Source organism: Pseudomonas sp. PICF141, assembly GCF_002286815.1.
In the GTDB taxonomy this organism is placed as follows: Bacteria; Pseudomonadota; Gammaproteobacteria; order Pseudomonadales; family Pseudomonadaceae; genus Aquipseudomonas.
This window is the reverse complement of sequence record NZ_MUNM01000019.1, coordinates 1-56,192: the sequence shown is the minus strand read 5'-3', so window position 1 is coordinate 56,192 and position 56,192 is coordinate 1. Positions and strand designations below refer to the sequence as shown.

Annotated in this window: 53 protein-coding genes, 2 tRNA genes and 2 pseudogenes; 25 read left to right on the top strand and 32 right to left on the bottom strand. The window is 59.0% G+C overall.

Going from position 1 to position 56,192, the window contains the following annotated elements; all coding sequences use genetic code 11:
* Positions 1–12 precede the first annotated feature (12 nt).
* Positions 13–1,185 (bottom strand): hypothetical protein, encoded by a 1,173-nt coding sequence (locus BZL43_RS02215; RefSeq protein WP_095630790.1) that lies wholly within the window; start codon positions 1,183–1,185, stop codon positions 13–15.
* 175 nt (positions 1,186–1,360) lie between these two features.
* On the opposite strand from BZL43_RS02215, the pseudogene BZL43_RS28760 reads away from it, so the two are divergent.
* Together BZL43_RS28760 and BZL43_RS28755 are read left to right on the top strand one after the other, a co-directional pair.
* Positions 1,361–2,185, top strand: a pseudogene (locus BZL43_RS28760) (PAS domain-containing protein); the annotation flags it as partial.
* Positions 2,186–2,293: 108 nt separating this feature from the next.
* The gene (locus BZL43_RS28755) at positions 2,294–2,725 is read left to right on the top strand and encodes a methyl-accepting chemotaxis protein (protein ID WP_371916198.1); all 432 of its coding nucleotides are present in this window, start codon (positions 2,294–2,296) and stop codon (positions 2,723–2,725) included.
* A gap of 35 nt (positions 2,726–2,760) precedes the next feature.
* On the opposite strand, the gene BZL43_RS02205 is transcribed toward BZL43_RS28755, so the two are convergent.
* The 6 genes and pseudogenes from BZL43_RS02205 to BZL43_RS28745 all read right to left on the bottom strand — a co-directional run.
* Positions 2,761–3,132: a type II toxin-antitoxin system HigA family antitoxin gene (locus BZL43_RS02205; RefSeq protein ID WP_095630788.1), complete on the bottom strand. Its 372-nt coding sequence runs from the start codon at positions 3,130–3,132 to the stop codon at positions 2,761–2,763.
* A gap of 3 nt (positions 3,133–3,135) precedes the next feature.
* On the bottom strand, positions 3,136–3,438 hold the full coding sequence (locus BZL43_RS02200) for a type II toxin-antitoxin system HigB family toxin (protein WP_095630787.1): 303 nt from the start codon (positions 3,436–3,438) through the stop codon (positions 3,136–3,138).
* A gap of 270 nt (positions 3,439–3,708) precedes the next feature.
* Positions 3,709–5,553 carry a gamma-glutamyltransferase gene (gene ggt, locus BZL43_RS02195; RefSeq protein ID WP_095630786.1) on the bottom strand — a complete coding sequence of 615 codons (1,845 nt, stop codon included), beginning with the start codon at positions 5,551–5,553 and terminating at the stop codon, positions 3,709–3,711.
* Positions 5,554–5,703: 150 nt separating this feature from the next.
* Positions 5,704–5,780: transfer RNA gene (locus BZL43_RS02190), tRNA-Met, on the bottom strand.
* Between the two features lie 115 nt (positions 5,781–5,895).
* Complete coding sequence (locus BZL43_RS28750) at positions 5,896–6,696, bottom strand: methyl-accepting chemotaxis protein (protein ID WP_371916197.1); 801 nt, start codon at positions 6,694–6,696, stop codon at positions 5,896–5,898.
* Between the two features lie 60 nt (positions 6,697–6,756).
* Positions 6,757–7,431: pseudogene (locus tag BZL43_RS28745) on the bottom strand (HAMP domain-containing protein); the annotation flags it as partial.
* Positions 7,432–8,275: 844 nt separating this feature from the next.
* On the opposite strand from BZL43_RS28745, the gene BZL43_RS02180 reads away from it, so the two are divergent.
* The gene (locus BZL43_RS02180; RefSeq protein WP_095630784.1) at positions 8,276–9,493 is read left to right on the top strand and encodes an MFS transporter; all 1,218 of its coding nucleotides are present in this window, start codon (positions 8,276–8,278) and stop codon (positions 9,491–9,493) included.
* 89 nt (positions 9,494–9,582) lie between these two features.
* Here the strand turns inward: BZL43_RS02180 and BZL43_RS02175 are convergent, their stop codons facing one another.
* The 3 genes from BZL43_RS02175 to BZL43_RS02165 all read right to left on the bottom strand — a co-directional run bounded on the left by BZL43_RS02175 (position 9,583) and on the right by BZL43_RS02165 (position 13,796).
* On the bottom strand, positions 9,583–10,920 hold the full coding sequence (locus BZL43_RS02175; protein ID WP_371916196.1) for an OprD family outer membrane porin: 1,338 nt from the start codon (positions 10,918–10,920) through the stop codon (positions 9,583–9,585).
* Between the two features lie 98 nt (positions 10,921–11,018).
* The gene (locus tag BZL43_RS02170; protein ID WP_095630782.1) at positions 11,019–12,422 is read right to left on the bottom strand and encodes an amidase; all 1,404 of its coding nucleotides are present in this window, start codon (positions 12,420–12,422) and stop codon (positions 11,019–11,021) included.
* Positions 12,423–12,482: 60 nt separating this feature from the next.
* Positions 12,483–13,796, bottom strand: coding sequence for an MFS transporter (locus BZL43_RS02165; RefSeq protein WP_095630781.1), 1,314 nt, complete (start codon positions 13,794–13,796; stop codon positions 12,483–12,485).
* 246 nt (positions 13,797–14,042) lie between these two features.
* Between BZL43_RS02165 and BZL43_RS02160 the strand changes: the two genes are divergently transcribed.
* The 9 genes from BZL43_RS02160 (at position 14,043) to panB (ending at position 23,911) form a co-directional block, all read left to right on the top strand.
* Positions 14,043–14,972, top strand: a complete 930-nt coding sequence (locus tag BZL43_RS02160) for an asparagine synthetase A (RefSeq protein WP_095630780.1) — start codon at positions 14,043–14,045, stop codon at positions 14,970–14,972.
* Between the two features lie 66 nt (positions 14,973–15,038).
* On the top strand, positions 15,039–16,109 hold the full coding sequence (locus tag BZL43_RS02155) for an LLM class flavin-dependent oxidoreductase (protein ID WP_095630779.1): 1,071 nt from the start codon (positions 15,039–15,041) through the stop codon (positions 16,107–16,109).
* A complete protein-coding gene (locus BZL43_RS02150; RefSeq protein WP_095630778.1) occupies positions 16,102–17,325 on the top strand; it encodes an MFS transporter in 1,224 nt (407 codons plus the stop codon). The genes BZL43_RS02155 and BZL43_RS02150 overlap by 8 nt, the downstream gene beginning before the upstream one ends.
* On the top strand, positions 17,322–17,777 hold the full coding sequence (locus BZL43_RS02145; RefSeq protein WP_095630777.1) for a cobalamin B12-binding domain-containing protein: 456 nt from the start codon (positions 17,322–17,324) through the stop codon (positions 17,775–17,777). Before BZL43_RS02150 ends, BZL43_RS02145 begins: the two co-directional genes overlap by 4 nt.
* A gap of 37 nt (positions 17,778–17,814) precedes the next feature.
* Complete coding sequence (locus BZL43_RS02140; protein ID WP_095630776.1) at positions 17,815–19,053, top strand: acetyl-CoA carboxylase biotin carboxylase subunit family protein; 1,239 nt, start codon at positions 17,815–17,817, stop codon at positions 19,051–19,053.
* Positions 19,050–20,546, top strand: coding sequence for a hypothetical protein (locus BZL43_RS02135; protein WP_095630775.1), 1,497 nt, complete (start codon positions 19,050–19,052; stop codon positions 20,544–20,546). Before BZL43_RS02140 ends, BZL43_RS02135 begins: the two co-directional genes overlap by 4 nt.
* 3 nt (positions 20,547–20,549) lie before the next feature.
* The gene (locus tag BZL43_RS02130) at positions 20,550–21,806 is read left to right on the top strand and encodes a methylaspartate mutase (protein ID WP_095630774.1); all 1,257 of its coding nucleotides are present in this window, start codon (positions 20,550–20,552) and stop codon (positions 21,804–21,806) included.
* The gene (locus BZL43_RS02125) at positions 21,787–23,040 is read left to right on the top strand and encodes an ATP-grasp domain-containing protein (RefSeq protein WP_095630773.1); all 1,254 of its coding nucleotides are present in this window, start codon (positions 21,787–21,789) and stop codon (positions 23,038–23,040) included. Before BZL43_RS02130 ends, BZL43_RS02125 begins: the two co-directional genes overlap by 20 nt.
* 49 nt (positions 23,041–23,089) lie before the next feature.
* Positions 23,090–23,911, top strand: coding sequence for a 3-methyl-2-oxobutanoate hydroxymethyltransferase (panB, locus tag BZL43_RS02120; protein WP_095630772.1), 822 nt, complete (start codon positions 23,090–23,092; stop codon positions 23,909–23,911).
* Here the strand turns inward: panB and BZL43_RS02115 are convergent, their stop codons facing one another.
* The 10 genes from BZL43_RS02115 to BZL43_RS02075 form a co-directional block, all read right to left on the bottom strand.
* On the bottom strand, positions 23,912–25,312 hold the full coding sequence (locus BZL43_RS02115; RefSeq protein ID WP_371916195.1) for a PLP-dependent aminotransferase family protein: 1,401 nt from the start codon (positions 25,310–25,312) through the stop codon (positions 23,912–23,914).
* Positions 25,309–25,473 carry a hypothetical protein gene (locus tag BZL43_RS28205; protein WP_168185052.1) on the bottom strand — a complete coding sequence of 55 codons (165 nt, stop codon included), beginning with the start codon at positions 25,471–25,473 and terminating at the stop codon, positions 25,309–25,311. Before BZL43_RS28205 ends, BZL43_RS02115 begins: the two co-directional genes overlap by 4 nt.
* A 182-nt stretch (positions 25,474–25,655) precedes the next feature.
* On the bottom strand, positions 25,656–26,756 hold the full coding sequence (gene ychF, locus BZL43_RS02110; protein ID WP_095630770.1) for a redox-regulated ATPase YchF: 1,101 nt from the start codon (positions 26,754–26,756) through the stop codon (positions 25,656–25,658).
* A 23-nt stretch (positions 26,757–26,779) separates the two neighbouring features.
* Positions 26,780–27,364 (bottom strand): aminoacyl-tRNA hydrolase, encoded by a 585-nt coding sequence (pth, locus tag BZL43_RS02105; RefSeq protein WP_095630769.1) that lies wholly within the window; start codon positions 27,362–27,364, stop codon positions 26,780–26,782.
* A 168-nt stretch (positions 27,365–27,532) separates the two neighbouring features.
* Entirely contained in the window at positions 27,533–28,132 is a 600-nt protein-coding gene (locus BZL43_RS02100) for a 50S ribosomal protein L25/general stress protein Ctc (protein WP_095630768.1), read from the bottom strand.
* 142 nt (positions 28,133–28,274) lie between these two features.
* Entirely contained in the window at positions 28,275–29,216 is a 942-nt protein-coding gene (locus tag BZL43_RS02095; RefSeq protein ID WP_003171603.1) for a ribose-phosphate pyrophosphokinase, read from the bottom strand.
* A 46-nt stretch (positions 29,217–29,262) separates the two neighbouring features.
* Positions 29,263–29,337, bottom strand: a tRNA-Gln gene (locus tag BZL43_RS02090).
* Positions 29,338–29,374: 37 nt separating this feature from the next.
* The gene (gene ispE / locus BZL43_RS02085) at positions 29,375–30,226 is read right to left on the bottom strand and encodes a 4-(cytidine 5'-diphospho)-2-C-methyl-D-erythritol kinase (RefSeq protein WP_095630767.1); all 852 of its coding nucleotides are present in this window, start codon (positions 30,224–30,226) and stop codon (positions 29,375–29,377) included.
* A gap of 2 nt (positions 30,227–30,228) precedes the next feature.
* Positions 30,229–30,846: a lipoprotein insertase outer membrane protein LolB gene (lolB, locus tag BZL43_RS02080; protein ID WP_095630766.1), complete on the bottom strand. Its 618-nt coding sequence runs from the start codon at positions 30,844–30,846 to the stop codon at positions 30,229–30,231.
* 4 nt (positions 30,847–30,850) lie between these two features.
* Positions 30,851–32,575 (bottom strand): tetratricopeptide repeat protein, encoded by a 1,725-nt coding sequence (locus BZL43_RS02075; protein ID WP_095630765.1) that lies wholly within the window; start codon positions 32,573–32,575, stop codon positions 30,851–30,853.
* Between the two features lie 234 nt (positions 32,576–32,809).
* Here BZL43_RS02075 and hemA point away from each other — a divergent pair, with 234 nt between their 5' ends.
* The 6 genes from hemA to BZL43_RS02045 all read left to right on the top strand — a co-directional run bounded on the left by hemA (position 32,810) and on the right by BZL43_RS02045 (position 38,182).
* Positions 32,810–34,099: a glutamyl-tRNA reductase gene (gene hemA, locus BZL43_RS02070; protein WP_095630764.1), complete on the top strand. Its 1,290-nt coding sequence runs from the start codon at positions 32,810–32,812 to the stop codon at positions 34,097–34,099.
* Positions 34,096–35,178 carry a peptide chain release factor 1 gene (gene prfA, locus BZL43_RS02065; protein ID WP_095630763.1) on the top strand — a complete coding sequence of 361 codons (1,083 nt, stop codon included), beginning with the start codon at positions 34,096–34,098 and terminating at the stop codon, positions 35,176–35,178. The genes hemA and prfA overlap by 4 nt, the downstream gene beginning before the upstream one ends.
* Positions 35,179–36,009 carry a peptide chain release factor N(5)-glutamine methyltransferase gene (prmC, locus tag BZL43_RS02060; RefSeq protein ID WP_095630762.1) on the top strand — a complete coding sequence of 277 codons (831 nt, stop codon included), beginning with the start codon at positions 35,179–35,181 and terminating at the stop codon, positions 36,007–36,009. It abuts the gene before it with no gap.
* Positions 36,003–36,758 (top strand): molybdopterin-synthase adenylyltransferase MoeB, encoded by a 756-nt coding sequence (locus BZL43_RS02055; protein ID WP_095630761.1) that lies wholly within the window; start codon positions 36,003–36,005, stop codon positions 36,756–36,758. The genes prmC and BZL43_RS02055 overlap by 7 nt, the downstream gene beginning before the upstream one ends.
* A complete protein-coding gene (gene murI, locus BZL43_RS02050; RefSeq protein ID WP_095630760.1) occupies positions 36,751–37,542 on the top strand; it encodes a glutamate racemase in 792 nt (263 codons plus the stop codon). The genes BZL43_RS02055 and murI overlap by 8 nt, the downstream gene beginning before the upstream one ends.
* Positions 37,543–37,663: 121 nt before the next feature.
* Positions 37,664–38,182 carry an acyloxyacyl hydrolase gene (locus BZL43_RS02045; RefSeq protein WP_095630759.1) on the top strand — a complete coding sequence of 173 codons (519 nt, stop codon included), beginning with the start codon at positions 37,664–37,666 and terminating at the stop codon, positions 38,180–38,182.
* Between the two features lie 185 nt (positions 38,183–38,367).
* Here the strand turns inward: BZL43_RS02045 and BZL43_RS02040 are convergent, their stop codons facing one another.
* The 6 genes from BZL43_RS02040 to BZL43_RS02015 all read right to left on the bottom strand — a co-directional run bounded on the left by BZL43_RS02040 (position 38,368) and on the right by BZL43_RS02015 (position 44,079).
* Entirely contained in the window at positions 38,368–38,673 is a 306-nt protein-coding gene (locus BZL43_RS02040; RefSeq protein ID WP_095630758.1) for a YkgJ family cysteine cluster protein, read from the bottom strand.
* Between the two features lie 60 nt (positions 38,674–38,733).
* Complete coding sequence (locus tag BZL43_RS02035) at positions 38,734–39,510, bottom strand: SDR family oxidoreductase (protein WP_095630757.1); 777 nt, start codon at positions 39,508–39,510, stop codon at positions 38,734–38,736.
* A gap of 56 nt (positions 39,511–39,566) precedes the next feature.
* Positions 39,567–41,015, bottom strand: coding sequence for a deoxyribodipyrimidine photo-lyase (gene phrB / locus BZL43_RS02030; protein ID WP_095630756.1), 1,449 nt, complete (start codon positions 41,013–41,015; stop codon positions 39,567–39,569).
* Positions 41,016–41,049: 34 nt separating this feature from the next.
* Complete coding sequence (locus tag BZL43_RS02025; protein WP_095630755.1) at positions 41,050–41,991, bottom strand: MerR family transcriptional regulator; 942 nt, start codon at positions 41,989–41,991, stop codon at positions 41,050–41,052.
* Positions 41,991–42,950, bottom strand: coding sequence for a DUF523 and DUF1722 domain-containing protein (locus tag BZL43_RS02020; RefSeq protein ID WP_095630754.1), 960 nt, complete (start codon positions 42,948–42,950; stop codon positions 41,991–41,993). Before BZL43_RS02020 ends, BZL43_RS02025 begins: the two co-directional genes overlap by 1 nt.
* Positions 42,951–43,092: 142 nt before the next feature.
* Positions 43,093–44,079: an NAD(P)/FAD-dependent oxidoreductase gene (locus BZL43_RS02015; protein WP_095630753.1), complete on the bottom strand. Its 987-nt coding sequence runs from the start codon at positions 44,077–44,079 to the stop codon at positions 43,093–43,095.
* A 196-nt stretch (positions 44,080–44,275) separates the two neighbouring features.
* On the opposite strand from BZL43_RS02015, the gene BZL43_RS02010 reads away from it, so the two are divergent.
* Complete coding sequence (locus BZL43_RS02010) at positions 44,276–45,184, top strand: TIGR01777 family oxidoreductase (RefSeq protein ID WP_095630752.1); 909 nt, start codon at positions 44,276–44,278, stop codon at positions 45,182–45,184.
* Between the two features lie 8 nt (positions 45,185–45,192).
* Positions 45,193–46,218: a ferrochelatase gene (gene hemH / locus BZL43_RS02005; RefSeq protein WP_095630751.1), complete on the top strand. Its 1,026-nt coding sequence runs from the start codon at positions 45,193–45,195 to the stop codon at positions 46,216–46,218.
* Positions 46,219–46,323: 105 nt separating this feature from the next.
* On the opposite strand, the gene BZL43_RS02000 is transcribed toward hemH, so the two are convergent.
* Together BZL43_RS02000 and upp are read right to left on the bottom strand one after the other, a co-directional pair.
* On the bottom strand, positions 46,324–47,598 hold the full coding sequence (locus tag BZL43_RS02000; RefSeq protein WP_095630750.1) for a uracil-xanthine permease family protein: 1,275 nt from the start codon (positions 47,596–47,598) through the stop codon (positions 46,324–46,326).
* Between the two features lie 2 nt (positions 47,599–47,600).
* Positions 47,601–48,239 carry a uracil phosphoribosyltransferase gene (upp, locus tag BZL43_RS01995; protein ID WP_095630749.1) on the bottom strand — a complete coding sequence of 213 codons (639 nt, stop codon included), beginning with the start codon at positions 48,237–48,239 and terminating at the stop codon, positions 47,601–47,603.
* 176 nt (positions 48,240–48,415) lie between these two features.
* Here upp and BZL43_RS01990 point away from each other — a divergent pair, with 176 nt between their 5' ends.
* Positions 48,416–48,973 (top strand): hypoxanthine-guanine phosphoribosyltransferase, encoded by a 558-nt coding sequence (locus tag BZL43_RS01990; protein ID WP_095630748.1) that lies wholly within the window; start codon positions 48,416–48,418, stop codon positions 48,971–48,973.
* 99 nt (positions 48,974–49,072) lie between these two features.
* Here the strand turns inward: BZL43_RS01990 and dauA are convergent, their stop codons facing one another.
* Positions 49,073–50,794: a C4-dicarboxylic acid transporter DauA gene (dauA, locus tag BZL43_RS01985; RefSeq protein WP_095630747.1), complete on the bottom strand. Its 1,722-nt coding sequence runs from the start codon at positions 50,792–50,794 to the stop codon at positions 49,073–49,075.
* 154 nt (positions 50,795–50,948) lie between these two features.
* On the opposite strand from dauA, the gene BZL43_RS01980 reads away from it, so the two are divergent.
* On the top strand, positions 50,949–51,434 hold the full coding sequence (locus tag BZL43_RS01980; protein ID WP_095630746.1) for a hypothetical protein: 486 nt from the start codon (positions 50,949–50,951) through the stop codon (positions 51,432–51,434).
* Between the two features lie 63 nt (positions 51,435–51,497).
* The gene (locus BZL43_RS01975; RefSeq protein ID WP_095630745.1) at positions 51,498–51,785 is read left to right on the top strand and encodes a PA4642 family protein; all 288 of its coding nucleotides are present in this window, start codon (positions 51,498–51,500) and stop codon (positions 51,783–51,785) included.
* Between the two features lie 170 nt (positions 51,786–51,955).
* Here the strand turns inward: BZL43_RS01975 and mqo are convergent, their stop codons facing one another.
* Both mqo and BZL43_RS01965 read right to left on the bottom strand, forming a co-directional pair.
* Positions 51,956–53,464, bottom strand: a complete 1,509-nt coding sequence (gene mqo, locus BZL43_RS01970) for a malate dehydrogenase (quinone) (protein WP_095630744.1) — start codon at positions 53,462–53,464, stop codon at positions 51,956–51,958.
* Positions 53,465–54,203: 739 nt separating this feature from the next.
* Positions 54,204–54,437: a hypothetical protein gene (locus BZL43_RS01965; protein ID WP_095630743.1), complete on the bottom strand. Its 234-nt coding sequence runs from the start codon at positions 54,435–54,437 to the stop codon at positions 54,204–54,206.
* 204 nt (positions 54,438–54,641) lie between these two features.
* Between BZL43_RS01965 and BZL43_RS01960 the strand changes: the two genes are divergently transcribed.
* Entirely contained in the window at positions 54,642–55,226 is a 585-nt protein-coding gene (locus BZL43_RS01960; protein ID WP_095630742.1) for a YajG family lipoprotein, read from the top strand.
* 279 nt (positions 55,227–55,505) lie between these two features.
* Here the strand turns inward: BZL43_RS01960 and BZL43_RS01955 are convergent, their stop codons facing one another.
* Positions 55,506–55,712: a hypothetical protein gene (locus tag BZL43_RS01955; RefSeq protein ID WP_018929592.1), complete on the bottom strand. Its 207-nt coding sequence runs from the start codon at positions 55,710–55,712 to the stop codon at positions 55,506–55,508.
* Positions 55,713–55,907: 195 nt separating this feature from the next.
* Between BZL43_RS01955 and BZL43_RS01950 the strand changes: the two genes are divergently transcribed.
* Positions 55,908–56,186, top strand: a complete 279-nt coding sequence (locus tag BZL43_RS01950) for a hypothetical protein (protein ID WP_095630741.1) — start codon at positions 55,908–55,910, stop codon at positions 56,184–56,186.
* Positions 56,187–56,192: the final 6 nt, after the last annotated feature.

Here is a 56,192-nt window from a genome sequence, read left to right as displayed (position 1 = left end):
GACTTTCTTCGTTTACAAGTGTGGGGCAGGGGCGGAGGTCGCAAGAGACGGGCTCTTCAGCTGTTTCAGCTGGGATTTGACGGCCGTTGTTGTGCATTTCGCCACGGCCTGTTCAGGCGTCAGGTTGCGGATTGAGGTGTAGAATAGTTCGCAGGTTTTTTCTTTCTGGGTCACTTGCCAGGTCTGAGTACAGCTTTTCAGCTGAACGTCAGGGTCAGTACCCGGCTTGCTGCCCATTCCAGCCTGCCAGCACGCGGCGCTCAAATCCTGCCCCATGACTTTCAGCCCCGCGGCATCGGCTTTGGCCTGTGCATCGTCGCCGCTATAAGCCTCTGGGTCGGCGGCATACCAGATGTAGCTCGGGTGATTGGAACCCAGTACCGGTACCGCTACACCCTTGCTTGGGATGATGGTTGCCAGGCCCAGCACGTCTACGGTCGGCCCATATTGTTGTTTGATCCAGTTACGTACGGGGGCGCCAAAGGCGACCATCGGCAATACAGCGCCGCTGGCGTTCTGGCTGACTTCCTTGACCATGGTGGTCTGGTAATCGTTGAAGTAGCCATAAACGCCTTCGAGGTCCTTACCGGCGCTGGATGGCGCGGCAATCGGCGCGATGTCGATGATGGTCTGATAGCCCGGTGTCTGGTCGGCGGGGATGCCGTTGGCTGTCAGCAGCGTGGCCCAACGGTCGGTGGTCTTGGATTCCAGGTAGTCCTGGGCTTGGGTCAGCGAATAATCCGGGGGGAAGTGCAGCAGTTCGATGCTTTTGCGATTTTCCAGCGCCATGCCCAGCGGCAGGAACAAGTACCAGTTATAGGTCCATTTGCCATCGGCACTCAATTTACTGGCGCCGTTGTAAGCCAGATCTCCGGCATTGAGCAACGCGGTCAGTGGCTTTTCATAACCTTCGGGCACACCGCTGATAGCGGCGTAGAGTTGGTTGTTGTCGGTTTTGACCACTACTTTTGCGGTGTTGTAGCCATCGCGTTGTACGCTTTGGGTCAGGTAGTGCTCGACGGTCTGTTCCAGTGTCCAGTTGCGATAGCAGATGACATTGCAGTTGTTGGGGTAGGCGAACAATCGGGTAACACGCTCAGTGCTGCCCAGATTCAGATCGACATCGGCGTGAGCGGCGGCACTCAGGGTCAGTGCGGCCAGGGTGAGTCCTGTAAGTTTTAACATGCTCAGATCCTTTTCAGCGTGAGCCCTCGGAGGCGGGGCGGCTACATACTGAAACTAGTTGTGTCGAACGGTCCAGTACTCATGTGAAAGATCACCGCTTCATTGATCCCGATACCTCGCGACTATTTTTGTAGGACAACCCTGAAACACTCTTCAGAAAATATCTCCAAGGCCGATGGCTAGGCTGTATGCAGCTTTTTATCTCTGTCCATCGGTGCTTCCCATGTTCAACAAACGCTTGAAGCAGGAGCTGTCGGCTCTTCGCGAAGAACTCTCCAGCCTTCAGCAAGTCAAGGAGAGCCTGGACAGTGAAATGCTGGTCCTGACTCTTGATTCCGATGGCAGGATTCAATCGGCCAACCAGAACTTCATGGGTGAAATGCTCTACAAGGGCAACGAACTGATCGGCCGGCACCTCGAAGACATCGTCCCGGCTCATGTGAAATCGGACGAGTTCCACCGCCGCTTCAAGACTGCGCTGACCCGTGGCGAGCATTTTGCCGGCACGGTTCGTTTATTACGGGGCACTGGTGCCGAAGCCTGGCTGCGGTCGATCATGCAGCCGGTGCGCTCCGCGGACGGCCGGATCAAAAATTTCTCGATTTATTCCAGCGACCTGACCCGCACCATCGAAGCGTCTCGTGAACATGAGAATCTGATCGGCGCGCTAGTGCGCTCGACGGCGGTCATCGAGTTCGACCTCAATGGCAACGTGCTGATGGCCAACGAGCGGTTTCTCACTGGCATGGGTTACAGTCTGGCGCAGGTCCAAGGCAAGCATCACCGCATTTTCTGTGAGCCTGAGGAATACAACAGCGCCGAGTATCAAAACTTCTGGCGCCGCTTGAACGCCGGCGAATTTGTGGCCGATCGTTTCAAGCGTATCGATAGCCACGGTCGCGTGGTCTGGCTGGAGGCGTCCTACAACCCGGTGGTCGATGCCAACAACAAGCTCTACAAAGTGGTCAAGTTCGCGACGGTGATAACCGACCAGGTCAATCAGGAGCAGGCCGTCGCCGAAGCGGCCAACATCGCCTACAGCACCTCGTTGCAAACCGACAGCAGCGCCCAACGCGGTACCACCGTAGTGACTCAAGCGGTGGACGTCATGCGTGACTTGGCCAAACACATGCAAACCGCTGGCGAAGGCATCGAGGCGCTGAACGAGCAATCATTGGTGATCGGCACCATCGTCAAAACCATCAGTGGTATCGCCGAACAAACCAACCTGCTGGCGCTCAACGCGGCCATCGAAGCGGCTCGCGCCGGTGAGCAGGGCCGAGGTTTTGCCGTGGTGGCTGATGAAGTCCGGCAACTGGCCTCGCGAACCAGCCAGGCAACCGACGAAATTGTCGGCGTTGTGCGCCAGAACCAGGACATGGCGCGCAATGCCGTGGCCCTGATGACCGATGGCAGGCTCCAGGCCGAACAGGGGCTGGCGCTGGCAGCGGAGGCGGGCACAGTGATCGTCGAAATCCAGGACGGGGCGCAGAAAGTGGTGAACGCGGTTGGGCAGTTTGCCAATCAGTTATCGAGTTGATGTCCTGAATCCGGTGTCGGTAGCCCTAAAAAAAATCAGGCCTGCTTCACTGGTTTGATCAGGCTTTCGGCCGGTATCCCAAATAGATCATGAAGCTTCCAGATCATCGGAAGCGTCAACGCACGCTTACCGTTGAGCACTTCATAAACCCGGTTTGTCCGGCCAATGGCAGGTGCCAGATCAGCCGCTGACAGACCGGACTGCTCCATGCGAAATTTGATAGCGTCGATCGGTGTGGGCAGATCGACAGGAAACTGCTTCGATTCATAGGCCTCGATGAGGGTAATCATGATCTCGAAGTAATCGCCTTCGGGGGTACCCGGCTCAGGCTCATTGTTGAATAGTGCAGATATGCTTTTGAGGGCTGCACGGTAGTCCGCGTCAGTGTGAATCGGATGAATGTTCATGGGTTATTCCATTTCGATGGCATCAGCGTCGATCCCATCGTATTGCTTGTGGGTGCCGACAAATTTTATGTATACGGCGCCGAAACGATAGGCCACCGCGACTATTAGCCGAAAGTCATTGCCCTTGATGTTAAACACGACTCTGCGGCTTTTGAGAATGCTGGCGGTGGCAAAGTGCGCCTTGATGTCAGCAGGCGTCTTCCAGTCCGCTTTCCTCGCTTCGTCAATCCAGGCCAGGAAAGGTTGTTCTGAGTCCGGGTATTTCTCCCAAAAATTTTTCAGATGACTGATGGCGATAATTCTCATGGTGTGATCCTAGTCCCGCGGTGGGACTTGTGCAAGTTTGTGGCGAAGTAGCCGACATGTGGGGAGTAAATTCGCCTCCTGTAATCAGGCACTCCCGATAGCTGATCTGATGAGGTGGATGAGCAGACGAGATAAAAATGGTTTCCACACTCTATCCAAGGGATAGCAGTTTGAGGGTAGGAAAAGGCTACGCGAGAGACTTGATCAGGATTCTTCACCAATAAAAAAAGCCTACCTCCCGGTAAGCCTTTTCTTGTTCCTGCGTACGACTCAATCCCCCAACGCTTCTCCCTCACGTCGTGGATCGGCCCCGCCGGCCAACGCCGCTTTCCCTTGCGCATCCCTGACCCGAACAATCGCCTGAGTCCCGCTGGTCATGTCGATCTCGTTCACGTTGTGCCCTTTGTCCTTCAGTGCCTGAATCAGCTGTTCGCTGAACTGCTCCCGTTCCAGTTCGGTCGGGCCGTTGCGGCTGCCGAAATTGGGCAGGCTGATGGCCGCTTGCGGGTCGAGGTTCCAGTCGAGCAGGCCGATGGTGGATTTGGCCACGTATTCAATGATCTGCGAGCCGCCGGGGGAGCCGACGGTGGCCAGGAACTCGCCGTTCTGGCGGTCAAAGATCAGCGTGGGCGCCATGGACGAGCGTGGGCGTTTACCCGGTTCGACCCGGTTGGCGACTTTTTGCCCGTTTTCTTCGGGTATGAACGAGAAGTCGGTCATCTGGTTGTTGAGCAGGAAACCCTGGACCATCAGGTGCGAGCCAAATGCTGCTTCGACGGTGGTGGTCATGGACACGGCGCCGCCAGAATCATCGACCGCCACCACTTGCGAGGTGGAGATGCGCAGTGGCGAGCGGTCTGGCGCATAGGCAACGCGAATGCCCGGCGGGGTACCGGGTTTGGCCAGGCCCATGCTGCGGTCGCCAATCAAGGCGGCGCGGCGGGTCAGATAAGTCGGGTCGATCAGACCTTTTACCGGCACGGGTACGAAGTCGGCGTCGGCGACATACTGCGCTCGGTCGGCGTAAGCCAGACGCTCGGCTTCGGCGATCAGGTGCACAGCTTCCGGGGCAGGTTCGATGCCTGCCGGTTTGCTGGTCTTGAGCGGTTTGAGGGGGGCCAGGGCAAAACGCGGGTCGCGGGATTCCAGCGCCTGCAAGGTGCCGAGAATTTGCGCCACGGCGATCCCGCCCGACGACGGTGGCGGCATGCCGCAAACCTGCCAGCGTTTGTAGTCAGTGCATAACGGCGCGCGTTCCTTGGCCTTGTAGCCTTGGAGGTCGCTCAGCGACAAGCTGCCGGGGTTGGCGTGGCCCTGAACCTTGGCGATGATCTCGTTTGCGATGGGCCCTTTGTACAGGGCATCGGGCCCTTCCTTGGCGATGCGCTTGAACACGGCGGCCAGTGCCGGGTTTTTCAGCGCTGTACCGATGGCTTTCGGGCTGCCGTCGGCATTCAGAAAGTAGGCGGCCATGTCTGGGGAGCGTTGTATGAACGCGTCTGCCGCGACCAGCTGATGCAGGCGTGGCGAAATGGTGAAGCCTTGTTCCGCCAGTTCGATGGCCGGCTCGAACAACTTCGCCCACGGCAGGCGACCGTGCTTTTGATGGGCCAGCTCCAGCGCCCGCAATACACCCGGCGTTCCCACCGAGCGTCCGCCGATCTGTGCCTGCGTGAACGGCATCGGTTTGCCGTCGGCTTGCAGGAACAGTTTCTCGGTGGCACCGGCCGGAGCGGTTTCGCGCCCGTCATAGGTGCGTACAGCCTTGCCATCCCACAGCACAATCAAGGCGCCCCCGCCGATGCCCGATGATTGCGGTTCGACCAGCGTCAACACCGCTTGCATGGCAATGGCCGCATCAATCGCCGAACCGCCCTCACGCAGCATCTTACGCCCGGCTTCGGCGGCCAGCGGGTTGGCGGCTGCGGCCATGTGTTTCGAGGCATACCGGGTCTGCAGATCGGTGCGATACCCGGAAGCGATTTCCGGCGCGACTGGCAGCGTAGAGACTGGCGGTGAAGAGGGCAGGGTATTACACGCGGCGAGGGTTAAAGCGGTGGCAATCAACGAAAAGGCTGACAGGCGATAGCGACTCAAGTGGAAGGCTGAGAACACGCGGGGCACTCCATCCATGGGATAAAAAGATCCGGGGACTTTATCGGCCGGGGGAGCGGTACGCAAATCAGGCCCATCGTCTTGAAGCGATGCCACTTTTCTCGAGGCATAAAAAAACGGCCTACCTTTCGGTAAGCCGTTTTTAGTACTTGGTGGCTACACAGGGACTTGAACCCCGGACCCCAGCATTATGAATGCTATGCTCTAACCAACTGAGCTATGTAGCCAAGTGGCGCGCATTATTCACCTGGAACGAAGATGCGTCAAGCGTAAATCTAAAATATTTCTCCACACTTTCAACCGCTTATCCCGCAGGCCCGAAAAATCGGGCGGCGAAGGGCGTCAACCGAGCTGAAATCTGCCGGTATTGGCACTCAGGGCCTTACTGCCTTGGCTCAAGGTGTCTGCCGCGAGGTTCACCGCCCGTGCGCCTTCAAGCAAGCGTACCGCCGCCTGATCGACTTGCTGGATGTTTGCGCTGACTTCATCGGCGGTGCTCGCTTGTTCTTCGACAGCGGTGGCGATTTGCGCCAGGGTGTCGGTGACACTCTGCACCGCGCTGGCGATTTCCCCCAGGCGCTCGCCGAGACCGGTGACGGCTTGCGCATCCGATTGTGCCTGGCCGCAGGCGGCTTCCATCAGGCTTACCGCTTCGTTGACAGTGCTGCGCAAGCTGTCGACGGTACCGGCGATTTGCGCGGTGGAGGACTGGGTGCGTTGCGACAGGCTGCGCACTTCATCGGCCACTACGGCAAAACCACGACCTTGTTCGCCGGCCCGTGCAGCCTCGATGGCAGCGTTCAGGGCCAGCAGGTTGGTCTGCTCGGCGACGCCGCGAATGGTATCGACCACCAATTGAATTTGCTGTCCTTGCTCGCTGACCCGGCCCAGCGCTGCCGCCGTGTCGTTCAAACGCTGATTGAGCTGCTGAATACTCGCGGTCGTGCGTTGGCTGTCACGGCTGCTGTCGGCGGCGATGCGCTGAGTGTGCTGAGCGCTGCCTGAGGCCTGTTCGCAACTCTGGGCGACCCCTTGGGAGGTCGCCGCCAATTGCGTGGCCGCAGCGGCGATCTGGCTGATCTGCGACTGCTGAGCCTCGACTTCGCCCAGAGCGCCGCTGGAGTGATCGTTGAGCGTGCGCACCGCGTTGCTCAGTTGCAGGGTTTCGTGATCGACCCCCAGCAAGCTGTTACGCAGTTGCACCACGGCGACATTTAAGGCGGTGCTGATCGCCGCCAGTTCGTCGCGGCCTTGCACCGGCACTTGCACGCTCAGGTTGCCGTCACGCAATGCTTCGGCCAGGAGCGTGATGCCACTGGCGCTATGACGGATCGAGGCCTGTAAGCAGATAAACAGGTACAGCGCGGCCAGTAGCAGGCAGCCAAAAATTATCGCCACCAAAATGAACTGGCGAATGGCCGAGCCGTGGTAATGATCCAGCCGTTGATCCAGGGAAACCAACGATTGCTGACGCAACTTGGCGAGATCGCCAAGAAGGGCGTCGAGACTGCGTTCAAAGTCTTCCGGCTTGAGGTTGATGCTGCCGCCGAATACGCCCTCGTCCAGCACTTTCAAACCGGCGTCCAGGTGCTTGAGGCTGTCGTGGTATTGCCCGGCCCAGGTTTGCAGGGCGCTGGGCAGGCGTGTTTCCAGCAGGCCTGCGGTTTTAACAAGCTGCTCCCGCGCATCGCCGATGCGACTGCGCAAGTCCCGCAGTTGCAAGCGGCTTTGCAGGGTGAATTGCCCGGACACCACTGAGGCTTGACCGACTGCGGCGAGACGACCGACCCGTTCGATCAGGTCCGGTGCGTGTTGCGTGGAAATCTGCGTCAGCAACCAGGTTTCCAGCCACGGAGCGAGGGTCAGGCGAGTGTCCATGGCGATTTGTTCGCGCAAGGCTTGCAGAGCACCCAAGGCATGGGTGAAGCGATCATAACCGTCTGGCCACCAACCGACGCCGCTCAGGCTTTTCGAGTCCAGGCCGGTGAGGGCCGATTGCAGAGCCTGATAGCGGGTGAGGGTTTGACCTTCTGCGCCTTCGGTTTTCAGGGCATTGCCCAAGTCCGTGGTGGCTTGAGCAACAGCCGGCTGAACCGCGTCGAACGCTGCCATGGCCGCGATGGTTGCGGGTGTCGGTTGGCGATTGGTTTCGGTGGCGCGCCAACGAGCGGCACGATCACGCTGGGCGGCGAGCAGGTTGTCGAGCGCATCCAGGGCGAGCAATTGACGAACCCCGGCGCGTTCGCCGGAGATCAGGTTCAATTTGTCACGATAGTCTTGGCCGATCATCCACAAGCTGCCCGCCAGCGGCAAAATAAACAGCAGAAACAGCAGCTGAAATTTGCGCGCGAAGCCGAACCGCCCCAGCAGTCCGATCCCCGGTGATAAAAAAGCCTGCATGCCCCATGACTCCTCTGGACACCACGCACCATTGGCGTGCGTCGGGGTCGTTGCGACCGCGACTGGTGCCCTTCTAAAAGGCCTCGAAAGTTCACCCTTGGTCCGCTCTGTAGGCCGACTCTGTAGCGAAACTTCCCATTCTCGGTCCCCTTTGTAAGGGGCCGCGTTGAAGCGAATGAACAAGGCAAGATTCAGACCATGGCGTTGCGCTATCACTTTTTGTTAAGGTCGTTAGCAGGCTAAGGGGATGGCGCAACCGCACCGAAAAATGGCACATTGGCCGACCTGCCTGTGCGCACCCATCCGCAGTACGGAAACTCTCATGGCCATCAGCAACGTTCAGTCCGCCACGACGTCGGCGCCCGCGACATCACAAAGCAGTCCGCTGGTCATGCGCATCATCGGCGCGGTGGCGCTGGCGCACTTGATCAACGACCTGATTCAGGCGGTATTGCCGTCGATCTATCCGATGCTCAAGGCCAGCTATGGCCTGACCTTCACCCAGATCGGCCTGATCACCCTGACGTTTCAACTGACGGCGTCGCTGTTGCAGCCATGGGTCGGTTACCACACGGATCGTCATCCCAAACCCTGGCTGTTGCCGGCCGGTACCGTGTGCACATTGATCGGCATTCTGATGATGTCCGTGGTCGGAAGTTTTCCGATGATTCTGCTGGCGGCGGGGTTGATTGGTGTCGGCTCCTCGACCTTTCACCCGGAAGCTTCTCGGGTGGCGCGATTGGCCTCAGGCGGACGTTTTGGCTTGGCACAGTCGACATTTCAGGTCGGCGGTAATGCGGGCTCGGCCTTCGGGCCGTTGCTGGCGGCGGCGATCATCATTCCCTACGGTCAGGGTCATGTGGCCTGGTTCGGCTTGTTCGCGTTGTTTGCGCTGTTCGTGTTGTATCGAATCAGTCGCTGGTACGCCAACCATCTGAGTCTGTTCAAGCTCAAACAAGGTCAGGCAGCGACTCACGGCTTGTCGAAACGACGGGTGATCAGCGCACTGGTAGTGCTCGGGCTTCTGGTGTTTTCCAAGTATTTCTACATGGCCAGCCTCACCAGTTACTTCACCTTCTACCTGATTGAAAAATTCGACCTGTCGGTGGCCAGCTCACAATTGCACCTGTTTCTGTTTCTCGGGGCGGTAGCAGCGGGGACCTTCTTCGGCGGGCCGATCGGCGACAAGATCGGGCGCAAGGCGGTGATCTGGTTCTCGATCCTTGGCGTCGCACCGTTCACGCTGCTGCTGCCCCATGTGGACCTGTTCTGGACCAGCGTCCTGAGCGTGGCGATCGGTTTCATCCTCGCCTCGGCTTTCTCGGCCATTGTGGTGTATGCACAAGAATTGGTGCCGGGGAATGTCGGGATGATTGCCGGCGTGTTCTTCGGCCTGATGTTCGGCTTCGGCGGGATTGGTGCGGCGTTACTCGGGCATCTGGCGGACGTCCACGGCATCGAGTACGTGTACTTCCTGTGTTCGTTCCTGCCGTTGCTTGGGGTATTGGCGATCTTTCTGCCCAGAACCCAAAAAGCCTGAACCGACACCATTCGAATGTGGGAGCGACGAGGCGGCGATCCCACTGAGGTCCAGTGGCCGATGATTCTGTTCGGTATGAAAAGCCCATTTCAAAAAAGCCACACCGGCAAATTCGCCACCAGGCGGACCTCGTCGTAGCTACCGTCAATCTGCCCGCCCGTGGCCCGATGGTTGTAGACGATAGTGCGAAACACCGCGTTTTTCAGTGCGCCAGATTGCACCACATACGCCACCATTAAACCGTTTTCATCGTGTTTGGCGTTGTCCAGGCTGCGCACGTTGTAACCGGTATTGCGCCCGTTACGATCGCCGCTGTACCGGGTGCCATCGATGTCCCAGCCCTTGGCGTGCCACAGGCTGGTCGTCAGGCCTGGCACACCGAAGGACGCCAGGTCCAGGTCGTAGCGCAGTTGCCAGGACTTCTCGTTCGGCCCGTTGTAATCCGAATACAACGAATTGGCCATGTAATTGCCCGTGGACTCCCAGACGTAATCGAAGTATTCGTCGCCGAACACTCGTTGCCAGGCCAGGGTCAGGCTGTGGGCCAGATGTGACGCCGTGAATGCCAGGCTGAAGGCGTCGTTGTCGATATAGCCCAGGCGCTGCTCGCCCTGGTCCTCGGTGTGGTAGTAATTCAGTGCGGTCTTGAGCGCTATCTGCCGCCGATCCCCGATCAATTGGGTCAATCCCAGATAGGTCTGCTGCCACATGTCCTCGAAGCGTGAAGCGTAGAGGCTGACGTCCAGGTCGTAAGGGGTTTTGGCCATCCCGCCGAGATAGGAAATACGCGACCCCGAATACGCCCGGTTGCCGAAGGTGGTGGTGAGTTTCTCGCTGCCGGTACCGGTGCGTGGAATCGCCCGTTCGAAGCTGCCAGCCTGTAATGACAGCCAATCGAGTTCATTGCTGAATAGTCCCACGCCCTGAAAGCTTGAGGGCAGGGCGCGATTGTCCTTGTAGCGCAGAATCGGGTTGTCGGTAAGCAGGCGACCAGCCTTGATTTCAGTGCTGGAAAAACGCAGCCGCAGATCACCGACACCCAATCGGCTCCAGGTCGGCACCGCATCGCCATCGCTGTCCACCAGCACCCGATCACCACCATTGGCGACACGCCCATGCCCGCGCTCCAGATTGACAGCGCTGAACAACGAGGCGTCCAGCCCGAAGCCGATCGGCCCTTGGGTATATCCGGAGCTGTAGTTGAGCATCGCGGTCTGTACCCAGGTTTCACGGAGGCGGGTGCGCTCCAGGCCATCGGCTTTCTTGATCGCCAGGTAGGTAGAACGTCGGGTGTGCTGGTTGGCATAGTAATGGCGCAAGTTCAGCCCCAAATGGCTGCCTTCGACAAAACCCGGCGCTTGGGCTTGCGTGGCCATCGCTTCGTCCGCGGTGGCAATCAAAGGGCTGCCGATGGCTACGCCGGCCATCAGAAATACACGAAAATCCATTTCGATGAGTCTCTAGAGGAAAAAAAACAGGCACGCTGCCAGTCCCAGGCACCGTTTATCGCGAGGACCAAAACGCTTCAGAGAGATGGCGGTTTGGGCCAGTGTCGAATCGTTCCGCGCCAGTTTTCATAAGCCTTGCCGAGCTGAAGCAACCACTGGTCAGCGAAGCGCGGGGCGATCATCTGCAGGCCGATTGGCATGCCTTGGTCGGTAAAGCCGCAGTTGATCGACAGTGCCGGTTGCTCACCCATGTTCCACGGCACGGTAAAGACGATGTGCTCGAACGGCATTCGCGGGTCATTGGTGGGCGAAGCCCATTCAGCCGCAAAGGCACTGACCTGGTTGGTCGGTGACAACACCAGGTCGACTTCATGAAAGACCTCGGCTGCCCGGCGCCGGATTTCGAACGTCTGGTTGAACCCTTCAACTGCCTGCACGGCGCTCAGGTTCTCGGCCGCTGCCGCCCAGTCGCGAATGTAGGGCAAGACCTGGTCGAGCCGCTCGGCGCTCAGGGCCTGCAATTGACTCCACTGTCGCGCCTGCCAGAAATGATCCAGACCCTGAAGCACAGCGCGATCCATCAGTGGCTTGATCTGACGGACCTGGGCGCCCTGGCTTTCGAACAGACGAGCCGCTTCCAGAACCGCTGAGCACACCTGTTCGTCCGGTTGAATGCCACAGCCGGGATCGAGCATCAGACCAATTTTCAGCCCTTGGACCGACAACCGTCCCAGTGCCCAATCGCCTTGTTCCGGTGGCAGGCTGGTGGCATCCCGCGCATCGGGGCGGGACAGGTAGCGCATCATCAGTGCGCAGTCGTCCATGGTGCGGGTCATGGGCCCGGCACAACGGCCGGTGTAATACGGGTCGATGGGGATGCGCCCGAGTGTCGGTTTGAACCCCACCAGAGCGCACCAGGCGGCGGGCAAACGGACCGACCCGCCGATGTCGGTGCCGACATGCAGCGGACCATAGCCGGCCGCTGCTGCTGCCGCTGCGCCGGCACTGGAGCCCCCGGGATTGTTCGCCAGGTTCCAGGGATTGCGGGTCACACCGTGAAAACTCGACAACCCTGAGGACAACATGCCGTAGTCCGGCACCGTTGTCTTGCCCAGGACAATCGCCCCGGCCTCTCGCATCCGCGCCGCCGGTGGCGCGTCGACTGTGGCCGGGATCAACTCGGTCGCGGCGCAACCCAGAGGAATGCTGTCGCCTTGCGTCGCTATCAATTCCTTGAGTGTCACGGGCAAGCCATCGAGCAGGCCACGGGGCTGGCCACGGCGCCAGCGCTCACTGGCGGCGGCGGCCTGTTCCCGGACCCGTTGCGGGTCAAAGGCGTACAACGCATTAATGTGAGGTTCCCAGCGCTCGATGTGGGCCAGCAAATGGTCGTAGTACTCCAGCGGCGACAGTTCCTTGCTGGCAAACAAGACCAACAGTTGCACCGCCGATAGATCATGCAAATCGTTGACGCAGCTCATGCCGATAGCCGTCCTTTGATATTCATGGGCAAGCGCCGCGGCGGCGCGAAAGGGCCAGGCTCAGGCGCCCGTCACCACGCAAACCTCTGCCGATGACGATGAGCGCAAACCGTAGAACCCTGCCATGAGGGCCCCGACGGTACCCATGATTAGGCAATAGCCTACGCAGACCCAAGGGTTCCATGGCATCAGCCCGATCAGCAGCAACGGTGTGGTACTGGCCCAGAGTGCATAGGCAATATTGTAGGTAAAGGAGATGCCGGACACCCGGATCCGGGCCGGAAACAATCCCACCATTACCGAAGGCACCGCGCCCACCACGCCACAGGTCAGGCCGGCCACCGCATAGGCCACGCTGATCCAGTAGCCACCATTGATCAGGCTGGCGTAAAGCACCGCAGTCCCCACCGGCAGCAGCAGGCTATAAACCAGCACCGCACGCCAGGCGCCAATCCGGTCCACCAGTAATCCCGCCAGCACACAGCCGATATTCAGGAACACAATACCCAGGCTACTCAGGGCGAAGGTATGACCGGCGCTCATGCCAAAGCTTTTCTGCATGACGGTCGGGGTGATCACTACCAGCACCACCACCGCCGACGTCAGCACACAGGTCAAAAGCATCGCTGGCAGGATGGACTTGCGGTGATCGCGAAACACCGTGCGCAACGGCAACTCCGCATCCCGTTCACGTCGGGCCTGCAAGGCCATGAACACTGGGGTTTCGCTCAGCCAGCGCCGCAGCCAGACCCCGATCACCCCGAATACACCGCCGAGCAGGAAAGGGAAGCGCCAGGCGAAGTCGAGGATCTCGGCGGGGCTGTAGAGCCGAGCCAGGAGGGTCGCAGTCAATGCCCCCAGCAAATAGCCGAACGTCAACCCGGCCTGCAACACACCCAAGGCATAGCCCTGATGCCCGACCGGGGCATGTTCGGCCACGAACACCCAGGCGCTAGGCACTTCGCCGCCCACCGCGGCACCTTGCAGCACCCGCAACAGCAGCAGGATCAAGGGGGCCCAGTAACCGATCTGTTCATAGGTTGGCATGATCCCGATCAACAGGCAGGGCAAAGCCATCATCAGGATGCTCAGGCTGAACACCCGTTTGCGTCCCACCCGATCAGCGAAGTGCGCCATCAGGATGCCGCCCAGCGGGCGTGCCAGATAGCCGGTGACGAAAATCCCGAAGCTTTGCAGCAAGCGCAGCCACTCAGGCATTTCTGGCGGAAAGAACAATTGACTGAGGGTCAGAGCAAAGAACACAAAGATGATGAAGTCGTAGATTTCCAGTGCGCCACCCAGCGCCGCCAGACCCAGGGTCTTGTAGTCAGACCGGGAAAAGCGACCGGGTTGCGAATTAATTTGGGCCGTCATAGAGGGACTCGAAACAGGTATTCATGGACGCTTGCGACTGAAACAACATTCGAAAACTGGCTCTTGAGCAGGCCATGTCGTCCGAATGATGCCATCAGGCATCTGGCCGGCAATGGTCCATCCAATTACCGGGCGGGACAACCAGACAATGCATCTGGGTTGCTTTTTAGGGCAAATCTGTACATTGAGTTTTCCTGGGTTTAACCAATAATCGGGCACTTCCTCACCCTGGACATTGAGCGCAACATGGAAGAAATTCAGCGTAGTTTCGACGATTTTAATCACCCGGACGTTGAAGCGATTGCGATTATCCGCGGTCGCGTGCTGCAGGCATTGCAACAGTATTTGCTGGAGCGCGACTTCAAACAGTTGATGCCCATTCTCATGTCGCCCATCACCGACCCCTTGAACCATGCGGTCTACCCCGCCGAACTCCAATACGAAGCGCGGCGCCTGAAACTGACCGCCAGCATGATCTTCCATAAACAATTGGCGTTGACCGCCAAAGGTCATGACAAGATCTTTATCGTGGCGCCGAACATTCGCCTGGAGAAAGCCGAAATCAAGGATTCGGAAAACCACCTGCTGGAATTCTCCCAATTCGACTTCGAAATACGCGATGGCAACATGCAACAGGTCATGGCGCTGATCGAAGGCTTGATCAAGCACACCTTCGCCGAGGTCAGGCAACACTGCTCGGCCCAGTTGGCCCACCTCGACCGCCAGCTGCCGCACTACGACACGCACTTTCCGATCTACAGCTCGGACGAGTTGCGCGCCGAATATGGCGACGACTTCGAGAAGATCATGTCGGCCAAGGCCCACACGCCGTTTTTCGTCACCAACTACCGCCGGGAATTTTATGACCGTGAAACCCCCGGCAAGCGCGGCCAGTACAACAACTACGATCTGATCTATCCCGACAGCTATGGCGAAGCGCTGTCGGGTGCCGAACGTGAGTTCGAGTACGAGCAGATCCTCTACCGCATGGAAGAGTTGTCGATGGACCTTGCGCCCTTCGCCAATTACCTCGAAGTCGCCAAACGGGGCCTGCTTCACCCAAGCGCCGGCGGCGGGCTGGGGATCGAGCGACTGCTGAAGTTTATCTGCGGCAAACGTCGCATCCGCGATGTCGCGCTGTTCGACCGCACCGTCGGTACCAGCTTCCTGTTCTGACCCATCGTCATTTTTTGCGCTGCCCCGCCTTTCAGGCGGCGGCAGGCGCTGCTCTGGAGAAAAACCATGCCCGCGTTGCGTATCCACTGGTGCTCACCGCTCGACAGCGGTCAACAAAAGGCTTCCGAGAAATACAACACCGGTGCCCTGGACTTTGCCGGTATCGTCGACTTCGCCCAGGAAGCCGATGAGTTGGGGATTGACTCGTTGCTGATGGGCATCAGCTACCACATGCCCGACCCACTGCCCATGATCGGCGCCCTGGTCCGAGAGACCAGCCGAGTCAAATTCATCCTGGCGTATCGCCCAGGCCTGCTGCCGCCAACGCTGTTCACGCAGATCGTCAATACTGTTTCGTGGATGTCCGACAAGCGCATCGCATTGAACCTGGTCGCCGGTATTTCCCCTGATGAGCAAGCCTTTTATGGCGACTTCGTGGCCCATGACGGACGTTATGAACGCACCAGCGAATTTCTCGAGATCCTGCATCGTTTCTGGAAAGGCGAAACGCCCCTGACCCATCACGGCGCTCATTACCGTATCGAGCAGGCGCAACTGGGATTGCCTTACAAGGACAACGAACGCCCGCACATCTATTTGAGCGGCGCTTCGCAGATCGCCCAGCAGATCGCCGTGAAACACAGTGATTGCTGGTTACGCTACGGCGACACGCCGCAGGGTATTGCCGAGGCCAGTCGGGCAGTGCTCCAGGCTGGTTGTTCGGTGGGGATTCGTATGCACGTACTGGCTCGCGAAACCCGCGAGGAAGCTCTGTCGGCTGTGGAAAGCATGATGGAAAATCCCGATGAGCAGCATCGCGAATGGGTTCGTCAATTCGTCGGGCGTTGCGACTCCGAAGCCGTCAAGACCTCGTTCCGCCTGGCCGACAAGGCCGAGCATGATTGGCTGTCGCCAATGCTCTGGTCTGGTGCCGTGGCCTACCGTGGCGGCCCGGCGCTGTGCGTGGTCGGCAGCTATCAGGAAGTGGCCGAGTATCTGCTGGAATACAAGAAAGTCGGGGTCAGCGAGTTCATTTTTTCCGGCTGGCCTACCCGTGACGAAATGCGCGGTTTCTGCCGTCATGTATTGCCACGCCTGCGCAAGCTCGAGGCAGAGCTGGAAAGCCAGCATGCATGAAACCGTCCGGCTGCGTCGTTTCGGTGCCGGCCTGCTGTTCGCTTTGCTGGCGGAGCAAACGGTGCTGTTCGCCGTGCCATTGCTGATCTTCCAGCTCACCGGCAATGTCCGTTACTCCGGTGTGGCGTTCGCACTGGAGTGGCTACCGGCACTGCTGGCTTATCCGTTCGCTGGATTGCTGGCGGATCGCTTCGGCGGGCGCTTGCTGTTCCGCCACGCCAATACAGCGCGGGCGCTGAGCCTGGGATTGACCGTCGGGGTCTGCTGGTATGCGCCAACGCTCACTGTCTGGGCCCTGATCGGCAACGGTATCGTGCTCTCGCTGCTGATGGCTCCAGTGCGCATGGCGGTGGAAAAGAGCGTACCGCTGATCGCCGGCCCCGAACGCCTGGCCCATTGTCAGTCTCTGGTGCAAAACATGGAGCTGCTGGCCATGGCGTTGGGTCCGGCGCTGGCGGCATTGCTGGCGATGTACGCCGACAAGCGCCTGCTTCTGGGGCTGGCGGCGCTGGCATTCGCCGTCGCCGGTGTGTGCTGGAAAGGCCTGCCCAATACCCAGTCAGCCAGCCCGCCAAAAAGCATTCGCAAGGACCTGGCTCTGGGCTGGAGCCTGTTATTGAACAATCCGCCAGTCTTGTCCCTGGCGCTGCTCAACTTCACCATCAACCTGGCGTTCGCCTGCGTCCTGAGCGCCAACGCCTTTGTCATCAGTGGTGTGTTTGGTGCCGCCGACGGGGTCTTCGGTCTGATGAACGCTGGCGCCGGTGCACTGGGCCTGCTCAATTTCATTCTGGTGCCAAGGCTGTTGGCGCGGATGTCGATCTACCGCCTCGGCACACTGGGTTTTGCCTTGCTGTGCCTGGGCCTGATCTGCATGGGCGTGGCCAGTGGCGTGGTGCTCTATGCCATCAGTTTTCTCTTGGCGATGGCCGGCTGTGCCTTGTTCAACGTGTTCAACCGAACCCAGCGCATCAAGGCGATCGCCGCCGACCACTTGGGCAAGGTGATGGGCCCGTTCTACCTGGTCAACTTGCTGTCCTACCCATTGGGTGGCCTGCTGACCGCCAGCATCGGCCATGAATACGGGGTCCAGACGTTGATTCTGGCCATAGCGCTGCTGCTCACTCTTCCCGGTGCCTTGCTGTTCCACCTGACCACCCGGCGTTTTCGCGCCGCCCTGGACTTTCCCCCCTCAGCCATGGAGGCAACGCAATGAAAGGATCTCAACACTGCCTGATTGCAACCGTCGAATCGGATTCGCATATGTGGAACCTGGTTTATCTGCAGCTGTGGCTGGCGGAGCACGGTTTCAACGTCAAGAACCTCGGCAGTTGCACCCCGGTGGAGGTGGTCCTCGCCACCCTGGAACTGCGGCGCACGCAATTGCTGGTGGTCAGCAGCGTCAACGGCCATGGCCATTTCCAGGGGCTGGAACTGATTCGCCAAGTGCGTCAGCAACATCCGGATCTGCCTTGTGTCATCGGCGGCAAGTTGACCACCTCGGAACACCAGACGCGGGCCGCTCGCCAGGAGCTGCTGGCTGCCGGTTTCAATGACGTGTTCATCGGCCCCGACGCCATCGAAGACTTCGAAAACTACCTCAACACCCTCGAGCGCTCGAAACCTGCACTCGTCCTGGGTACCGGCACAGCGCCGTGCTGGACCTGAGTCCAGCCCTCTTTTTCTTTTTCACAGGATCGAATCGATGCATATCGTTATCGTCAATCGCTGGCCGCGTTTCCAGGACCCAAGTCGCTGGGACAATGAGCTGACCCGCTACGAAGAATTCTTCGATCATCAGCGACACCGGATCAGCTATGTGGTCGACGGCCCTGGCGCCGAGGGCGTACTGGCCCCCCGGGAGCACATCGCCCATCTGGTACAGGTCGATGACGTCAATCAATACCCTCAGTTGTTGGCAGGCGTTCAGGACATCATCGAACGCGTCGGCCCTGTGGACCAATTGATCGCGCTGTCGGAGTTCACTCTGGAAATTGCGGCGCGGGTACGCCAGGCCCTGCACATTCCCGGCCACGGCCCGGAACAGGTGGCGGTCTATCGCGACAAGGCGCGGATGAAAGAAGTCCTGCAGGAACACGGGCTGGCGGTGCCACCGTTCATTCGCTGCACTGACGTGGAGCAGGCGCTGCACTTCGCCGATGCCGTCGGCTATCCGGTGATCGTCAAACCGGTGGATGGCGCCGCCAGCATCGGCGTGGCCAGGGTCGAAGACGCCCAGGCCCTGCGCGCGATACTCAGCGAAGTGGACCTGGGACGCTATGAAGTCGAGGCTTTCATCCGGGGCCAGACCTATCACATCGACGGTTTCACCGATGACAGCGGCACGGTGCCTTTCCAGGTGGTGTCACGCTATATCAACAGCTGCCTGGACTTCGCCAGTGCCAAACCGTTGGGATCGGTGATTCTCCAGTCTTCGGCGCTGCGTGCCCGGATCGAAGTCTTCAGCGAGTCGTGCCTGCGGGCATTGAACCTGCGCAACAGTGCCTTCCACCTGGAGATATTCGTCGAGGCGGATGGCTCGCTAGTGTTCCTTGAAGTGGGAGCCCGGGTGGGCGGCAGTGAAGTGCCACACCTGATCAATAAAGTCTTCGGCGTGAACCTCTATGAGCATTGGCTCAAAGGCCTGGCCGGTGAACACATACCTTTGCCGACAATCGAGGCTGATCCCAGCGGCGGCTGGCTGGTCGTCCCCAAACCGGCACAACTGCCATGCCGAGTGATCGAGGCACAATCGCTGCGACCGCACCTGAACTCGCTCTGGCGAGAGCTGCTGCCCCGGCCCGGACAGATCCTCGAAGCCGGCGGCAGCTACGACGCCCTGCACAGCGGTCGCTTCATATTCATCGACGCGAGCGAAACGGATATCGAGAGCGACATCCACCATGCGATCAAGAACTTTCACTTCCAGGCCGAACCCGTATGAACATTGCCATTACCTCTGAGATGGCCGACGTCCCCTTGCTCGGCGAGTTGAATCGCTACCTCAGTGCGGTAGACCGGCGTGCCGTTGCCATAATGGGGGACCGGTTGATCGATGCCGCCGGCGGTCTTGAGGGGCTCGCGGACTATAAGCTGATGGTGGCTTACGGTGGCGGCAAGGACAGTTCCTACACCGTGTCGCTGATCCGCGCCGTCCAATTGCACCTGAACGTATTGCACGGTCGCACCTTTTTCCTGCGCATTGCCAACATGCGCCACGCCGGGGTCCCGGATGCGGTCATGGCGAACATTGACCGGGTATACCGGGCCCTGCACCTGTATGACGATCCTCGGGTCGAGATGCTGGTGGTCGATCATCAGCAGATCCGCCCGTTCGAACGCCACTTGCCATTCCCCGAGCAGGTGCGTGCGATGAACCGCTTCGATGTGCTGATGAACGGCCATCGTACCGCTGGCGACGGCCGCCCGACATTCTGTAACAGCTGCAATCTGGCAGTCGCCGATTTCTATGGGCGCGCGGCCTGGTGGCAAGGCGGCGTCGATGCCGTGGTAACCGGCGATTCGCGCAAGGAACAGAAACACTACTTCACCTGGATCATGCGTCTGGCCCAGCGTTTGGGGCTGAACGTCGATGAGTGTCGGCGCCAGGGATTTCGCGGCCTGCTCCAGGCCCTCGATGGCGTGGCCCAAGTGTATTTCGTCGAACTGTTCGGCGAGGGCTTCGACGAGCAGCGAGCTGAGCGTCGGGTGGCCAGCGGCAGCGAAAGCGCCGACCCGGACTTCATCAGCATCTATGACCTGGTGAGCTACCGGCTGGAAGACCACTGGGAGCTGATTACCGAGTTTCTCGATTTTCGTTTCGAAGAGCTGGCGTTCAGCTTCACCGAATCGGATTGTGCCAACCCCATGCTGATGGCGCACTTTCGCGGGCTCAAGGCGCAGTACGTGCAGGGCCGTCACTACCATGACGGTATCAGCGAATACCTGGAACTGGCCCAGGGCCTGATGCGTAAGAAGGAAATGCCCCAGCGCCTGATCGACCTGGCACTGTCGGCCTACGCCGGTGCCGAAGGCAAAGACGCTCGCCGGGCGCTGGCGAATCGCTTCGCCAGCGAGGCGTTCGGGCTCGATGAGACACAGATGACCTGCCTGCAGTTCGCGCCCTTCGTTGAGCGTGGCCGCGAACTGTCGAGCTTCATCACGACCTGTCACCCTGAGCGCCTGGCAGATCTGGAGGACCTTCATCGGGTTCTGGCCGGTAGTCGTCAGGACAGCGTCCTGAGCCTGTGGCTGAATCAGGTCAGCGGCCTGCCATTGCCGGCGCTGCGCAGCCTGTACGCCCATCAGCAGATCGATTTCGATAGCGACAGCAGCCTGATCGCCCGGGTTCGTGCCGGTGATCCGCATAAGGGCCGGATCACCCGCTTCGACCCGGCCACGGGTGAAAACGTGGTCGAACTGGTGTCGGGACGCTGAGTGATGAACATGACAGGAGGTCATTTCCAGCGCTTTATCGAGCAGGCCCGGGAACGGCGCGAACTGGTGGTGCAACCCCGCATGGGCTTCGGCGGATTGGCGCCGATGCGCGCCGGGTTGGCCGCGGTGGCCGGGTTGCCCTGCGCCACCCTCGGGACCATCACCCTGGACAGCTACACCCGGGTCGGTGATTACCAGAGCGCGCTGCAGTGCCTGAACAGCGACAGCCCGTTGAACGGTTTCCCGATCATCAGTCATCCGCTGGAAGCGGTGCGTGGCATGCTCGATGGGCTCTACGGCCCGTCGTTCCCGATCCAGGTCCGCCATGGCACTGCCCAACCGCAGAATGTTTTCAAGCGCTTGGCGGCCCTCGGGCTGGATGCCACCGAAGGCGGCCCGGTGTCCTATTGCATGCCCTACAGTCGCTTGCCATTGGCACGAGCGGTCGAGGCCTGGGCAGAAAGTTGCCAGTTGCTGGCCGATGCCACCGCCCATGGCCATATCGAGAGCTTCGGCGGTTGTTTGCTGGGCCAACTGTGCCCGCCGTCGATGCTGATCGCGATGACGTTGCTCGAGGCCCTGTTCTTTCGCCAGCAGGGCATTCGCAGCGTCTCGCTAAGCTACGCCCAAGGCACGTCCATGGCCCAGGACTTCGGAGCTTTGCAAGCCCTGCGCGAACTGGCCGCCGACTACCTGGACGGCGCCCACTGGCATGTCGTGGTGTATTCCTACATGGGCGTCTTTCCCACCACCGGTCATGGTGCTCGCCGCCTGATCTATGACAGTGCGCGTCTGACCCAGGCTGCCGGCTGTGAGCGATTGATCGTCAAGACCGTTGCCGAATCCCGGCAGATTCCATCGGTTGCGGACAACCTCGAAGCCTTGGCGATGGCGGCCGAAGCCGCCGCTGGCGATGCACTGATGGTGGACCCGGCCAGTGAAGGCTATCGCCAGGAAGTGTTGTTCGAGGCGCGACAACTGGTGGAAAGCGTGCTGGACCTGCACCCCGATATTGGCATCGCGTTACTCCAGGCTTTCGCCCGTGGGCGGCTCGACATTCCTTACTGCCTGCACCCCGACAACCCCGGCCGCGCCACCACCCGAATTGACGAGCACGGCGCCTTGCGCTGGGCCAATGTCGGTGGCCTGCCGCTGCCGCAGAGCTGCGGCCTTTCTTCGATCGGACCGGGTATCAGCTCGTCCGAGCTATTCCAGATGTTGCATTACACGGTGAGCCGTTATGATCAACCTTTGCACTGACTCCTCTTTGGCGCCGCTGATCCTGGTAGACGCCTATTCCACTGGTGCTCTGCTAGCCCAGGCTTTGGCCGAGCATCGCCCACTGTTGCATGTGCGTTCGCGTAACGACATGCCATCAGCCTTTGCCGCGAGTTGCCCGCAGACACTGTTCCGCGAGCACTATGGCGTGCATGAAGAAGGCCTTGAGCCGTTGCTGGAAAAGCTCGCGGCCCAGGCGCCGGCGGCGGTGCTGACTGGCAGCGAATTCGGTGTCGAACTGGCGGATTTGCTGGCTGCCCGACTCGGCCTGCCTGGCAACGATCCTGAATACTCTAATGCCCGTCGTGACAAATCGCTGATGGCCGAACAGGTTGCCGCTGCCGGTTTACCGGTGGCGGCGCAGTTGCGCACTGCGTCCCGCACAGAGGCTCTGGCCTGGTTCAAGGCGCGAGGCGAGTCGACGGTAGTAGCCAAGCCACTGGACAGCGCAGGCTCCGATAATGTGTTCATCTGCCACGATGCCGGGCAACTGCATGGAGCCATCGGCAGCATTCTCGGCGCGACCAACCTGATGATGCGCAGTAACCGGGCGCTGTTATTGCAGGAATACCTGGAAGGCGACGAGTACGTTATCAACAGTGTCAGTCATCAGGGCGAGCACTGGATCACTGATGTCTGGAAATGTACCAAGACGTTGAGCGCCGACGGTCGCAAGATCTATGACCGTGAAGACCTGCTGCCCGCCGATGCGCCGCAGCTTGATGGGCTGATCGATTACGTCGAAGGCGTGCTCGATGCCTTGGCCATTACCCACGGCCCGGCCCATACCGAAGTCATCCTCACGGCTTGCGGCCCACGCCTGCTGGAAACCGGTGCCCGTCTCTCCGGGCTGGCCAATCCGCCAGCGCTGCAAGCGGCCACCGGCAACGACCAGGTGGCGTTGACCTGCACCAGTTACCTGGAGCCGGCCCGACTGGCGTCATTTCCCAAGCGCTATCGCCTGCAGCAGCACGCCCGCGGAATGAACCTGATCGCGCGCCACAGCGGGGCCTTCGCCCAGCTCGATGTACGCAAGCATCTGGAAGCCCTGCCGAGCTTTCACAGCGCACGTTTTCGTTTCACCGAAGGTCGGCAAAAGACACCGACCATCGACCTCAACAGCTCGCCGGGTGCCGTATTCCTGGTGCACCCGAGCGCCGACAGAATCCGCCAGGACCATGAGGCCTGGCGTGAATGGGAGAAAGACTGGTTGTAATGACAGACGCCCCATCCATGGGGTTTTCAATCATCACAGGAAGACACTTATGAGCGCTCATACCCGTACTAAACGATTGACGGTTCCGCAACTGGTCGCAATGAAGGGCCAACAGAAAATCGTATCCCTGACGGCGTACTCCAGCTCTATTGCCAGGCTGATCGACCCTATCGTCGACTTCATTCTGGTCGGTGACTCTACTGCAATGGTGGGCTATGGTCGGGCCTCGACGCTGAGCATGCAGCTCGAAGAAATCATCGGCCACACCCGGGCCGTGGTCGACAGTACACGTCTGTCCTGTGTCATCGCCGACATGCCTTTTGGCAGCTATCAGGAATCCAGCGAGCAAGCTTTTCGCAATTGCGCCCAGGTCCTGGCGCGCACCGGTTGCGATGCCGTCAAGCTGGAAGCCAACAAGGCTCTGGCGGGTACCGTCGAGTTTCTGGTGGCGCGCGGTATTCCGGTCATGGCCCACGTCGGGCTGATGCCGCAGTTCGTCAATGTCATGGGGGGATTCAAGGCCCAGGGCCTGACCGCCGAAACCGGCGCAGCAATTGCCGAAGATGCTCGGGCCAATCTCGAAGCCGGAGCTTTCAGTCTGCTGCTCGAGGGTGTGGCCGAAGGCGTAGCCCGGCAAATTACGCTGGATTCGAAAATGCCCACCATCGGCATTGGCGCCTCACCGGCCTGCGACGGCCAGGTGCTGGTGACCGAAGATGTGCTGGGCCTGGGCGGCGAGCAGGTACCTCGATTCGTCAAACAATACGCCGATGTCGGCGCGGTAATTCGCGACGCTTGTGCGCGTTATGCCGAAGAAGTACGCGATGGCCGATTCCCTGAGCCACGGCATTGCTATGGGCTTCAGGCATAACTAGGACTCATCATTGATAGCCTGGGCCAGTTTCTTCAGGGCCAAGGGAATGTCCTTGCTCCAGTCGAGGGTGTAACTCAGGCGCACATGATGCCGCCAGGCCCCTTGCTGGCTGAAGATTTCCCCGGGGGCGATAACGATGCGCTGGGCCAGCAAGCGCTCGAACACCCGCCGCATGTCCACTGAGTGTCTGGCCTCGAGCCAGAAAGTCGCGCCGCCTTGCGGGGCGACAATTCGTAACTGGCCATCGCCGTGTTCCTCCAGCAAGGCCTTCATCCGTTTCATCCGGTCCAGCAGCATGGCCCGCAGTACCATCAGATGCTGATCAATGCGCTTGGAGCTGAAGAGTTTGGCGATCGCTTTCTGACGGATCGGTGACAGGCGAAATGCCCGTTCCAGGAATAGCCGATGCAACTGAAGCCCATGTCGGCGACACAGCACATAACCGTAGGGGGCTTCCGAGCCGATGATCTTGTCGAAGGTCGAGAACACCAGCAGCTTTTCCGGATCGGCAAAGTCACGATAGCGGGCAGGCTGGGGAGAAAAATAGAATTCGCCGTAGCTGTCGTTTTCGAACAACCAGATATCCCGCTCTGCCAGCCAGCGACAGATTTGCTGTTTATCCTGCGCCGGCATCAAGTTGCCTTGGGGAATGTTGATGGTCGACGACAGCACCGCCAGCCGGATGGGCTCACGCCTGAGCAGCTCATTGAGTGCGGGCAGGTTGAAACGTCCATCCTCGCCGAGAGGTACTTCGATCACACGAATCTTTGCCGCCTGCAACTGGCGCAGGATTGCCCACGAACACGGTGACTCCACCAGTGCCACAGTGCCCCCCAGATTCAGGGCGCTGAGGGACAACTCCAGCACACTGCGCAGGTCCGAGCCGATATATACGTGCTCGGCTTGCCAATAACAGTGAGTGGAACTGGTATAGCGGTCGGCCAGAGCGCTGCGCAACTCGGGCTCGCCGAACGGCTGATAGAGTGGTGCATGGGAGCGTGGGTATTGCCGGGCCAGTTCGCGCTCCATCATCAACAATGGGTTTTCCAGCGACAACAGCATCGCCGGTGCGTCGCTGCTGAGGGCCAGCATCCCCGGCTGGCGCGCGTTGGAGAATACGTTGTCCAGCAAATTGGGCGAGCCCTCGTTCAATAAGGGGGCCGGCATCGCCTTGGTGAAATAACCGAACTTGGGTTTGGCATAGATCCGCCCCTCGTCCTCGAGAAGCGAATAGGCATACTTGGTCGTGGACACCGACACATTCAGGCGTCGGGCCAGTTGCCGCAAGGACGGTAATTTCTGTTCGCGTTCCGAGTTGGCGGTTTCGATCAACTCGACCAGATAGCGGTACACCGCCTGATAGGCGAAAGAGGCGTCTTTACTTGTATCCAGGCTCACTTGCTGAAGTTCCTGTGTACTGCCCATTGCGCGAAAGCGCTGGCAACCTGGAGCGGCAAGGCTGAGGTTTGTCTTTCCAGGTGTTCAAGTCCAGCGATGATCTGGGACCTGGCGGCAATGACATCCAGCAGAACCGGACGACGTTCGACAGTAAATGGCATGCTCTTCATCCCTGTAGTGATTGCCAATAAAACTATTCTTGCATAACCGGGCAGCCTTCCCGCGTTGCCGGACAGGCTGCGGATGGAGGAGGGTGGTGCTCCCAATATGCAAAATCCCCGTATCAGCGAATGATTACGGGGATTTTGTGTCTATCGAGTTCCGTGTAAATCCACGGTCACCGTTACACGTTAAAACGGAAGTGCATCACGTCGCCGTCTTTAACGATGTAATCCTTGCCTTCCAGACGCCATTTACCGGCTTCCTTGGCGCCGGCTTCGCCCTTGTACTGAATGAAGTCGTCGTAAGCGATGACTTCGGCACGGATGAAGCCTTTTTCGAAGTCGGTGTGGATCACGCCGGCGGCTTGTGGTGCGGTAGCGCCAACACGGACGGTCCAGGCGCGGACTTCTTCGACACCGGCGGTGAAGTAGGTCTGCAGGTGCAGCATTTCGTAGCCAGCGCGGATTACGCGGTTCAGGCCAGGCTCTTCGAGGCCCAGGGCTTCGAGGAACATGTCTTTCTCTTCACCGTCTTCCAGTTCGGCGATTTCGGCTTCGATCTTGTTGCAGACCGGCACCACCATGGCGCCTTCTTCTTCGGCGATGGCTTTGACGATGTCCAGCAGCGGGTTGTTCTCGAAACCGTCTTCAGCGACGTTGGCGATGTACATGACCGGCTTGGTGGTCAGCAGGTGGAAACCACGAATCACTGCCTTGTCGTCGGCACCCATGTTCTTCATCAGCGTGCGCGCTGGTTTGCCCAGGGTGAAGTGAGCGATCAATTGCTCCAGCAGGCCTTTCTGGACCACGGCGTCCTTGTCACCCCCTTTGGCGTTACGGGTGACTTTCTGCAGTTGCTTCTCGCAGCTGTCGAGGTCGGCGAAGATCAGTTCCAGGTCGATGATCTCGATGTCGCGTTTCGGGTCGACGCTGTTGGAGACGTGAATCACGTTCTCGTCTTCGAAGCAGCGGACCACGTGAGCAATGGCATCGGTTTCACGGATGTTGGCGAGGAACTTGTTGCCCAGGCCTTCACCTTTCGAGGCACCGGCAACCAGACCGGCGATGTCGACGAATTCCATGGTGGTCGGCAGGATGCGCTTTGGATTGACGATGGCTGCCAGGGCTTCCAGACGCGGATCCGGCATCGGCACGATACCGGTGTTCGGCTCGATAGTGCAGAAGGGGAAGTTCTCGGCCGCGATCCCGGATTTGGTCAGGGCGTTGAACAGGGTGGACTTGCCGACGTTAGGCAGGCCGACGATGCCGCAATTGAATCCCATGGTGGTTCCCCGAGGAGTTAGAGTCAGGCCTTCTGGCTGTGCAGGTTTTTCATCGCACGGTTCCATTCACCGGCGAGGATATCCGGCAGCACGCCGAGGGCAAAGTCGATGCTGGCATCGAGTTTTTCCTGTTCGGCGCGTGGCGCACGACCCAGGACGAAATTTGAAACCATACTGGCAACGCCCGGGTGGCCAATGCCAAGCCGCAAGCGGTGAAAGGTATTCTGATTGCCCAGTTGCGCGATGATGTCGCGCAACCCGTTGTGACCGCCATGGCCGCCGCCTTGCTTGAGCTTGGCAACGCCCGGAGGCAGATCGAGTTCGTCATGCGCCACCAGGATTTCTTCAGGCTTGATGCGGAAGAAGCCGGCAAGTGCCGCGACGGCCTGGCCGCTGCGGTTCATATAGGTGGTGGGAATCAGCAGACGAACATCCTGACCCTGATGCGAATAGCGCCCGGTCAGGCCGAAATATTTGCGATCGGCCACAAGGCTGACGCCCTGTGCTTGCGCGATGCGCTCAACAAAAAGGGCCCCTGCGTTATGCCGGGTCTGTTCGTATTCGGCACCTGGATTTCCCAGGCCAACGATCAGTTTGATGGCAGTCACGATAGGGGCCCTTCCTTGAAGTGATGGATAACATCGCCGCGATCAGGGTGTGCGGCGTAAGTGGACGACAAGTGCTCATTTACCATGATGTAAACTCCGCGTTCTCGCCCGCTTTCTCGCTACGTTCTAGTCCGCGATGTTCCGGTCACTCCGGCGTACAGAGTGAAATTACTCTGCAGCGCCTTCTGCAGCTTCTGGAGCAACACGTGGAGCGTGAACGTTGGCAACAGCCAGGTCGTTACCGTGAGCCAGAGCAACAAACTCAACGCCTTTAGGGGCTTTGAGGTCGGACAAGTGAATGATCGAGCCGACTTCGGCGTTAGCCAGGTCAACTTCGATGAATTCAGGCAGGTCTTTCGGCAGGCACGAAACTTCGATTTCAGAAACAACGTGCGAAATTTCGCCGCCTTTCTTGACCGGCGCAGCTTCGTTGATGAAGTGCACTGGAACGATAGCGGTCAGTTTCTGGCCAGCTACTACGCGTACGAAGTCAGCATGCAACACGTGGCCTTTAGCCGGGTGACGCTGCAGAGCTTTGATGATTACGTTTTGCTTGGTGCCACCAACGTTCAGCTCGATGATGTGGCTGTAAGCCGCTTCGTTTTCGAGCAGTTTGGCAACTTCTTTAGCCAGCATGCTGATGGATTCAGGGGCTTTGTCGCCACCGTAAACTACAGCTGGAACCAGGCTTGCGAGACGACGCAGGCGGCGGCTCGCACCTTTCCCCAGGTCGGAACGCACTTCAGCATTCAGAGTAAAATCGTTCATGTTGTATCTCCAAAATAACCACATTCGCCCCAGCGTTTGCGACCAGCGCTAAAGGCGATATGGGCAAAAAAGCCCCGCCCCGACAGGAATGCCGGGGCGGGGCGCTTTTCGTCAACGAGATGTAGTGAAAAGGGCAGGGCCCTTAACGGAACATCGCACTGATCGATTCTTCATTGCTGATGCGGCGGACCGCCTCGGCAACTACCGGTGCGATATCCAGTTGACGGATACGCGCACAGGCTTGTGCTGCAGCGGACAGCGGGATGGTGTTTGTCACCACCAGCTCGTCCAGCACGGAATTTTCAATGTTTTCGATCGCCCGACCCGACAGCACAGGGTGCGTGCAGTAGGCGAAAACCTTGGCCGCGCCATGCTCTTTCAGGGCCTTTGCCGCGTGGCACAGAGTGCCGGCGGTATCGACCATGTCATCGACCAGGATACAGGTGCGCCCTTCGACATCACCGATGATATGCATCACTTCAGAGTGATTGGCTTTCTCACGGCGTTTGTCGATGATCCCGAGATCCACGCCCAGGGATTTGGCAACAGCCCGTGCACGCACGACGCCACCAATGTCCGGGGACACGATCATCAGGTTTTCGAAGCGCTGATCTTCAATGTCATCCACCAGTACCGGGGAGCCGTAGATGTTATCTACCGGAATATCGAAGAAGCCCTGAATCTGGTCAGCATGCAAATCAACCGTGAGAACACGATCGATGCCGACTACGGTAAGCATGTCAGCAACGACTTTCGCGCTGATAGCCACACGTGCGGAACGCGGACGGCGATCCTGACGGGCATAACCAAAGTAAGGAATAACAGCAGTGATACGAGTAGCCGAGGAGCGGCGGAAGGCATCAGCCATCACTACCAGTTCCATCAGGTTATCGTTGGTCGGAGCGCAAGTCGGCTGAATAATGAAAACGTCTTTACCGCGAACGTTTTCATTGATCTCGGCAGTAATTTCGCCGTCGGAGAACTTACCGACAGAGATGTCACCGAGAGGGATATGCAGCTGACGTACAACACGCCGAGCCAGATCGGGGTTAGCGTTCCCCGTAAAGACCATCATCTTGGACACGCGCAGTACCTGAAGGCTGAGGGTAACCTGGATGAGTATAGGAAAATGGCAGGGGCGGCTGGATTCGAACCAACGCATGGCAGGATCAAAACCTGCTGCCTTACCGCTTGGCGACGCCCCTGTATCTGTTGCAACGAGTACCCAGTACCCGATTCCTTTTAGAGCAGATTTTGCAGCTTGCGATGCAACATCGAAACGTTGCTTCCTTTTGCTACAAACCCTGTAAGGGTCTCTGTCAGAAGGGCCGAGACTTTATCAGCTTCAGCTTTGCTTGGGAAGCCCCCAAACACACAACTTCCAGTTCCGGTGAGTTTTGCTTCGGTAAATTTACCTAACAAATTCAATGCGTTACGTACCTCTGGGTAACGCATTGCTACCACCGGCAAGCAGTCATTTCGACTGTTTGCCTTGGGAACGGGGCGCACTTTAATGGGAGGAGTGTTACGTGTCAACAGTGGATCTGAAAAAATTTCTGCTGTACTTACAGATACTTGCGGCACCAATACGAGATACCACGGTTCTTCGGGTTCTACAGGGGTGAGTTTTTCCCCCACGCCCTCGGCGAAAGCTGCGTGGCCACGCACGAAAACCGGGACGTCGGCGCCAAGCGTAAGGCCTAGCGCGGCCAATCGATCCTCATCCCAACCCAGTTGCCAAAGATGATTGAGGCCTAGCAACGTGGTCGCCGCATTCGAACTGCCGCCACCGATTCCACCGCCCATGGGCAGGATTTTTTCGATCCAGATGTCGACACCCCGCGAACAACCGGATTGTGCCTGAAGTATTTTTGCGGCTTTGACGATCAGGTTACTGTCGTGGGGTACGTCGGCGAACTCGGTGTGTAACCGAATCACGCCATCGTCGCGAACAGCGAAACTGATTTCATCACCGTAATCGAGGAACTGAAAAATCGTCTGCAACTCGTGGTAACCGTCTTCGCGACGACCGAGGATGTGCAGCATCAAGTTGAGCTTGGCGGGCGAGGGCAACGTCAGGCGTGGTGCAGTCATGTTCACTGCCCCAGCTTGCGTGGTTGCCAGTCCTTGATCACCAGCGTGACATCAAGGTCGGTGCCATGCAGTTTGATCCGCTCGGGCAGCCAATAGCCATTTTGCTCGGCATAACTGAGGTACTCGACCTGCCAGCCATCCTGCTCGAGATTGGCCAGGCGGCTGTCGATGTCGAGGGTCAGGCGACTTTTGCTGTCCGGGGCCGGAAGGCCGCGAACCCACCATGCCAGATGAGATACCGGCAATTTCCAGCCCAGTTGTTCTTCAACCAGGGCTTCCGGGGTCGGTGCGTCATAGCGGCCCTGATTGGCTACCTCCAGCGAAACTTTACCCGGACGACCGGTCAAACGGGCCGCGCCTCGACCCAGCGGGCCCGAAAGGCGGATGTCGTAGTAATCCTGGCGTTGCAGCCAGAACAACGTACCGCTGCCGGAGTCTTTTGGCGCGCGGATGCCGATTTTGCCATTGATCTGCCAGCCGTCGAGGCCGGTCAGTTGCTGTTTGTGCTCGCGCCATTGGGCCTTGTTGCCTTGACCCTGTACCGATTCGCGGGCAACGAAGCCCGCGCAACCGGCGAGCAGGGCGATGAAGCTGAAAATAATGAGGTGGCGCAAAAACATAATCTTAAAGAGTCTCTGATCCGGTCAAGCGCTTGATGGTGCCGCGCAGGGTAGGGCTGTCGGGCTGTTCCTTGAGGAACTTGCTCCAGATTTTTCTGGCTTCGCGCTGTTTGCCGTTGGCCCACAGGACTTCGCCCAGGTGCGCGGCAACTTCCTGATCGGGGAAGCGTTCCAGCGCCTGGCGCAAATAGCGCTCGGCTTCATCGAGGTTGCCCAGGCGGAAATTCACCCAGCCGAGGCTGTCGAGGACTGCCGGGTCTTCTGGAGTGATCTGGTGCGCCTGTTCGATCAAGGCCTTGGCTTCGGCGTAGCGTGTGGTGCGGTCGGACAGGGTATAGCCGAGGGCGTTCAACGCCATCGCGTTGTTTGGATCGCGCTTGATGATCAGTCGCAGATCTTTTTCCATCTGCGCCAGGTCATTGCGTTTTTCTGCCAGCATGGCCCGGGTATACAGCAGATTCAGATCGTCCGGGTATTGCTGCAGGGCTTGCTGCAAGACCGTCCAGGCCTTGTCGCCCTGTTTGTTGGCGGACAAGGTTTCGGCTTCGATCAGATACAACTGGATCGCGTAATCGGGTTGCTCGCCGCGCTCCGCTGCCAGACGACTTTGGGCTTCGGCGGTTTTGCCGTTGTTCATCAGGATATCGGCCTGACGCAATTGCGCCGGCAGGTAATCGTTGCCCGGCCCGACCTGGGCGTATTCGATCAATGCGCCCTGCGGATCGTTACGCTCTTCGGCAATGCGCCCCAGGTTCAAGTGTGCCGAGTCGACATGGCTGTCCCGGGCGATCAAATCTTCCAGGTAGCCTTTGGCCTCGTCCCAGGCTTTGGCTTCCAGGCAGACCAGCGCCAGGGAATAACGCAAATCGTCGTCTTCGGGGTATTGCTGCACCAGGCTCGAGAACTCGACCTTGGCGTCGTCCATGCGGTCCTGCTCAACCAGCATGCGTGCGTAAGTCAGGCGCAGGCGTTTGTCTTCCGGGTATTTCTTGATGCTTTTTTGTAACAGCGGCAAAGCTTCATCGCCACGGTTGAGCCCCTGCAGCAAGCGCGCGCGCAGCAGGATCGGCGCTATTTCGCCCTCGTCCGGCGGATTGTTTTCGAGCAGGGTCAGGGCGCCCTTGGCATCGCCGTCCTGCTGCAGCAACAAGGCCTTGCCAAAAATCAGCTGGTTGTTGTTCGGATGGCGCTGCAGCAAGCGGTCAAAACCTTTCATCAGACCGTTGCGCGTTTCCTGGTCGGTATCGGCTGCGGACAGGGCGAGAAAATCGAAATGCGTGTCGCCTTTGCCTTGCAGGACTTTCTCCATATAGACCATGGAGTCGTCGTAACGCCCGGCGCGGGCCAGTTGCACAGCGGCCGCCCGTTGCGCTTCGAGATCGTCCGGGGCGTTTTTCGCCCAGACCAATGCGGTGTCGAGGGCGGCCTGATCGGCACCCAGATACTCGGCAATGCGAAATGCCCGCTCGGAGATGCCCGGATCCTGTGTATTGATGGCCTGGGTCACGTAGTTGTCCAGAGCAATGTCGTAACGATTGCGCTGGCCAGCCAGTTCGGCGCTCAACAGGCTGAAGATGGTTTCTTCGCTGAACGAGCTGTAAACCTTGGGCTTTTCAGGGGCCGGAGTGCTGTCTTCGACCGGCGGCGTACCGTCCGACGAAACGGGCGCCAAGGCCTGGCAGCCGCTGAGGAAGACAAAAGCGAGAAGCAACGCGGAAGATCTATTCATATAGGAAAAGGACGACTAACCTGCGGTCGGATCATCATGACACAAGCCTTGGGCCAAACATAACCGCCCGGCCAATTTACCCGCACGGGCAATCCCCGCAGGCCCGGCGCCCTGTTAAACGAGAACGGATCGCAGCTTCGGCAGCTCCTACATAAGCGATAGAGATCGAATGGTTGTTCTGGCTCTGTCGAAGTAGGACAATTGTCGGCTTCACGTCACCATCAGCGACCTTGAATGGCCTTCCTTGCACTCGGTATTAACCACAAGACTGCTTCAGTAGACGTCCGCGAGCGCGTGGCCTTTACTCCTGAGCAGCTGGTTGAGGCCTTGCAGCAGCTCTGCCGACTCACCGACAGCCGCGAAGCTGCGATCCTCTCCACCTGCAATCGCAGTGAATTGTATATAGAACAGGATCACCTTTCGGCTGACATCGTGTTGCGCTGGCTGGCTGATTACCATCATTTGAGCCTCGATGAGCTGCGCGCGAGCGCTTATGTGCATGAAGATGATGCGGCAGTTCGTCACATGATGCGGGTTGCCTCCGGGCTCGACTCGCTGGTGTTGGGTGAACCGCAGATTCTCGGTCAGATGAAATCGGCCTACGCTGTCGCTCGCGAGGCCGGCACCATCGGACCGCTGCTAGGGCGGCTGTTCCAGGCCACCTTCAATGCGGCCAAACAGGTGCGAACCGACACCGCCATCGGTGAGAACCCGGTGTCGGTGGCGTTTGCCGCGGTCAGCCTGGCGAAACAGATTTTCAGTGATTTGCAACGCAGCCAGGCGTTGCTGATCGGCGCCGGCGAGACCATTACCCTGGTCGCCCGCCATCTGCATGACCTGGGGGTCAAGCGCATCGTGGTCGCCAACCGCACCCTGGAACGCGCGAGCATCCTGGCCGAGCAGTTCGGTGCCCACGCCGTGCTGCTTTCGGATATCCCGGCAGAGCTGGTGCGCAGTGACATCGTCATCAGTTCCACCGCCAGCCAGTTGCCGATTCTCGGTAAAGGCGCGGTGGAAAGTGCCTTGAAATTACGCAAGCACAAGCCAATTTTCATGGTGGATATCGCCGTTCCTCGGGATATCGAGCCAGAAGTCGGCGAGTTGGACGACGTTTACCTGTACAGCGTCGACGATCTCCACGAAGTGGTCGCCGAAAATCTCAAAAGCCGTCAGGGCGCTGCCCAGGCCGCCGAAGAGATGGTGTCGGTCGGTGCCGAAGATTTCATGATTCGCCTGCGCGAACTGGCGGCGGTGGATGTGCTCAAGGCCTATCGTCAACAAAGCGAGCGTCTGCGCGACGAAGAGTTGCAAAAAGCCCAGCGCATGCTTGCCAATGGCAGCAGCGCCGAAGACGTACTGGTGCAGCTGGCTCGCGGCTTGACCAATAAACTCTTGCATGCCCCGAGCGTGCAATTGAAAAAGCTCTCTGCCGAAGGCCGCCTCGATGCGCTGGCCATGGCCCAGGAACTCTTTGCCCTCGGTGAGGGCTCATCGGATAGCTTTTCGGATAAGAAACCGCAATGAAAGCGTCACTGCTCAATAAGCTGGACATCCTCCAGGACCGCTTCGAGGAACTGACCGCCCTGCTTGGCGACGGCGAGGTCATTTCCGATCAAAACAAATTCCGCACCTATTCCAAGGAGTATGCGGAAGTCGAGCCGATCGTTGGCACCTATAAACAGCTGCTTAAAGTGCAGGGCGACCTTGAAGGCGCGCAGGCACTGCTCAAGGACAGCGACCCGGACATGCGCGAAATGGCGGTGGAAGAAGTCCGCGAAGCCAAAGAGCAACTGATCGAGATCGAAGCCAGCCTGCAACGCATGCTGTTGCCCAAGGATCCGAATGACGGGCGCAACGTGTTCCTCGAAATCCGTGCCGGCACCGGCGGTGACGAAGCGGCGATTTTCTCCGGCGATCTGTTCCGCATGTATTCGCGTTATGCCGAACGGCGTGGTTGGCGGGTAGAAATCCTGTCGGAGAACGAGGGCGAACACGGTGGCTATAAAGAAGTCATTGCCCGTGTCGAAGGCGAGAACGTCTACGGCAAGCTGAAATTCGAATCCGGCGCCCATCGCGTACAGCGGGTTCCGGCCACTGAATCCCAAGGCCGCATCCACACCTCGGCCTGCACCGTGGCCGTGTTGCCCGAGCCGGACGAGCAGGAAGCGATCGAGATCAACCCGGCAGACCTGCGGATCGACACCTATCGCTCCTCCGGCGCCGGTGGTCAGCACGTCAACAAGACCGATTCGGCAATCCGCATCACGCACTTGCCGTCCGGTATTGTCGTCGAGTGCCAGGAAGAGCGTTCCCAGCACAAGAACCGCGCCCGGGCGATGTCCTGGCTGTCGGCCAAACTCAACGACCAGCAGACCAGCGCCGCCGCGAACGCTATCGCGAGCGAGCGTAAATTACTGGTAGGTTCCGGTGATCGTTCCGAACGGATTCGCACCTATAACTTTGCCCAGGGCCGGGTCACCGACCATCGGGTCAACCTGACGCTGTATTCGCTCGACGAAATTCTTGCGGGCGGCGTGGATGCGGTCATCGAACCGTTGCTGGCCGAGTACCAGGCCGACCAATTGGCAGCGATAGGTGAATAAATGACGATCATTGCCAGTTTGTTGCGCGCCGCTGATTTGCCCGACTCGCCCACCGCGCGTCTGGATGCCGAATTGTTGCTGGCGGCTGCCTTGGGTAAATCCCGCAGCTTTCTGCACACCTGGCCTGAGCGTATCGTTCCGAGCGAAGCGGCACTGAAATTTGCCGAGTACCTGCAGCGCCGCCGTAGCGGTGAGCCGGTGGCTTACATTCTGGGGCAGCAGGGCTTCTGGAAACTTGACCTGGAAGTCGCGCCTCACACGCTGATTCCGCGTCCCGACACCGAACTGCTGGTAGAAACCGCGTTGCAGTTGTTGCCGGCGACCCCGGCCAGGGTTCTTGATCTGGGCACCGGCAGCGGCGCCATTGCCCTGGCGTTGGCCAGCGAGCGTCCGGCCTGGAAAGTTACCGCCGTGGATCGCGTACTGGAAGCCGTAGCCCTGGCCGAGCGCAATCGTCAACGGTTACATCTGAACAACGCCACGGTGCTGAGCAGTCATTGGTTCAGCGCTTTGGACGGCCAACGCTTTGAATTGATCATCAGCAATCCGCCTTACATTGCTTCGACCGATCCGCATCTGGCGCAGGGCGACGTGCGCTTCGAGCCGGCCAGTGCCCTGGTGGCTGGCGTCGATGGGCTCGACGATTTGCGTCTGATCGTCGATCAGGCACCGGATCATCTTGAGGCGGGTGGCTGGGTGATGCTCGAGCATGGTTACGATCAAGCCGAAGCCGTGCGCGATTTGCTGCTGACCCGCGGTTTTGAAGAGGTCCACAGCCGCACCGATCTGGGCGGTCATGAACGCATCAGTCTGGGGCGCTTGCCGTGCTGAACGATCAGGAATTACTGCGCTATAGCCGGCAGATTCTGCTGCAACACGTCGACATCGACGGCCAGTTACGGCTTAAGGAAAGCCGTGTCCTGATTATCGGTCTTGGCGGTCTTGGCTCTCCGGTGGCGCTGTACCTGGCGGCGGCCGGTGTCGGTGAGTTGCATCTGGCGGATTTCGATACGGTCGACCTGACCAATCTGCAACGCCAGATCATTCACGACACCGACAGCGTCGGCTTGAGCAAAGTCGATTCGGCGATCCGACGTCTGACTGCGATCAATCCAGAGATTCAGCTGATCGCCCATCGCATCGCCCTCGATGAAGACTCCCTGGCGGCAGCCGTGGCGGCGGTGGATCTGGTGCTGGACTGTTCCGATAACTTTTCCACCCGTGAAGCAGTCAATGCCGCGTGTGTGGCGGCGCGCAAACCGCTGGTCAGCGGCGCGGCGATTCGGCTGGAAGGGCAATTGTCGGTCTTCGACCCCCGTCGTCCCGAAAGCCCGTGCTACCACTGTTTATACGGGCACGGCAGCAAAGCCGAGCTGACTTGCAGCGAGGCCGGCGTCCTTGGCCCGCTGGTGGGCCTGGTCGGTAGCCTGCAAGCCCTCGAAGCGCTGAAATTGCTGGCAGGATTTGGCGAGCCACTGGTGGGGCGTCTGTTATTGATCGATGCCTTGGGCTCGCGCTTCCGTGAATTGCGGGTCAAGCGTGATCCGGGCTGCAGTGTCTGCGGGTCAAGCCATGCGTGAAGCGCCGATTGCTGTATTCGATTCCGGCGTCGGTGGGCTCTCCGTACTGGCCGAGATCCAGCAGTTGTTGCCCAGCGAATCTCTGTTGTACCTCGGTGATTGCGGGAATATTCCCTACGGCGAGAAAACCCCGGCATTCATCCGTCAGCGTTGCAGTGTCATGGCGCAGTTCTTTCAGCAGCAGGGCGCCAAGGCGCTGGTGCTCGCTTGCAACACCGCGACCGTCGCGGGTGTTGCGGACTTGCGACGTGATTTCCCCGAGTGGCCCATCGTCGGCATGGAGCCTGCGGTCAAGCCGGCGGCTGCGGCGACACGCAGTGGCGTAGTGGGTGTACTCGCCACCACTGGCACGTTACAGAGTGCGAAGTTTGCTGCCTTGCTCGACCGTTTCGCCGCCGATGTGCGAGTCATCACCCAGCCATGCCCCGGGCTGGTGGAGCTGATTGAAAATGGCGATTTGCACAGCGATGCATTGCGTCAGTTGCTGCAAGGGTATGTCGATCCGCTGCTAGCTGAAGGTGCAGATACGATCATTCTTGGCTGCACGCATTATCCTTTCCTAAAGCCTCTGCTTAAGCAGCTGCTCCCCCAGAACATCAGCCTGATCGATACCGGTGCCGCTGTGGCGCGGCAGCTTCAACGATTGTTGGCCGAGCGTGAGTTGCTGGCCGAGGGACCTGCTCGCGCTGCCCGGTTCTGGTCGAGTGCGGATCCGGAACATTTCAGAAATATCTTGCCGGTTTTGTGGCATTCGACGGGTGTTGTGCAAAGCTTCGACTTGTAGACAAAAAAGTGATGACACGAATAATTGAGCTGAACTTCCGATCAAGCTTCAACTTCTATAGCTTTGTCTGTTGGACAGCCTGAAAAACCATACGAAATTGTTTCGGAAAAGGATGTTTCTAATGAAGCGACTATTCTGCTTGGCCGCGATTGCGACCGCATTGATGGGGCACAGTTTTACCGCACAGGCAGCAGGGGTGGAATTCGCGGTCGGCCAGACCAGCGATTCGACCATGACTTACCGACTGGGCATGCAATTCGACTGGGACAAGAGTTGGCTGCAAAGCGATATAGGTCGCTTGACCGGTTATTGGAGCGGCGCTTACACCTACTGGGAGGGGGATGAAACGTCAAGCAATCACAGTGTGTCGTTCTCGCCGGTGCTGGTGTACGAGTTTGCCGGTCAGACCATCAAACCCTACATTGAAGCGGGTATCGGTATCGCGGTGTTCGCCAACACTGAGGTCGAAGACAACAAACTGGGCAGTGCCTTTCAGTTCGAAGACCGTTTCGGGTTTGGTCTGCGCTTTACCGGTGGACATGAGGTCGGGGTTCGCGCCACGCACTATTCCAATGCCGGGATCAGCAGCCCGAACGATGGCGTAGAGAGTTACTCGCTGCATTACACGATGCCGTTGTAAGCCCGCGATGTTTTAAATGTTGGGACAACCTGTGGCGAGGGGGCTTGCCCCCGTTGGGTTGCGAAGCGACCCCGGCATTTCAAAGTTAAACCGCATGTAAAGGATTTACGACTGCTTCGCAGCCGAACGGGGGCAAGCCCCCTCGCCACAGGTCGCTTCCACATAGGTATCGGGTGATTTGGTCGTCACCGATACGCCGTCGCAATCCCCTGGCGTTCGGTGATGCATTCCGGTGCGCCCATTTCGAATTCCCGGCAGATCAGCGGACGTTTTTCGTAGATGGTGCACATCATGCTGTCGCGATCCAGCGCGGCGCACCAACCGTCATCCAGTCGCAGCATGACTTCCCCACCCCAGTCGTCGGTATCGATGTAACGCTCGGGCACGCCGGTGTCGGTGATCAACATGACCTCAAGCTGACAGCAGCAGGCCGCGCAAGTCGAACAGGTGACCACCGGTTCGGCGATTTGCTTGTGGGGAATGGTTTTCATGGCGCGCAGTGTAAGCCAGTGGGGTCACACTGTGTGAAAGCCCTGACGGACGCTCAGGCTTTACGGCAGATCTTCGCTTGGCGGATTGCTTCGCTCCCTGCGTTTGCCGATTTCCAGCCCCCTCTGGCCGGGATTTTGCGGCAGAGGCCAGAGGACAGGCATGAGCAGCTCCGGTAAAGGGAGTTCCTGTGGACGATCCTTGAGCAGGTCGAACAGACGCCGCGCAGCTTTGTTCGCCGACCAGTCGAGGTATTGTGGAACGTCAGTTTTCAGGGGGGTATCCATAAAGCCTGGGCTGACGATGGTCATTTCGATGTTTTCCGACGCCATGTCATTGCGCAAGGATTCGAAAAGCTGACGCAATCCGGGTTTTGAATCGCCATAGGCCTCGGCCTGGGGCAAGGGCAGGTAGGTCACTGAACTGGCCAGGGCCACCAGATGCGGCGCAGTGCCTGCTCGCAACAGAGGGCGAGCGACTTCGCTGCAATAGCTGCTGGCAAGCAGGTTGGTGCGCACGATGTGCTCGATGATTGATGAGTCGAGCTGATTGACGTCGACGTATTCGCAGGTCCCCGCGTTGAGGATCATGGTATCCAGAGAGCCCCATTGCCTGGCAATCTGCTCGCCGATTTCGCGCACCTGTTGGCTGTTGGTCAAATCGCCGGCAACCACCAGCACTTGGCCTGGATAACGCTGAGACAAGGCTTTCAAGGGCGCCAATGAGCGGGAGCTGACGGCCAGGTGGGCACCGGTTTTGAGTATTTCTTCGGCCAGCGCGGTCCCGATACCGTTGCTGGCGCCGGTCAACCAGTATCGCCTTGGAGGTGTACGGCTCATCTCAATCTCCCTTATCTTCCTGATTCAATTCCGTGTTCATGCGTAAAACTGCGGTATCAAAGTGATTCCGGCGGCGATAAACCCTGTCGCGACGGCAGGTTCTTGAAAGCGGCCAAGGCCCGTTCGCGGGAAGTGCTCAGGTTGACAATCGGCGATGGATAATCCGTCACGTCGAATAATCCGTGTTGTCTCGCGCGATTGTGCAGGTCTTTTTTGTTCATTCCATTGATCTGTGGCAACCAATGCTTGATGAAAACCCCTTCGGCGTCGAACTTTTCCGACTGGCTCAGTGGGTTGAAAATGCGGAAGTAGGGCACCGAATCGGTGCCGGTGGACGAACTCCACTGCCAGCCACCGTTGTTCGCCGCCAGATCGCCGTCAATCAGATGCCGCATGAAGAATCGCTCGCCTTCACGCCAGTCGATCAGCAGGTTTTTGGTGAGGAACATTGCCACTACCATGCGCAAGCGGTTGTGCATCCAGCCGGTTTCCAGCAATTGGCGCATGGCCGCATCAATGATCGGCAGGCCGGTACGGCCTTGCTGCCAGGCCTGCAGGTCTTGCGGAGCATCACGCCAGGCCAGGGCTTCGGTTTCCGGGCGAAAGGCGCGGTGCCGGGAAACGCGTGGGTAGCCCACCAGAATGTGTTTATAGAATTCGCGCCACAGCAACTCGTTGATCCAGGTGACGACACCGACTTTGCCGCTTTCGAACTCGCCCTGATTGCTTTGCAGTGCGGCGTGCAAACACTGACGAGGGGAGATGACCCCGGCGGTGAGATAGGCCGAGAGCTGGCTGGTGCCGGGTTTGGCCGGGAAATCCCGCTCGTTGTGGTAATCGTCGATCCGTGTGTCGACAAAAGTCTCGAGACGGCGTCGGGCTTCGGTTTCGCCGGCTGGCCAGAGCGCACGCAAGCTGTCGCTGGGCGTGTCGAAACCATCGACCCGCGAGGGCGCTTCGTCGCTGGCGATTCCCAGCGGAGCCTGCATGGAAGGGGCCGAAATCAACGGTGGCAATGAAGCATGCAAACGTTCGTAACAGACCTTGCGGAATTGGCTGAAGACCTGGAAATAAGTGCCGGTTCTGGTCAGCACCGTGCCGGGCTTGAGCAGCAATTGATCAAGATAGCTGTAAAAGTCGATGCCTTGGGCTTTCAGCGCTTGGGCCACCGCCGCATCGCGACGGGTTTCATGAACGCCGTATTCCTCGTTGGCGTGCACTGCGTCGATTTTCAATTGCTGGCACAGCTCAAGCAGCACCTTGGGTGCGTCATCCCAGCGGGATGCCTTGCGAATCAGCAGCGGGATGTTCAGGGCGTCCAGCGCATGACGTAACTCGCCAAGGTTACGCAGCCAGAAATCCACTTTGCACGGCGCGTCGTCATGGGCCAGCCATTGCTGCGGACTCAGCAAATACACCGCCACGCTTGGGCCGCGGGCTGCGGCGGCCGCGAGGGCGGTGTTGTCGTGTAGACGCAAGTCACTGCGCAGCCAGATCAATTGCATGGTGGTACCCGCACGATCACTGAAAAATACGCCATTAAATGAGCCCGCGCTGAATCAGGCCCTGATGGGCCGACAATGGATCTTCGGCCAGGGACAAGTCAGCAATGGCGGCAGTTCTTGCGGATAACTCGGCGTGGTGAATGCACACCGTTGACCCGGCAATCATTTTTGGGCAGCTGACGCCACTCAATAGTTTCATCAAATGCGCAAGGTTCATGGCTTTGCTGGAATACAGCAGTACACCACGGGCTTGCAGGTGATCGACCGCCAGCGCCAGTTCGCCAGCGGGGAGCGGCCAGTCGAAGACTTCCACCGGGCAATCGACGCTGCTGATCAGCCAGGCGGTGAGCCACAGATAAGGCTCAAGCGGCAGATCCGACTGATTGATCAGCAACAGCGGCGCGGTGCGCAACTGACGATTGTTATGGTAGATCCTTGCGCCGAATTTGCTGCGCAACCAGGAGTACACAAACACCCGCTCCATTTGCGCGCCGAACTGGCCTTGCCAGCGTTGCTCCAGATCCGCCAGCAATGGCATCAACAATTGTTCACACAAGGTGCGTGGCGGATACAACGCCATCGCTTGATTTACCGTGTCATCGAGGGTGCGTTCGGCCAGCTGAGTGACCGCTTGCAGCAATGACTGGCGCAGCATCAGCCAATCGTTGCCGATGGGGTCGGTAAGCCCCTGAGGCGTGTCGAGCAATTGTTTGACCTGGCTGACCGCCACGCCGCGATTGAGCCAGGTAAGTATCGTCAGGATTCGTTGCACATGTTCGGGGCAGAACAGACGGTGCCCCTTGGGCGTACGTTGAGGCACGATCAGCCCATAGCGCCGTTCCCAGGCGCGCAAGGTCACAGCATTGACGCCGGTCTGCCGGGACACTTCACGAATGGGCAGCCAACCGGCGTCCAGGGCCTTCTTGAAGTCGCTGCCCAGGTCTTCTTTAGCGCTGGTGTCCGGTGGATTTTTCATTAAATCGCGTTTCGCAGGCTGAGGTTTTCCGGGTGCGGTTGCAGGTAAACCTGTTGCGCAATGTACGGATCCGGGTATTGGCGAAAGTAGTGTTTGAGCAACATCAATGGCACCACCAGCGGCACGATACCCCGGCGATATTGGCCGATGACGTGCTGCACTTCCTGTTTGTCTTCAGGGCTGATGGCCTGTTTGAGATAACCGCTGAGGTGTTGCAGTACGTTAGTGTGGGTGCGGCGCGTGGCGCACTTTTTCAGGGCTTTCATCAGCTCGCTGAAATAGCGCGGGCCGATCACTTGCGGGTCGGTTTGTCCCATGTTGCCCAGCAAGTTGCCCAGGGTTTTGTATTGCACCGGGTTGTGGGCCATCAGCAGGTATTTGTAGCGTGAGTGAAAGTCAATGAGGTCGCGCCGGGTCAGGCCCGTCTGCAGCAATTGTTGCCAGGCGCTGTAGGCGAACACGCGGGTGAGAAAGTTTTCCCGCAGCACCGGGTCGTTGAGGCGGCCGTCTTCTTCCACCGGTAAATCAGAATGTGATGCGCAGAAGGCTTGTGCGTAGACACCACGGCTACCGCCGTCCACTGGCGCGCCGTTGGCGTGGTAGACCTTGACCCGCTCCAGCCCGCACGAAGGGGATTTCTGCATGAAGATATAGCCGCAGATGTCATCCAGTTCCAGTGCCATTTTTTGACCGTACTCGGCCAGAGGTCGGGTGACGTTGATCTCAGGGTGGACGGTGCCGACAGCCTCCGGCTGCTCGGGGTTGCCGACCAGGCGGATCGGTTCGCGAGGGATACCCAGGCCAATGGCGACTTCCGGGCACAGCGGGACGAAATCAAAATAGTCAGAGAGGATGCGGCTGCACAGAGGTGACGCCTTGTGCCCGCCGTTGTAACGCACTTCGGCCCCCATCAGGCAGGCGCTGATGGCGATTTTGGGTTTCATGGCTGCAGGGGACATGGGAGCGCCTCGAATCCAGACCTGTACAGATTATTGGATCTGTACAACATGACTTCATCATAGATTCAAAGGTGTACAAGTCAAAGTTTTTGTATAAGTTTTTTTGTGAGGCTGCTGCCCACGTCGACAGCAGCGATTCAAGTCATTGCAGGTGTTCGTGCAGCCGGCGAGCTGCTTCCTGACCACTGAGCCAGGCACCTTCGACACGGCCGGACAGGCACCAGTCACCGCATACATACAAGCCCAGATTGGCATCGGCCAACGCCCCCCATTCATGGCTGCTGGCAGGCCGGGCGTACAGCCAGCGGTGAGCGAGGCTGAAGGTGGGAGCAGGCATGGCGTCGTTCAGCAATTCGGCGAAGGCACCGTGCAATTGCTCGATCACGGCATCCTTGGGCAGGTCGATATGTTGCCGGCTCCAGGCACTGGTGGCATGCAGCACCCAAGTATCAAGGGTGGTGTCGCGTCCCGGTTTGCTGCGGTTGCGCGCGAGCCAGTCCAGTGGGCTGTCCTGCACGAAGCAACCTTCGATGGAGGTTTCCAGTGGGGTGTCAAACGCCAGGGCGACAGCCCAGGTGGGTTCCATTTTCACCCCGGCGGCGGCACCGGCGAGTTTCGGTGCGGTGGCCAGCAACGCGGTTGCCTGAGGGGCTGGTGTGGCAATGACGACATGGCTGAACGGGCCGTGAGTAAAGCCGTCGGCGTCTTGCAGATGCCAGTGTTCTTCACCGCGATAGACCTCGGTGATGCGGCAAGCGAACTGCACATCCAGTTTGCCCAGCAGGCCGCGTGTGATCGCGCTCATGCGTGGCGTGCCCACCCAGCGTGTCTGTTCGTCTGGCGAAGGTCTGAGCTGGCCGCCGTGAAAGGTATAGAGCTGCGGCGTCCATACGGCGACCCAGCCGTTGGTTTGCCAGCGCTGGACTTCGGTGACGAAGCGGCGATCGCGAGCAGTGAAATATTGCGCACCCAAGTCCAGAGCACCCGCATCGCTGCGCTTGCTCGACATGCGTCCGCCACTGCCGCGGCTCTTATCGAAAAGCTGAACGACATGCCCGGCCTCCGTCAGGGCCTGGGCGGCTGAGAGTCCGGCGATGCCGGTGCCGATGATTGCGATAGGTACAGTCATAGGGGCCTCGTTTACCTGTCTGTACAGACTACGCCGTGGTTCAAACCTGTACAATATTGTTTTTTGGTATAACTTTTAGCGTTCTCGTTCTGGCAGCTTGGCCTATTGTTAAGCACAGAGCCTGTCCGATTCAAAAGATCCCTGCTTATAAAAATAGACTAGTGATCCGGGTAAAACGCCACGCGAGGAAGAAGTCATGCACATATTGCTGACCGGCGGTACTGGTTTGATAGGACGTCAACTCTGCCGACACTGGTTGAGTCAGGGGCATCACCTGACGGTGTGGAGTCGCACGCCTGCCAAAGTCGCTCAAGTCTGTGGCGCTCAAGTACGTGGAATCGCACGGCTTGAGGACGTGGGTCAAGAGCCGGTGGATGCCATTATCAACCTTGCGGGGGCACCGATTGCCGATCGGCTCTGGACGCACAAACGCAAGGCGTTGTTGTGGAGCAGCCGAATCACCCTGACTGAAACTTTACTGGCCTGGCTCGAAAGTCGCGAGCAGAAACCGCAGGTATTGATTTCTGGTTCCGCGATCGGTTGGTACGGCGACGGTGGTGAGCGGGAGTTGACCGAAGAATCGCCACCGGTCATTGATGATTTCGCCAGCCAGTTGTGCGTTGCCTGGGAGGAAACCGCACAGCGCGCCGAAGCCTTGGGCATTCGCGTGATCCTCATTCGTACCGGGTTGGTGCTGTCCGCCGAGGGCGGCTTTTTGTCGCGGCTGCTGTTGCCGTTCAAACTGGGACTGGGCGGGCCTCTGGGCAGTGGTCGGCAGTGGATGTCGTGGATTCATATCAAGGATCAAATCGCCCTGATCGATTTTCTTCTGCACCGCAATGAGGCCAGCGGTCCATATAATGCCTGCGCGCCCAAGCCGGTGCGCAATCGCGAATTCGCCCAAACGTTGGGCAGCGTGTTGCATCGTCCGGCGTTCATGCCGATGCCGACTCTGGTGTTGAAGGTGGGCCTGGGCGAGTTGTCATTGTTGCTGCTGGGTGGCCAGAAGGCCATGCCGGCTCGCTTGCTGGAAGCGGGCTTCACTTTCCAGTTCACCGATTTGCGCGCGGCGTTGGACGATCTGTCCAGCCGCCTTAAACAATAGGACGTTGCATGACCGATCACGCGTTGCTTCTGGTCAATCTGGGTTCACCCGCTTCTACCTCGGTGGCGGATGTGCGCAGCTACCTCAATCAATTTCTGATGGACCCGTACGTGATCGACCTGTCATGGCCGGTGCGGCGTTTGCTGGTGTCGTTGATCCTGATCAAACGCCCCGAGCAATCGGCCCACGCTTATGCGTCGATCTGGTGGGCGGACGGCTCGCCACTGGTGGTACTCAGCCGTCGTCTGCAACGGGCCATGACCGCGCAGTGGACTCACGGGCCGGTAGAGCTGGCGATGCGCTATGGCGAGCCATCCATTGAATCGATGCTGGTTCGTCTGGCGGCTCAGGGCCACAAAAAAATCACCCTGGCGCCGCTCTATCCGCAGTTCGCCGACAGCACCGTGACCACGGTGATCGAAGAAGCCAAGCGGGTGGTGCGGGAGAAAAAACTCGACGTGCAGTTCTCGATTCTCCAGCCGTTCTACGATCAGCCGGAATATCTCGATGCGTTGGTGGCCAGTGCCGAGCCTTATTTGCAGCAGGACTACGATCACCTGCTGCTGAGCTTCCATGGCTTGCCGGAACGGCACCTGACCAAAATCGACCCCACCGGACATCATTGCTTCCAGAGCGAAAATTGCTGTCAGAACGCTTCGCCGGAAGTATTAGCCACCTGCTACCGTGCCCAATGCCTGCGCACCGCTTCCGAATTTGCCCGGCGTCTGGGTTTGCCGGATGGCAAGTGGTCGGTGTCGTTCCAGTCGCGTCTGGGGCGAGCCAAGTGGATCGAACCCTATACCGAAGCGCGCCTTGACGAGTTGGCCAAAAGCGGCGTGAAAAAAGTTCTGGTGATGTGCCCGGCGTTCGTTGCCGATTGCATCGAAACCCTGGAAGAGATCGGTGATCGCGGGAAGGAGCAATTCCGCGAAGCGGGAGGGGAGGAGTTGGTGCTGGTGCCGTGCCTCAATGATGACCCGCAATGGGCCAAGGCGTTGAACGCCTTGTGTGAGCGGGCGCCGTTGGCGCTTTAAAAGCATCGCGAGCAAGCCTCGCTCCTACAGGATTGCGTCGTTTTAAGAGTCGACACACATCCTGTAGGAGCGAGGCTTGCCCGCGAAGGCATTCTTAAGGCTGGCTTACAACAGCGGCTCTTGCGCCTTCTTGTGCTTCCAGCTGTCATGGCCCGGCAGCAACAGGTTCAGCGCAATCGCCACCACCGCACACAGCGCGATGCCTTTGAGACCGAAATCGTCCGGGCCAGTACCGGTGCCGATCAGCACACCGCCAATCCCGAACACCAGCGTCACCGAGACAATCACCAGATTGCGTGCTTCGCCCAGGTCGATCTTGTGGCGAATCATTGTGTTCATCCCCACCGCAGCAATCGAACCGAACAACAGGCAGAGAATCCCGCCCATCACCGGCACCGGAATGCTTTGCAGCAGGGCGCCGAACTTGCCGATGAAGGCCAGGCTGATGGCAAAGATCGCCGCCCAGGTCATGATTTTCGGGTTGTAGTTTTTGGTCAGCATCACCGCGCCAGTCACTTCGGCGTAGGTGGTATTGGGCGGGCCGCCAAACAGACCGGCCGCGGTGGTGGCAATGCCGTCACCGAGCAGGGTGCGGTGCAGGCCGGGATTCTTCAGGTAATCGCGACCGGTCACGCTACCGACCGCGATCACGCCACCGATGTGCTCGATCGCTGGCGCCAGGGCTACCGGAACGATGAACAGAATCGCCTGCCAGTTGAATTCCGGTGCCGTGAACTGTGGAATCGCAAACCACGGTGCAGCCGCAATCTTCGCGGTGTCGACCACGCCGAAAAAGAACGCCATGGCAAAACCCACCAACACACCGGAGATGATTGGCACCAGGCGAAAAATACCTTTGCCGAACACCGCGACAATCAGCGTGGTCAGCAGTGCCGGCATCGAGATCAACATCGCCGTCTGGTAAGCAATCAGCTCGGTACCGTCGCCGGCCTTGCCCATCGCCATGTTGGCGGCGATCGGCGCCATGGCCAGGCCGATGGAAATGATCACCGGGCCAATCACCACCGGTGGCAGCAGGCGGTCGATGAACCCGGTGCCTTTGATCTTCACGGCAAGGCCGAGGAAGGTGTAGACGAAACCCGCCGCCATCACACCGCCCATGGTCGCCGCCAGGCCGAACTGGCCCTTGGCGAGAATGATCGGCGTGATGAAGGCGAAGCTCGAAGCGAGAAACACCGGCACCTGACGCCCGGTGACGACCTGGAACAGAATCGTCCCCAGACCTGCGGTGAACAGCGCCACGTTGGGGTCCAGACCAGTAATCAACGGCATCAACACCAGGGCGCCGAAGGCCACGAACAGCATCTGCGCGCCAGACAGCACCGTGCGCCAGAGCGGATCGTTGAACGCTTGCTGCATGCTCAAGCGTCCTTCTGCTTGGTGCCGAAGATCTTGTCACCGGCATCGCCCAGGCCAGGGATGATGTAACCGTGTTCGTTCAGTTTCTCGTCGATGGAGGCGGTGTAAATGGTCACATCCGGGTGAGCCTTCTCCACGGCGGCGATGCCTTCAGGGGCCGCCACCAGGATCATCGCGCGGATGTCCTTGCAACCGGCCTTTTTCAGCAGGTCGATCGTGGCGACCATCGAGCCACCGGTGGCGAGCATCGGGTCGATGATCATCGCCAGCCGCTCGTCGATTTCCGGCACCAGTTTCTCAAGGTAGGTGTGGGCTTCGAGGGTTTCCTCGTTGCGGGCCACGCCCACGGCGCTGACTTTGGCGCCCGGAATCAGGCTCAGCACGCCTTCGAGCATGCCGATACCGGCGCGCAGGATCGGTACCACGGTAATCTTCTTGCCGGCGATTTTCTCGACCGACACCGTGCCGCACCAGCCTTCGATGTCGTAGCTTTCCAGCGGCAAGTCTTTGGTGGCTTCATAGGTCAGCAGGGCGCCGACTTCCTGAGCGAGCTCACGGAAATTCTTCGTGCTGATGTCAGCGCGGCGCATAAGGCCGAGTTTATGACGGATCAGCGGATGGCGGATCTCGAGGATGGGCATGGGAAAGGCTCCGGCGGCGGGCAAAAAAACCGGTCTAGATTAATCTATCCGAGGGTGTTGTCCTATAGACATACAGAACGTTAGTCCACAAACGCTTGATCTGGCCTCGCTTGATGCGTACCTTTGCCCGCTTTTCCTGAACCGTCCCTCCCCCTCAAATCCCACTGGAGAGCGCCATGTCCGCTGATCTCGAGCATATCCGTCAAATCATGCGAGAGGCTGACTGCCTGTACACCGAAGCTGAAGTCGAGGCGGCCATCGCCCGCGTCGGTGCACAAATCAATGATCAGCTGGCGGAACGCAATCCGGTGGTGTTCTGCGTAATGAACGGCGGGCTGATTTTCTCCGGCAAGCTGCTCACGTACCTGAACTTCCCGCTGGAAGCGTCCTATCTGCACGCTACCCGTTATCGCAATGAAACCAGCGGCGGTGAGCTGTTCTGGAAAGCCAAGCCGGAAGTCTCGTTCATCGACCGTGACGTGCTGATCATCGACGACATCCTCGACGAAGGTCATACCCTGGGCGCGATCATCGACTTCTGCAAACACGCCGGCGCCCGCGCCGTGCACACTGCCGTGCTGATCGACAAGGATCACGACCGCAAGGCTCGCCCGGACCTGAAAGCCGATTTCGTCGGCCTGCCGTGCATCGACCGTTATATCTTCGGTTACGGCATGGACTACAAAGGTTACTGGCGTAACGCCAACGGGATTTTTGCTGTTAAAGGCCTGTAAACCTGATGTGTCTGGGGGCGCGATTTGCCACCAGGCACGTTGTAGCCTGAATGCAAGGCCTCATACCTGTGGCGTGCGCAGTTCGCTCGACCTGCGCGTTCAATCCTGCCCGGCGAGCCAATGTTCGCTTTTGCGTCGAGCCTGCTCCAGATTGTTCACGTAGGCCAACTGGCGCTGTTCCCGATGGATGCCCGCGCGCCTGAATTTCAGGCGCACTCGTGGAGTGGTGCCAACCAGAATCAGGCCGATGCCGTCGGTGCGGTAATCCCTGAGGATATTGTCGAAGGCAGCCAGCGCTGTCATGTCCAGCATGGGCACGGCACTCATTTCGACGATCACCACTTTGACCTGCGGGCTGAATTTGCGCAGTACGCCCAAGGCTTTTTCCGCCGCACCGAAAAACAGCGGCCCGCGTATCGCATAGCAGCGAACATGGTCCGGCATATCCTGTAAGGCTTGATGGAACTCGCGAGGCAGCTCGGCGGTGTCCGTGAGGTCGCTCATGCGTTTGATGAACAACCCGGCGGCCAGCAGCAGGCCGACGGCGACGGCCAGCACCATGTCAAACAACACCGTCAGGCTCAGGCAGGTCAGCAAGACCAGCACATCGCTGCGCGGTGCGATGCGCAAGGTGTGCACGACGTGCCGGGCCTCGCTCATGTTCCACGCCACCATCACCAACAGGGCTGCCAGTGCTGCCATGGGCAAATAGCTGAATACCGGGGCCAGACTCAGGATCGCCACCAGCACCACGGCACTGTGAATAATCGCTGCCAGCGGGGAAAAGGCCCCGGTCCGCACGTTGGTGGCGCTACGGGCAATCGCGGCGGTGGCGGTGATGCCCCCGAACAACGGAGCGATCAAATTGCCCAGGCCCTGGCCCAACAGTTCGGCATTGGGGTCATGCTTGCTGCCGGTCATGCCATCGGCCACCACCGCACACAGCAGCGATTCAATGGCACCGAGCATCGCAATGGCAAATGCCGGAGCCATCAATTGCCGGATCAGGTCGTAGGACAGTTGCACAGGTTGGCCATTGGCTGCCGGCAGGTTCCACGGCCAATCGAAGCCTGGCAGAAACGGTGGAATACCGGGATGGCTGACGCCGTCGATCACATAGCTGAAGCGCTCGCCCAGCGTTGCCACCGGCAGGCCGACGCGCTCGAGCAATAGACCCAGGATGGCGCCTATTGCCAAGGCCACCAGATGCCCGGGAATTCTGGGTAACAGCCGTGGCCAGAGGATCAATACCGCCAGGCAAACGACGCCGACCAGTGCGTCACCCCACTGTGCGCTGGGCAACGCCTGGATCAGGCCAAGCAGTTGTTCGATGTAATGTTCCGGACGCCCTTCAATGCTCAAACCCAGCAAGTCTTTCAATTGCAGGGTAGCGATGACAATGCCGATTCCGGCGGTAAAACCCAGGGTCACCGGATAGGGGATGTATTGAATCAGCCGTCCGGCCCGAATCAGCCCCAACGCAATCAGGATCAGTCCGGCGAGCATGGTGCAGAGCAATAAACCGCCCAAGCCGTATTGCTGGGTGATGGGCAGCAGAATCACCACGAAGGCAGCCGTCGGCCCACTCACGTTAAACCGTGAACCGCCGGTCAAGGCAATCAGTGGTGCGGCGATCAGTACGGTGTACAAGCCTTGCTGAGGTGGTACACCGACGGCAATTGCCAAGGCCATGGCCAACGGAATGGCAATGATTCCTACGGTTACACCGGCGCTGATATCGCCGCGCAGGCTTTTCAGGCTGTAGCCGGCACGCCAGGTCTGGCGCCAGGCGGCGAACAAGGGCGGTAAGGAAAACGACATGGGCACTCCGCAAAATCATTGATACTGCGCCGAAACATGGCTGAGGGCTCTGGAAGTATGCCCAACCGGATGCTTGAGAGTATTGATCCAGGTCGTTTATTGGTGTGGTCGATCCTCATGCTAGAGTGCGCGGCTACATGATATGGAGTCCGTCATGCGCTTTTTGATTCGATTGAGTGGCAGTTGCCTGCTGGCGTTGAGCTTGGCATTCACCGCTGTTGCAGCCCCTCTGCACGCACAATTCCTGCCGCCGGATGATCTGACCCTGCGCGATGGGCAACCCGAGCAGCAACAACTGCTGCAGGTCAGCGAATATTCGGTGGTGATTGGCAGTCAGCGCCAGTCCAACCAACAGCCGATCCCGGTCACCTCGCCATTACTGATCCGCCTCAAGGGCAAATCCTTGAACAAGGGCGCGACCATCAGCCAGGTGCTGGTCAACTTCGATGGCGAAAGCAAAAGCCTGAAAAAGCCGATCTATGACGAAAAAAGCAAAACCTTGACCCTCTATTACCCGCTTGCCCAATACCGGGTGGTGATCGATTTGTTGCGCAATGACACGGTGTATTGCCAGTTCCTCAGCTATGCCAACGGCCATGTCTGGGCCGATCTGCACACGGGCAGCATTCGTCCGCGTTGAGCCCGGCATCAAGGCAGGGGTAAACTGCCCGCCCTGTGAAATGTCTGCGAGCTGGAGTCGGCAATGCGTAAAGATAAGAAGCAAGTGATTGGTGACGAGATCGGCGATGCGCAGATCAAACTGTTCCTCGATTTCGAGCCGGTCGACGCCACTTCGCCATCGCTGCACAAATTGATCAAGGCGTACCGCGGCCTGCGTATCGATGACTTCGAGCGTTTTCTGACGTTCTTTGTCGAAGCCGGCTACGATCTGGACGGCAAGGATGAGCACGGCAATGACTTCGTTGCCCTGATTCAGGATCAGCGCAATGCGGCCGAATACATCGAGCTGATCAACAAGGCTCGCAGTTAAGATCAAAAGATCAGGATCAAAAGATCGCAGCCTCGTTTCACTCGACAGCTCCTACAGGTGGATGCGATCCAATGTAGGAGCTGTCGAGCGAAGCGAGGCTGCGATCTTTTCAGCGGCACAAAAAAACGCCCCGCTCTCAGGGAGGACGGGGCGTTTTTTATGGGGCTGAATCAAGCGTAGCTTGGGGTTTCGCTGCTTTCTTCAACCAGTTCCAGCGCGATGTTGTTCTGCGCATTGATCTTGCGATACAACGCAGCATCGGTTTCCAGCACCTTTTCCCGAGCCGGGAAGATTTCCGCCAGCTTGGCGGCCCATTCACCAGAGGCTTTGTTCGGGAAGCATTTTTCGATCAGCTCAAGCATGATCGAAACAGTCACCGAGGCGCCTGGTGACGCACCGAGCAGGGCCGCAAGCGAACCGTCCTTGGCTGCGACCAGTTCGGTACCGAACTGCAGAACGCCGCCTTTCTTCGGGTCTTTCTTGATGATCTGCACCCGTTGGCCGGCCACTTCCAGGCGCCAGTCTTCGGCTTTTGCCAATGGATAGAAACGACGCAGCGATTCCAGACGCTGTTCCATCGACTGCATGACTTCGCTGACCAGGTATTTGGTCAGGTCCATGTTGTTTTTGGCCACGGCCAGCATCGGACCAATGTTGCCGAGTCGGACCGACATTGGCAGGTCCATGAACGAGCCGTGCTTGAGGAACTTGGTGGTGAAACCGGCATAAGGTCCGAACAGCAGAGACTTCTTGCCATCGACTACTCGGGTGTCCAGGTGCGGCACGGACATCGGCGGAGAACCGACGGCGGCCTGGCTGTAGACCTTGGCCTGGTGCTGCTTGACCACTTCCGGGTTGTCGCAACGCAGCCATTGGCCGCTGATCGGGAAGCCGCCGAAGCCTTTGCTTTCTTCGATGCCCGAAGCTTGCAGCAGTGGCAGCGCCGCACCGCCAGCGCCGAGGAAGACGAATTTGGCGTCGACGTCACGGGTGTTGCCGGTATTGACGTCCTTGATGCTGACAGTCCAGCCGCCGTTATTGCGCTTCAGGTCGGTGACACGCTTGCAGTACTTGACCTGGGCATCGGGCGCGCTGGTCAGGTGCTGGAGCAATTGATTGGTCAGGGCGCCGAAGTTGACGTCGGTACCGTTCATCACGCGGGTGGCGGCGAGGACTTCGTCGGGCGCGCGGCCCGGCATCATCAACGGCATCCACTCGGCCATTTTGGCCTTGTCTTCGGTGTATTCCATGTCCGAGAAGGCATGGTGTTTGATCAGCGTCTTGAAACGTTCCTTGAGGAAGGAAACGCCGTCGTCGCCCTGCACGAAGCTCAGGTGCGGCACGGGGCTGATGAACGACTTGCACGAGCCGAATGTGCCTTTCTTGGTCAGGTAGGACCAGAACTGCTTCGACACCTCGAACTGGGTGTTGATATGCACGGCTTTCTTGATGTCGACGGTGCCGTCGGCGGCCTGCGGCGTGTAGTTCAGCTCACACAGCCCGGCGTGACCGGTACCGGCGTTGTTCCACGGATTGGAACTCTCCGCGGCACCGGAATCCATCAGCTCGACCACTTCCAGCTTGATCGCGGGGTCGAGCTCTTTGAGCAGTACCGCAAGGGTGGCACTCATGATGCCGGCCCCAACCAGTACTACGTCGACTGCTTCGTTATGCGCCATTTAACGCGTCTCCAAAATCTGCAGCACCAAATTGTCGGCATAGCTGCCAGGCGTTCCGGGGCAATGTCAGTGATGCCCCAGGTACCCATGGCCAGGATCGCCATGTCCGAATCTTCGCAATTTTTCGCAACTTCGACGGATGCATGCGGCCTGGCTTCAAGAGTCACATGAACTCATTTCGGCACGCGGCTGGCAATTCGACTTATGGTCGAGACATCCGTTTGTGCAACCAAATCCGTAGCGGACAGGCTTCAGGCCCCGGTGCTCGAGGAATACTCGGTCCTGTGTCGTTGGGCTGTTGTAGACGCTAATGGTGCATGTTCAGACGCAAAACTATTCATTTGCTCGCCACACTCTTGTGAAGTTGTGAAAACCCGTTTTTTTCACGCTCTTTTGAAGACGTGAACCTCAAAAAGGGCTGTCCCAGCCTGGCACCGTGCCCGGATGGATTGCCGCCATGGGATACATGACAGGCAAAACGGGCAAACAGCTCAGTGACCGAGCGTAATGACAGCTCTGCAGATTCGCGAAAAGTGGTGTTTTGCTAAAGGAACAGCAAGCGCGCCAGCTTCACTCGATCTGTGTGGGCGGCTCTCTGTGGGCGGTGCGGGGGTGTCAATACCGAGGCATTGACGATGCTGCGAGGCCCGATCAGGAGACGTCCTTATAATCGGGGGGAGATTGTAACGAAGAAACGCAGGGAAATGGTCGTGTTTAATGACTTTTATTAGGCGTCCGGTCAGGTGGTCAACAGTTGTTGTGCCCGTGCACGTGGCTGGCGCTGGCAGACACGGGCACTGGCGGGCAGGGGATGGTGCAGCCAGTTGAGGCGGATTTCTTCGATTTCGACCCAGCCATCGCCCATGGGCTGGAGGCTGCACTGCTTGAACGCCTGGCAGTGGCCATCGCGGTCGAGCAGGGCAAAGCAGCGATGCAGTGGGCGTGGCGCGAACAGAGAGACAAGAAAACGCATGGCAAAGTACCTTGTGGGTGACTGCTGTAAAGCGTGCCAGTGAGCCATGACGTCCATGTGTAAGGCCGGTGACAGGTGTGTGACAGGAACCGTGCCGGGCCGGGTTTGTCAGAGATTTCAGTAATCGTTGTGCGAAGCTAGTTCGCCGCAGTGGCGCACCGCTATACTGCGGGCCTGTTTGTGCCTGATTCTGGAGAGAAGAGCATGTTGCAACGCCTGTTGTTCGGTTTGATCACTGTGACCAGTTTGACCCTCGTCGGCTGCGCCCACAGCCCGCAACAACTGAACCCGGAACCCAAGCTGACAGCTCAGCTGGCACCGGTCGGCCGTGGTCAGCCGGTGGTGGTGCGTGTGGTGGACGGTCGTCCGTCGCCAACCTTGGGAACGCGTGGTGGCCTGTACCCGGAAACCAGCGCGATCACCGTGCAGGGCGCGCAGATTCTGCCGAAGCTGCAGGCGCAGGCTGAAGCGGCCGTGCGCTTGCTGGGCTTTACCCCGACGGCCAATGCGCTGAATGCACCGCAATTGACCGTGACCCTGGCCGAGCTGAAGTATCAGTCGCCCAAGGAAGGTTTGTATGTGACTGAAGCAACGATTGGCGCGACGTTCCGTTCGGACGTCCAGAATGCCAACCGCCGTTACAGCGGTCGCTACGGTGCGTCGCTCGATCAGCGTTTCGGCATGGCGCCGAATCAGGAAACCAATACCAAACTGGTCAGTGATGTGTTGAGTGATGCGTTGACCCGCTTGTTCAGGGACCCGACGATTGGTCAGGTGCTTGCCGAGTAACGAATTGCGGCTTGTTTAAAGAACCCGGTGTCAGTGATGGCGCCGGGTTTTTTTGTGCCCGAAGATTCATTGTGGAAGCAGGCTTGCCCGCGATTCACCCTCCTGTAGGAGCGAGGCTTGCCCGCGAAAGCGGCCTGACAGCCAACCAATCCCTCGCAGATGCACACGATTCAATTGTGGGAGCGAGCCTGCTCGCGATGGCGGTGTGTATCAGGCTACATCCATGTTGAATGTAAGAAAGCCTTCGCGGGCAAGCCTCGCTCCCACAGGGCGCGACGCTCAAGCCGCCTGCGAATAAAAATCCAGAACACTCACCCCCGTCAGCAAATCCGTCTCCGGCAAGTCTGCATGTTGATGCCCGCCCAGCGCGCAATACACCAGCCAATGCCGGTCCTGTACGTTGAAGGCAAGGCTGCCGACTAAGGTTTGTTGTTCGTCGCTTTGGGCAATGAGGTAGAGGCGGTCCTGGTTTTCGGCGTGGAGCATGACGCAATCCGTGTCAGTTTCGAGGGACGGTAGCGTGACGGATTCAGATGACGGTGCCGTGACACAGGACAGTCATCGGCTAAATGGTTTCGTTATTTGTCGGAAAGCGGGGGGCAGGTTGGGGCGGTTTCGGTAGAATCCGCGCCGTGGTCGTCGGTCCGGCGTCTGCTACACCGGTTTGCCTTGAGGTTTGTGATGTCGCTGCAATTGATTTCGCTTCTTACTGCTCATCCCGCCAAATTGATCAATTTGCTGGCCTTATTATTCGCCTTCCCGGGCGGCTGGTTGCTGCACGCCACCCGTCGCCGCGAACAGCGCGCCCTGGCCAGTATCGAGGCGCAGCGCCAACGTCGTCCCAACGTAGAGCCAACGCTGGATTGGGCAACCCTGCGCATGAACCGGTTCTTCTACCGCTTCGGTTTCGCCTGCCTCGGGATGGCGTTGCTGGTGTCGTGGATCAGTACTCGCGTCTGACACAAG

Coding starts and splice junctions, on each gene's coding strand:
- phrB (WP_095630756.1), bottom strand. CDS start 41,015: ATGCAATTGATCTGGCTGCGCAGTGACTTGCGTCTACACGACAACACC.
- BZL43_RS02205 (WP_095630788.1), bottom strand. CDS start 3,132: ATGAACATTCATCCGATTCACACTGACGCGGACTACCGTGCAGCCCTC.
- prfA (WP_095630763.1), top strand. CDS start 34,096: ATGAAAGCGTCACTGCTCAATAAGCTGGACATCCTCCAGGACCGCTTC.
- BZL43_RS02015 (WP_095630753.1), bottom strand. CDS start 44,079: ATGACTGTACCTATCGCAATCATCGGCACCGGCATCGCCGGACTCTCA.
- BZL43_RS02075 (WP_095630765.1), bottom strand. CDS start 32,575: ATGAATAGATCTTCCGCGTTGCTTCTCGCTTTTGTCTTCCTCAGCGGC.
- BZL43_RS02125 (WP_095630773.1), top strand. CDS start 21,787: ATGATCAACCTTTGCACTGACTCCTCTTTGGCGCCGCTGATCCTGGTA.
- BZL43_RS02175 (WP_371916196.1), bottom strand. CDS start 10,920: ATGGCCGGCGTAGCCATCGGCAGCCCTTTGATTGCCACCGCGGACGAA.
- ispE (WP_095630767.1), bottom strand. CDS start 30,226: ATGACTGCACCACGCCTGACGTTGCCCTCGCCCGCCAAGCTCAACTTG.
- BZL43_RS02215 (WP_095630790.1), bottom strand. CDS start 1,185: ATGTTAAAACTTACAGGACTCACCCTGGCCGCACTGACCCTGAGTGCC.
- BZL43_RS01950 (WP_095630741.1), top strand. CDS start 55,908: ATGTCGCTGCAATTGATTTCGCTTCTTACTGCTCATCCCGCCAAATTG.
- hemH (WP_095630751.1), top strand. CDS start 45,193: ATGACCGATCACGCGTTGCTTCTGGTCAATCTGGGTTCACCCGCTTCT.
- BZL43_RS01980 (WP_095630746.1), top strand. CDS start 50,949: ATGCGCTTTTTGATTCGATTGAGTGGCAGTTGCCTGCTGGCGTTGAGC.
- mqo (WP_095630744.1), bottom strand. CDS start 53,464: ATGGCGCATAACGAAGCAGTCGACGTAGTACTGGTTGGGGCCGGCATC.
- BZL43_RS02025 (WP_095630755.1), bottom strand. CDS start 41,991: ATGAAAAATCCACCGGACACCAGCGCTAAAGAAGACCTGGGCAGCGAC.
- BZL43_RS02010 (WP_095630752.1), top strand. CDS start 44,276: ATGCACATATTGCTGACCGGCGGTACTGGTTTGATAGGACGTCAACTC.
- panB (WP_095630772.1), top strand. CDS start 23,090: ATGAGCGCTCATACCCGTACTAAACGATTGACGGTTCCGCAACTGGTC.
- BZL43_RS01990 (WP_095630748.1), top strand. CDS start 48,416: ATGTCCGCTGATCTCGAGCATATCCGTCAAATCATGCGAGAGGCTGAC.
- upp (WP_095630749.1), bottom strand. CDS start 48,239: ATGCCCATCCTCGAGATCCGCCATCCGCTGATCCGTCATAAACTCGGC.
- BZL43_RS02100 (WP_095630768.1), bottom strand. CDS start 28,132: ATGAACGATTTTACTCTGAATGCTGAAGTGCGTTCCGACCTGGGGAAA.
- BZL43_RS02180 (WP_095630784.1), top strand. CDS start 8,276: ATGGCCATCAGCAACGTTCAGTCCGCCACGACGTCGGCGCCCGCGACA.
- ychF (WP_095630770.1), bottom strand. CDS start 26,756: ATGGGATTCAATTGCGGCATCGTCGGCCTGCCTAACGTCGGCAAGTCC.
- hemA (WP_095630764.1), top strand. CDS start 32,810: ATGGCCTTCCTTGCACTCGGTATTAACCACAAGACTGCTTCAGTAGAC.
- BZL43_RS01975 (WP_095630745.1), top strand. CDS start 51,498: ATGCGTAAAGATAAGAAGCAAGTGATTGGTGACGAGATCGGCGATGCG.
- BZL43_RS02135 (WP_095630775.1), top strand. CDS start 19,050: ATGAACATTGCCATTACCTCTGAGATGGCCGACGTCCCCTTGCTCGGC.
- BZL43_RS02040 (WP_095630758.1), bottom strand. CDS start 38,673: ATGAAAACCATTCCCCACAAGCAAATCGCCGAACCGGTGGTCACCTGT.
- BZL43_RS02035 (WP_095630757.1), bottom strand. CDS start 39,510: ATGAGCCGTACACCTCCAAGGCGATACTGGTTGACCGGCGCCAGCAAC.
- BZL43_RS01955 (WP_018929592.1), bottom strand. CDS start 55,712: ATGCTCCACGCCGAAAACCAGGACCGCCTCTACCTCATTGCCCAAAGC.
- BZL43_RS02020 (WP_095630754.1), bottom strand. CDS start 42,950: ATGTCCCCTGCAGCCATGAAACCCAAAATCGCCATCAGCGCCTGCCTG.
- BZL43_RS02140 (WP_095630776.1), top strand. CDS start 17,815: ATGCATATCGTTATCGTCAATCGCTGGCCGCGTTTCCAGGACCCAAGT.
- BZL43_RS02160 (WP_095630780.1), top strand. CDS start 14,043: ATGGAAGAAATTCAGCGTAGTTTCGACGATTTTAATCACCCGGACGTT.
- prmC (WP_095630762.1), top strand. CDS start 35,179: ATGACGATCATTGCCAGTTTGTTGCGCGCCGCTGATTTGCCCGACTCG.
- BZL43_RS28205 (WP_168185052.1), bottom strand. CDS start 25,473: ATGCCATTTACTGTCGAACGTCGTCCGGTTCTGCTGGATGTCATTGCC.
- lolB (WP_095630766.1), bottom strand. CDS start 30,846: ATGTTTTTGCGCCACCTCATTATTTTCAGCTTCATCGCCCTGCTCGCC.
- BZL43_RS01965 (WP_095630743.1), bottom strand. CDS start 54,437: ATGCGTTTTCTTGTCTCTCTGTTCGCGCCACGCCCACTGCATCGCTGC.
- BZL43_RS01960 (WP_095630742.1), top strand. CDS start 54,642: ATGTTGCAACGCCTGTTGTTCGGTTTGATCACTGTGACCAGTTTGACC.
- BZL43_RS02150 (WP_095630778.1), top strand. CDS start 16,102: ATGCATGAAACCGTCCGGCTGCGTCGTTTCGGTGCCGGCCTGCTGTTC.
- dauA (WP_095630747.1), bottom strand. CDS start 50,794: ATGTCGTTTTCCTTACCGCCCTTGTTCGCCGCCTGGCGCCAGACCTGG.
- BZL43_RS02130 (WP_095630774.1), top strand. CDS start 20,550: ATGAACATGACAGGAGGTCATTTCCAGCGCTTTATCGAGCAGGCCCGG.
- BZL43_RS02145 (WP_095630777.1), top strand. CDS start 17,322: ATGAAAGGATCTCAACACTGCCTGATTGCAACCGTCGAATCGGATTCG.
- BZL43_RS02200 (WP_095630787.1), bottom strand. CDS start 3,438: ATGAGAATTATCGCCATCAGTCATCTGAAAAATTTTTGGGAGAAATAC.
- BZL43_RS02165 (WP_095630781.1), bottom strand. CDS start 13,796: ATGACGGCCCAAATTAATTCGCAACCCGGTCGCTTTTCCCGGTCTGAC.
- BZL43_RS02000 (WP_095630750.1), bottom strand. CDS start 47,598: ATGCAGCAAGCGTTCAACGATCCGCTCTGGCGCACGGTGCTGTCTGGC.
- BZL43_RS28755 (WP_371916198.1), top strand. CDS start 2,294: ATGCGTGACTTGGCCAAACACATGCAAACCGCTGGCGAAGGCATCGAG.
- murI (WP_095630760.1), top strand. CDS start 36,751: ATGCGTGAAGCGCCGATTGCTGTATTCGATTCCGGCGTCGGTGGGCTC.
- BZL43_RS02170 (WP_095630782.1), bottom strand. CDS start 12,422: ATGAGCTGCGTCAACGATTTGCATGATCTATCGGCGGTGCAACTGTTG.
- BZL43_RS02155 (WP_095630779.1), top strand. CDS start 15,039: ATGCCCGCGTTGCGTATCCACTGGTGCTCACCGCTCGACAGCGGTCAA.
- BZL43_RS02045 (WP_095630759.1), top strand. CDS start 37,664: ATGAAGCGACTATTCTGCTTGGCCGCGATTGCGACCGCATTGATGGGG.